The organism is Microbulbifer agarilyticus, from assembly GCF_020171345.1.
Taxonomy (GTDB): Bacteria; Pseudomonadota; Gammaproteobacteria; order Pseudomonadales; family Cellvibrionaceae; genus Microbulbifer; species Microbulbifer agarilyticus_D.
The window spans coordinates 57,672-115,342 of sequence record NZ_JAIUZM010000002.1 but is presented as its reverse complement, the minus strand read 5'-3'; the positions used below and the strand labels follow the sequence as shown (position 1 = coordinate 115,342).

At 53.0% G+C, this 57,671-nt stretch carries 46 protein-coding genes (2 of these 46 cut by a window edge); 13 read left to right on the top strand and 33 right to left on the bottom strand.

Annotated elements, in window-relative coordinates; translation table 11 throughout:
* The 12 genes from cofH to LCM31_RS07655 all read right to left on the bottom strand — a co-directional run.
* Positions 1-2,417 carry the 5' portion of a 5-amino-6-(D-ribitylamino)uracil--L-tyrosine 4-hydroxyphenyl transferase CofH gene (gene cofH / locus LCM31_RS07710; RefSeq protein WP_224868887.1) on the bottom strand. It extends 58 nt beyond the left edge of the window, so 2,417 of the gene's 2,475 nt are visible here — the first part of the coding sequence; its start codon is at positions 2,415-2,417; its stop codon lies off the left edge, out of view.
* An 11-nt stretch (positions 2,418-2,428) separates the two neighbouring features.
* Positions 2,429-3,190: a 2-phospho-L-lactate guanylyltransferase gene (cofC, locus tag LCM31_RS07705; RefSeq protein ID WP_224868885.1), complete on the bottom strand. Its 762-nt coding sequence runs from the start codon at positions 3,188-3,190 to the stop codon at positions 2,429-2,431.
* 10 nt (positions 3,191-3,200) lie between these two features.
* The gene (gene cofD, locus LCM31_RS07700) at positions 3,201-4,181 is read right to left on the bottom strand and encodes a 2-phospho-L-lactate transferase (protein WP_224868883.1); all 981 of its coding nucleotides are present in this window, start codon (positions 4,179-4,181) and stop codon (positions 3,201-3,203) included.
* 17 nt (positions 4,182-4,198) lie between these two features.
* Complete coding sequence (gene cofE, locus LCM31_RS07695) at positions 4,199-4,966, bottom strand: coenzyme F420-0:L-glutamate ligase (RefSeq protein ID WP_224868881.1); 768 nt, start codon at positions 4,964-4,966, stop codon at positions 4,199-4,201.
* A gap of 22 nt (positions 4,967-4,988) precedes the next feature.
* A complete protein-coding gene (npdG, locus tag LCM31_RS07690; protein ID WP_077404792.1) occupies positions 4,989-5,666 on the bottom strand; it encodes an NADPH-dependent F420 reductase in 678 nt (225 codons plus the stop codon).
* Positions 5,667-5,893: 227 nt separating this feature from the next.
* Entirely contained in the window at positions 5,894-8,401 is a 2,508-nt protein-coding gene (locus LCM31_RS07685) for a c-type cytochrome (protein ID WP_224868879.1), read from the bottom strand.
* 145 nt (positions 8,402-8,546) lie between these two features.
* Positions 8,547-10,793, bottom strand: a complete 2,247-nt coding sequence (locus LCM31_RS07680; protein ID WP_224868877.1) for a TonB-dependent receptor — start codon at positions 10,791-10,793, stop codon at positions 8,547-8,549.
* Positions 10,794-11,280: 487 nt separating this feature from the next.
* Positions 11,281-13,473, bottom strand: coding sequence for a TonB-dependent receptor (locus LCM31_RS07675; protein WP_224868875.1), 2,193 nt, complete (start codon positions 13,471-13,473; stop codon positions 11,281-11,283).
* A gap of 818 nt (positions 13,474-14,291) precedes the next feature.
* Positions 14,292-14,711, bottom strand: coding sequence for a GFA family protein (locus LCM31_RS07670; RefSeq protein WP_224868873.1), 420 nt, complete (start codon positions 14,709-14,711; stop codon positions 14,292-14,294).
* A gap of 99 nt (positions 14,712-14,810) precedes the next feature.
* On the bottom strand, positions 14,811-16,253 hold the full coding sequence (locus LCM31_RS07665; protein WP_224868871.1) for a carotenoid oxygenase family protein: 1,443 nt from the start codon (positions 16,251-16,253) through the stop codon (positions 14,811-14,813).
* A gap of 88 nt (positions 16,254-16,341) precedes the next feature.
* The gene (locus tag LCM31_RS07660; RefSeq protein WP_224868868.1) at positions 16,342-16,860 is read right to left on the bottom strand and encodes a nuclear transport factor 2 family protein; all 519 of its coding nucleotides are present in this window, start codon (positions 16,858-16,860) and stop codon (positions 16,342-16,344) included.
* 35 nt (positions 16,861-16,895) lie between these two features.
* Entirely contained in the window at positions 16,896-17,888 is a 993-nt protein-coding gene (locus LCM31_RS07655) for an SDR family oxidoreductase (RefSeq protein WP_224868865.1), read from the bottom strand.
* 380 nt (positions 17,889-18,268) lie between these two features.
* On the opposite strand from LCM31_RS07655, the gene LCM31_RS07650 reads away from it, so the two are divergent.
* Positions 18,269-18,796, top strand: coding sequence for a pyridoxamine 5'-phosphate oxidase family protein (locus tag LCM31_RS07650; RefSeq protein WP_224868863.1), 528 nt, complete (start codon positions 18,269-18,271; stop codon positions 18,794-18,796).
* Positions 18,797-19,060: 264 nt separating this feature from the next.
* The gene (locus LCM31_RS07645) at positions 19,061-20,317 is read left to right on the top strand and encodes a cytochrome P450 (protein ID WP_224868861.1); all 1,257 of its coding nucleotides are present in this window, start codon (positions 19,061-19,063) and stop codon (positions 20,315-20,317) included.
* Between the two features lie 127 nt (positions 20,318-20,444).
* On the opposite strand, the gene LCM31_RS07640 is transcribed toward LCM31_RS07645, so the two are convergent.
* From LCM31_RS07640 to LCM31_RS07585, 12 genes are all read right to left on the bottom strand, one after another.
* Positions 20,445-20,960, bottom strand: a complete 516-nt coding sequence (locus LCM31_RS07640; protein WP_224868859.1) for a pyridoxamine 5'-phosphate oxidase family protein — start codon at positions 20,958-20,960, stop codon at positions 20,445-20,447.
* Between the two features lie 76 nt (positions 20,961-21,036).
* Entirely contained in the window at positions 21,037-21,792 is a 756-nt protein-coding gene (locus LCM31_RS07635) for an SDR family NAD(P)-dependent oxidoreductase (protein WP_224868857.1), read from the bottom strand.
* A gap of 27 nt (positions 21,793-21,819) precedes the next feature.
* Entirely contained in the window at positions 21,820-23,442 is a 1,623-nt protein-coding gene (locus tag LCM31_RS07630) for an AMP-binding protein (protein WP_224868855.1), read from the bottom strand.
* A 51-nt stretch (positions 23,443-23,493) separates the two neighbouring features.
* Positions 23,494-24,270 carry an SDR family NAD(P)-dependent oxidoreductase gene (locus LCM31_RS07625; protein ID WP_224868852.1) on the bottom strand — a complete coding sequence of 259 codons (777 nt, stop codon included), beginning with the start codon at positions 24,268-24,270 and terminating at the stop codon, positions 23,494-23,496.
* A 28-nt stretch (positions 24,271-24,298) separates the two neighbouring features.
* Positions 24,299-25,684, bottom strand: coding sequence for an aromatic ring-hydroxylating oxygenase subunit alpha (locus LCM31_RS07620; RefSeq protein WP_224868850.1), 1,386 nt, complete (start codon positions 25,682-25,684; stop codon positions 24,299-24,301).
* 24 nt (positions 25,685-25,708) lie between these two features.
* Positions 25,709-26,851 (bottom strand): thiolase family protein, encoded by a 1,143-nt coding sequence (locus LCM31_RS07615; RefSeq protein ID WP_224868848.1) that lies wholly within the window; start codon positions 26,849-26,851, stop codon positions 25,709-25,711.
* A 106-nt stretch (positions 26,852-26,957) separates the two neighbouring features.
* Positions 26,958-27,383, bottom strand: a complete 426-nt coding sequence (locus LCM31_RS07610; protein WP_224868846.1) for a Zn-ribbon domain-containing OB-fold protein — start codon at positions 27,381-27,383, stop codon at positions 26,958-26,960.
* A gap of 10 nt (positions 27,384-27,393) precedes the next feature.
* Positions 27,394-28,812 (bottom strand): dihydrolipoyl dehydrogenase, encoded by a 1,419-nt coding sequence (gene lpdA, locus LCM31_RS07605; RefSeq protein ID WP_224868844.1) that lies wholly within the window; start codon positions 28,810-28,812, stop codon positions 27,394-27,396.
* Between the two features lie 10 nt (positions 28,813-28,822).
* Positions 28,823-30,286 carry a dihydrolipoamide acetyltransferase family protein gene (locus tag LCM31_RS07600; protein ID WP_224868842.1) on the bottom strand — a complete coding sequence of 488 codons (1,464 nt, stop codon included), beginning with the start codon at positions 30,284-30,286 and terminating at the stop codon, positions 28,823-28,825.
* Positions 30,283-31,296, bottom strand: a complete 1,014-nt coding sequence (locus LCM31_RS07595) for an alpha-ketoacid dehydrogenase subunit beta (RefSeq protein WP_224868839.1) — start codon at positions 31,294-31,296, stop codon at positions 30,283-30,285. The genes LCM31_RS07600 and LCM31_RS07595 overlap by 4 nt, the downstream gene beginning before the upstream one ends.
* A 59-nt stretch (positions 31,297-31,355) precedes the next feature.
* Complete coding sequence (locus LCM31_RS07590) at positions 31,356-32,372, bottom strand: thiamine pyrophosphate-dependent dehydrogenase E1 component subunit alpha (protein WP_224868837.1); 1,017 nt, start codon at positions 32,370-32,372, stop codon at positions 31,356-31,358.
* 63 nt (positions 32,373-32,435) lie between these two features.
* Positions 32,436-33,842 (bottom strand): carotenoid oxygenase family protein, encoded by a 1,407-nt coding sequence (locus LCM31_RS07585; RefSeq protein ID WP_224868835.1) that lies wholly within the window; start codon positions 33,840-33,842, stop codon positions 32,436-32,438.
* 185 nt (positions 33,843-34,027) lie between these two features.
* On the opposite strand from LCM31_RS07585, the gene LCM31_RS07580 reads away from it, so the two are divergent.
* Positions 34,028-34,540 carry a nuclear transport factor 2 family protein gene (locus tag LCM31_RS07580; protein WP_224868833.1) on the top strand — a complete coding sequence of 171 codons (513 nt, stop codon included), beginning with the start codon at positions 34,028-34,030 and terminating at the stop codon, positions 34,538-34,540.
* A 77-nt stretch (positions 34,541-34,617) separates the two neighbouring features.
* On the opposite strand, the gene LCM31_RS07575 is transcribed toward LCM31_RS07580, so the two are convergent.
* Positions 34,618-35,670 (bottom strand): NADP-dependent oxidoreductase, encoded by a 1,053-nt coding sequence (locus LCM31_RS07575; RefSeq protein ID WP_224868831.1) that lies wholly within the window; start codon positions 35,668-35,670, stop codon positions 34,618-34,620.
* A 235-nt stretch (positions 35,671-35,905) separates the two neighbouring features.
* On the opposite strand from LCM31_RS07575, the gene LCM31_RS07570 reads away from it, so the two are divergent.
* From LCM31_RS07570 to LCM31_RS07555, 4 genes are all read left to right on the top strand, one after another.
* Complete coding sequence (locus LCM31_RS07570) at positions 35,906-36,250, top strand: putative quinol monooxygenase (protein WP_224868829.1); 345 nt, start codon at positions 35,906-35,908, stop codon at positions 36,248-36,250.
* A gap of 56 nt (positions 36,251-36,306) precedes the next feature.
* Positions 36,307-38,493, top strand: coding sequence for a molybdopterin-containing oxidoreductase family protein (locus LCM31_RS07565; protein WP_224868827.1), 2,187 nt, complete (start codon positions 36,307-36,309; stop codon positions 38,491-38,493).
* 133 nt (positions 38,494-38,626) lie between these two features.
* Positions 38,627-40,090 (top strand): NAD-dependent succinate-semialdehyde dehydrogenase, encoded by a 1,464-nt coding sequence (locus tag LCM31_RS07560; protein WP_224868825.1) that lies wholly within the window; start codon positions 38,627-38,629, stop codon positions 40,088-40,090.
* Between the two features lie 197 nt (positions 40,091-40,287).
* A complete protein-coding gene (locus LCM31_RS07555; protein WP_224868823.1) occupies positions 40,288-40,974 on the top strand; it encodes a TetR/AcrR family transcriptional regulator in 687 nt (228 codons plus the stop codon).
* A gap of 76 nt (positions 40,975-41,050) precedes the next feature.
* On the opposite strand, the gene LCM31_RS07550 is transcribed toward LCM31_RS07555, so the two are convergent.
* Positions 41,051-42,166: an acyl-CoA dehydrogenase family protein gene (locus tag LCM31_RS07550; RefSeq protein WP_224868821.1), complete on the bottom strand. Its 1,116-nt coding sequence runs from the start codon at positions 42,164-42,166 to the stop codon at positions 41,051-41,053.
* Between the two features lie 301 nt (positions 42,167-42,467).
* Here LCM31_RS07550 and LCM31_RS07545 point away from each other — a divergent pair, with 301 nt between their 5' ends.
* The 6 genes from LCM31_RS07545 (at position 42,468) to LCM31_RS07520 (ending at position 49,663) form a co-directional block, all read left to right on the top strand.
* Positions 42,468-43,919, top strand: coding sequence for a coniferyl aldehyde dehydrogenase (locus LCM31_RS07545; RefSeq protein ID WP_224868819.1), 1,452 nt, complete (start codon positions 42,468-42,470; stop codon positions 43,917-43,919).
* 20 nt (positions 43,920-43,939) lie between these two features.
* Positions 43,940-45,556 carry an FAD-dependent oxidoreductase gene (locus LCM31_RS07540; protein ID WP_224868817.1) on the top strand — a complete coding sequence of 539 codons (1,617 nt, stop codon included), beginning with the start codon at positions 43,940-43,942 and terminating at the stop codon, positions 45,554-45,556.
* A 67-nt stretch (positions 45,557-45,623) separates the two neighbouring features.
* Positions 45,624-46,382: a histidine phosphatase family protein gene (locus tag LCM31_RS07535; protein WP_224868815.1), complete on the top strand. Its 759-nt coding sequence runs from the start codon at positions 45,624-45,626 to the stop codon at positions 46,380-46,382.
* 36 nt (positions 46,383-46,418) lie between these two features.
* Positions 46,419-47,669 (top strand): acyl-CoA dehydrogenase family protein, encoded by a 1,251-nt coding sequence (locus LCM31_RS07530; protein WP_224868814.1) that lies wholly within the window; start codon positions 46,419-46,421, stop codon positions 47,667-47,669.
* The gene (locus tag LCM31_RS07525) at positions 47,666-48,685 is read left to right on the top strand and encodes a phosphotransferase (RefSeq protein WP_224868813.1); all 1,020 of its coding nucleotides are present in this window, start codon (positions 47,666-47,668) and stop codon (positions 48,683-48,685) included. Before LCM31_RS07530 ends, LCM31_RS07525 begins: the two co-directional genes overlap by 4 nt.
* 36 nt (positions 48,686-48,721) lie before the next feature.
* On the top strand, positions 48,722-49,663 hold the full coding sequence (locus tag LCM31_RS07520; protein WP_224868812.1) for an alpha/beta hydrolase: 942 nt from the start codon (positions 48,722-48,724) through the stop codon (positions 49,661-49,663).
* Between the two features lie 18 nt (positions 49,664-49,681).
* Here the strand turns inward: LCM31_RS07520 and LCM31_RS07515 are convergent, their stop codons facing one another.
* The 7 genes from LCM31_RS07515 to LCM31_RS07485 all read right to left on the bottom strand — a co-directional run.
* Complete coding sequence (locus tag LCM31_RS07515) at positions 49,682-50,662, bottom strand: NAD(P)H-dependent flavin oxidoreductase (protein ID WP_224868811.1); 981 nt, start codon at positions 50,660-50,662, stop codon at positions 49,682-49,684.
* 95 nt (positions 50,663-50,757) lie between these two features.
* The gene (locus LCM31_RS07510; protein WP_224869832.1) at positions 50,758-51,561 is read right to left on the bottom strand and encodes an SDR family NAD(P)-dependent oxidoreductase; all 804 of its coding nucleotides are present in this window, start codon (positions 51,559-51,561) and stop codon (positions 50,758-50,760) included.
* Between the two features lie 49 nt (positions 51,562-51,610).
* Entirely contained in the window at positions 51,611-52,402 is a 792-nt protein-coding gene (locus LCM31_RS07505; RefSeq protein WP_224868810.1) for an enoyl-CoA hydratase/isomerase family protein, read from the bottom strand.
* A 48-nt stretch (positions 52,403-52,450) separates the two neighbouring features.
* A complete protein-coding gene (locus tag LCM31_RS07500; protein WP_224868809.1) occupies positions 52,451-53,590 on the bottom strand; it encodes a CaiB/BaiF CoA transferase family protein in 1,140 nt (379 codons plus the stop codon).
* 100 nt (positions 53,591-53,690) lie between these two features.
* Complete coding sequence (locus tag LCM31_RS07495) at positions 53,691-54,473, bottom strand: SDR family NAD(P)-dependent oxidoreductase (RefSeq protein WP_224868808.1); 783 nt, start codon at positions 54,471-54,473, stop codon at positions 53,691-53,693.
* Positions 54,474-54,534: 61 nt separating this feature from the next.
* Positions 54,535-55,713 (bottom strand): acyl-CoA dehydrogenase family protein, encoded by a 1,179-nt coding sequence (locus tag LCM31_RS07490; protein ID WP_224868806.1) that lies wholly within the window; start codon positions 55,711-55,713, stop codon positions 54,535-54,537.
* A 47-nt stretch (positions 55,714-55,760) separates the two neighbouring features.
* Positions 55,761-57,671: the 3' portion of a 3-hydroxyacyl-CoA dehydrogenase NAD-binding domain-containing protein gene (locus tag LCM31_RS07485; RefSeq protein WP_224868804.1), read on the bottom strand. It continues 261 nt past the right edge of the window; 1,911 of the gene's 2,172 nt are visible here — the last part of the coding sequence; the start codon falls outside the window, past its right edge; it ends in the stop codon at positions 55,761-55,763.

The following is a 57,671-nucleotide window of genomic DNA, read 5'->3' as shown; positions in this document are numbered from 1 at the left end:
TTCGGGCCACAACCCCGTTTTCTGGTGCTTGCTGGAGTATTTACAACTTCCCGGAGAGGCGCCGCAACAAACGAAGAACGCACCCTCTCTGTGGGCACCTCACCGTATGTGGTGGTACGCTGCTCCGGTGCTCGTCCCATTCGTTGAATCAGCGCTTCCATACAGATGGGCGTCTTTTCTTGTCCGTGCGCCGCGCCGGCAGAGCGGGTAATGGTTTCGTTCATCAGGGTGCCCCCTAAATCATTGGCACCACTATTGAGGCAAGCAGCGATCCCCGCCTCGCCCATTTTTACCCAAGAAGTCTGAATATTATCGATGGAACTGTGCAAGGCCAGTCGGGCAACCGCATGCATCAGTAGTGTTTCCCTGAACGTCGGCCCCATCCTTGCCTTGCCTTTCAGGTAAATCGGTGATTCCTGAGCCACAAACGGCAGCGGGACGAACTCCGTAAAACCGCCGGTACGCGACTGAACATCGCGCACGCGCAACAGGTGGCGAGCCCAATGGATCGGACGGTCAACATGACCAAACATAATCGTGGCGGTGGTCCTGAGCCCCACTTCGTGGGCTGTTTCAATCACTTCAAGCCACTCGCTGGTGTTCAATTTGTCCGCACAAATCACTTTGCGTACTTCGTCATCCAATACTTCCGCAGCGGTGCCAGGCAGACTACTGAGACCCGCCTCCTTGAGCGCCTGTAAAAACTGCCGAACTGGCATGTTGATTGTTTTTGCACCTTGCCAAACTTCCAATGGCGAAAATGCATGCACATGCATGTGCGGCGTCACGGACTTAATCGCCTTCAAAATAGCCAGATAGGTTTCACCGGTATATTCCGGGTGAATACCACCTTGCATGCACACCTCGGTCGCGCCGCGCTCCCACGCCTCCAGAGACCGTCGCTGAATTTCCTCCAGGGAAAGGTCGTAGGGAAGCCCACGTAAATTCTCGCTCAGCTTTCCTTTGGAAAAGGCACAAAACTGACACTTGAAATAGCAGATATTCGTGTAATTGATATTCCGGTTCACCACATAACGAACCGTATGGCCATTCACCGCCTGCCGCAGGCGATCGGCTGCGCCGCAAACAAAAGGAACCTCAGGTCCCCGGGCCATGAACAATCGCTCCACCTCCCGTTCCGAAAGCCGCTGACCCTGAGAAGCCTTGGCCACGATCGACTTCAGCACTTCGCTCACACACCGATCGCTCCCCGCCTCACTCGGTACCGCCACTTCCGTCACGGGTGCCGCGCTACTCTGCCCAGAAACCCAGTCATCGGTGCGCGGATACCCGTCGCTATCCAGCATTTTCAAAATGGGCTGTTGTAATGCGGTAGCCAACCATTCATTCCCGGCAAGTGCATACTCCGGGTATATGGTAAGGCGCTGTTGGAGATACTTACCGGAGAGTGCCGATTCCCGCGCAAGTTTCTCCACATGCGGCCAGGGCGCCTCTGGGTTGACAAAATCCGGGGTAACCGGAGAAACACCACCCCAGTCGTTGATCCCCGCATCGATCAGCCTGGGCAGTACACCGGGGCTCAAATTGGGTGGTGCCTGTATACTCATCTCTGCGCCAAAAATAATTCTGGCTACAGCAATCGTCCACACTAAATCTTCAAGATCGGGCTCTGGCGACTCGGCCATTTTGGTGCCCGGCTTGGCACGGAAATTCTGAATGATGACTTCCTGAATGTGACCATAGCGCGCGTGGAGGGCGCGTATCGCCAGCAGTGACTCGATCCGCTCCAGGCGAGTCTCACCAATCCCAATCAGGATACCAGTGGTAAACGGCACCTTGGCTTCACCCGCCAACCGCAGTGTTTCCAGACGACGCTCAGGTTGTTTATCCGGAGAGCCGTAATGCGGCATGCCCCTTTCACACAAACGCGAGGATACCGACTCCAACATAATGCCCATCGAAGCGGAGACCGGGCGCAGCATCTCAATTTCGGTCCGATTCATACAGCCCGCATTAATATGCGGCAACACACCGGTATGTTCGATAACCTGCCCCGCCACATATGCAACGTATTCCAACGTGGACCCAAATCCCATTTCCTGCAGAGCCCGCTGTGCAACGCTATAGCGGTCCTCCGGGCGCTCACCAAGGGTAAACAGGGCCTCCCGACACCCCATTTCCTCGGCATCGCGCACTGAGGCTAATACTTCCTCCACCGACATAAATGGGTGATCGATTTTGTTTGGGGTCTGAGCAAACGTACAGTAATGACAAACGTCACGGCACAACTGTGTCAAAGGAATAAACACTTTGCGTGAGTAGGTCACCAGATTGCGAAACTGGCTATCACGGAGCTTCGCCGCTGCCGCCATAAGCGCTACGGTATCGTTATTGTCGGCAAGAGCGAGCGCCTGCTTGTCAGAGGGTAAAGCCGTCCCCGGATTGAAATTCGTCATTGATACTCCTGTTATCCGCTCACCCTGTAATACTGCTCATCCAAATTCGCCGCAATCTCTGCTCCGCTGCCTCGTAGCCGCGCAGCAATCCCGGCACTGCATAAATAATGAAAGGAGTGCGCCGCCCGCTCTGGGCCCGCAATGCGCAATAGTGCGTGCAAATCTTCCGAAGTATCGATATCAGAGGAGGCACCCGGCAGGGAAATTGCTTTCAACTGCAGACCTGCGTGAAAAGCCGATCTGGTATGGGCAGAAAAGCTATTACTGCCATAGAAAAACGTCATGTCGGCATTTGTCGGACAGATCAGACAGTTAGTTCCGAGGGCAAGCTTGTCGGGCGCAATCGTAACGGACCGAGGTTGTTTCAATTCGGGTGAATTCTCCACAGAGAACTTGTTTTGCTGCCTGTGCAGGTCCAGTAATTGACTCAATTCCGGATGAGTTATCAGGGGTAGGTCACCATGCAACACCAGCACCTCTTCGATACCACGCAGCGCCAAGGCTTGAACACCGGCATGCACTGCGCCATTGAGACCTTTCGCTGCCAGGGTAGATTCATCCAAAAAGTCAGCACCGAACCGATTGGCCAAGTCCCGCGCCGCAAAGTCCTGACCGACCACTAGCACCCCATCAATTTCCTCATGCGACTGCAAAACAGCCAATACATCGCAAACCATGGCCCTAAAAAGGCCACGGCGCTCGTCCGGAGCAAGTATCCTAGCCAGCCTTTGCTTGGCCGCATTAAATTTCTTCAGGGGTAACAGAGCCCACATAGCCGCCCCCCTAAACCACGAGATCCGGTTGCGCCAGACGCACGGCATATCGAGCAACCTGCTCCGCCAGATCGATCCGATCTTGCAGGCTCTGCATCACTGTTGGCGTCACCAGTGTATTAATACCCATCGCCTCTATCCCTTGTGCCTCGCTCGCGTCACACGCATCAATTACAAAGCCGTCGAGGATATCCCGGTAATATTCCGCCACGGCCGTGGCATTCGTTGGCATGGAGAGTTCCTGCATCATTTTTGCCGTGGGCCCTTTGACCGCCTTGCCCCCGACAATGGGGGAAACAGCGATAACCGGCGCGTGACAATTAGAAAGCGCGTCTCGAACGCCGTCCAAAGCCAGCATGGGTTCCACACTGACGAAAGGGTTAGATGGACAAATGACAACGCCGGCGAGGGAATCGTCGCGCAACAGCGAGAGAAATTCCGGATGCGCAGCAGCCGACTCCACCCCGGAAAAACGAAAACTGCTGACTTTTGGCTCACAGCGCTCCCTAACAAAGTACTGCTGAAAACCCATTTCACCCTTTTCGGTCTGCACTATCGTCCGGACGGGGTCATTGGACATCGGCAAAACCTTGACCGCTACTCCGAGCTTTCGGCACAAGTACGCCGTCACCTCTGCCAGATTTTTTCCAGAAGCGCGTAACTGCGTACGGATAAGATGTGTCGCCAAGTCCCGATCACCCAACTGAAACCAGGTGTCGCCACCAAGCTGCTCCAGAGCAGCAAGATTCGTCCAGGATTCCCCGGAAAGCCCCCAGCCTCTTTCTTGATCATTCATTCCAGCCAGGGTGTACATCACCGTATCCAGGTCAGGGGAAATACTGAGTCCCAGATGTTCAAAATCATCCGCTGTATTGGTGACCACCGTCAATTGGCGAGGCGGTAAGCAATGGCGAAGCCCAAGTGCCAACTTCGCGCCGCCAACCCCGCCCGAAAGCGCGAGAATTTTCTTACCCTTAGGAAGCAACTGCATATACTCCTGAATATCGACTAACGAAATAAATCCTGGCTGCGCTCTCGGATCAAGCTACCGGAACCAATGTCAGCCCGAGGCAAGTTTGCCCCACGAATCAAAACCGCAGGCACCGCTTCCGCGGCCTGTCCCATCAAAAACGAGGCTGCTGCAGCCAACTCATCGGCCACTGCTACAGTCGTAGTCTCCAGCGCGCGGCCGAACAGATCCGCTTCACCGACAAGATCCACAAGCGGCTGAAGACCCGCTGTGCCAAGCGCAAACCCCACGGTGCCATTACGCCAGGCCCTGCCCGCGCTATCATTCATAATCACCGCAATATCTACCCCGGTAGCGTTGCCGAGTTCACGCCGCAACACGGCTACACTGCGATCAGGATCTTCGGGGAGCAACAAAACGCGCTGATTCGAGAAGTCGGATTCAATATTGGATTGATCAATGCCCGCATTGGCATGCACGTAGCCCAAACGATGCTCTACGATAATGGCACCAGGACGGTGTCTAACCACTTCAACGGACTCATCCAGAATAAGTTGAACCAGACGCGGGTCCTTGTCAGTCTTGTCAGCCAATCCATAAGCTTCGGGACTAACTTCCACTTGATTCAGATAGGCGTAACGGTTCTCAGCCTTCGAAAAAATTTTCTGGGCCAGCACCAGAACATCCCCATCCACAAGGGCAATATCTGCACGGTGGAGGGATTGCAGGATATAGGCTGCCAAGTCATCGCCAGGTTCCACGAGAGGAAAATCCGGTAAGGCAATCAATTCCATACGCTGCGCCATTGCGGTGACTCCTATCTTGTAACTAGGCTTCAACACCCGTAACTCGTACACCAGCATGTGACTTGTACTGTTTATTGATAAAAATCAAAACAGACGTCATTGCTTCAACCGCGGCGGCATTATTAATTGGCCCGGCATGGAGCCCACGCATTCCTACCGCATTTGCCAACTCAATGACCTTTGCGCGCGCTTCTTTGCTATTGCCACAAACGAGCGCATCGCAATCAAGGTCGTCGCCTTCCTGCAAATGAATCGCTGGCACGTTCTGAAAGGCAGATACAACGTGAACTTCGTCACCAAGGAGGGTCTGAGCGATCTGGCCGGCAGAGCCTTGCTCAGGGAGTTGCACACGCGCAACCTTCGGGGGAACCAGTGGCACCGTAACATCAACGAGGATTTTTCCCTGTAGCGAATGCTTCAGAGGCTCTAGTGTACTGGAATGATGGCTAAACGGGACGGTAAGCACGACTACCTCACCCTTTGAGGCAGCTTCGGAATTGTCCATGGCTTCGACAGATGGGCTACTCACACCCCGCTGCTGCAAGATGTCCCGCAGGTCATCAACCGCGGTAGCAGCCTTCTCGGCAGTACGAGAACCGATAATGACTTTGTAACCGGCTTGTAGCCAGCGACGCGCCAACCCGGTTCCCAGTGCTCCAGTCCCACCAATAATGGCTATTACAGGTTTTTGCTCACTCATCGTCATTCCTATTAACTCTGCATTCGCAGCGTCTTTCGAATTGACCTCCAGAGCTTACAACGATTACCACACGCTCATTTCGAAACGCTGTGACTGCGCAACAACCTAGAAAGTAATATTTATTTCCTTCAAAGGTATCAGATTAAATTAAAACAATCACTCAAAAAATCAGGGGGCATTAAGCCCCCCAAAAGCTACTTCTCAGGTCAAAGTATCATGCTCGAATACTACTCTGCGGTATTGATGTTATACACCCGGGTATAGTGCTCACCATTCCCATTAATACTGGCCGCGAAGTAGTTATTAAACATGGCATGCAAGGTCGTTTCAGTGACATTAATGAACTGCGTCCACTTGGATCCATCGCTAACATTGGTCATCTTCAGGCGCATATTGTGCATAGGGAATGTTGTCCCACGCACACCGGCATTTAGCCACTTAGGATCTTCAAAGGTCCAGGCACTGTCGTTTACCATACTAAGCACACCGCCGGTACAACCCGGTGCGTTGTAGGCGACGGTCTTATTGACCCGAACCCCATCTCGGATGGCAACCAGTTCCCGAGTATTTTCCACCGTACATTCATCATTCAACCAAAGGCCATTGAGTCCTGCATAGTCGGTGCGCTCACGGATAAACAACCCTCTTGGTTCTGGATCACCCTCCTCCGCATTGGCCAGCTGATCACCCTCAATCGCAATGACATCTTCGGCAATAGTTCCGTCAGGCTTGGTGTAGGTTACGTTATGGGACAGATAACCGCGTGAGTTGACGAATGAACTACCGACAGCCATTTCCCAGGAGAGACCATGACCTGGGTTCTTCACCCGATCCGTATCAAACACCTGACAGTTTGCATCGCTGTAGTACTTAACCAGCAAATCCATGCGCTTGCCCTTGGTAAACGTCAAATTCACAATCTGGGATTTTCCGTTATTCAGCGTGTTACAAGCACCGTCCCACTGGCCGTTATACCTATTACCCACATTGCGACTGGTCGCGAATGTTTCGATAAAGGCCTTCAGATCAGACTTATCTGTTGGGGCAAAGTAGCAGCCAAATTCGTGCCCTTGGTTAGAAAATTGAGTATCAGGCTGGGTAGCGTCACTAACACGGCCATCGACACAGGTGAACAGCTCATCCAGCCCGCGAACAGAACCATTGTGAAGTAATCGCTCATTGTCCCACATTGATATAAATCGGGGCGCTTTAACCTGCCGAGTATAAATACCTGTTTCGCCAGCGGGGAAACGATCGCGTATCGGATCGATGTTGGTTTCCCAACCTCCGATCCCCCCAAACAACGTATCATCCCAAAATAGGTCCATGATATTGGCATGACCGTCTTCAACATCTATCTCAGCATGGTCATAAGGGCGACTAGTTTCCCCTCCCGGTCCATTATGACAGCTGGCACAATGGTGATCGAAAATGGCCTCCCCCCTCTTAGCAGCCGCCAAGTCGAACGTCCGGTCTAAAGGAAGGCTAGGCTCATCGAATGATTCGATATATCGCACAATAGGCATATAACGATATTCATTAACCCAATAATTATACTCCGCACGAGATCCAGGATTTTCGATGTCACTTGGAGTGAGCGTAATGAATGAGCGCACAAAATTAATTAAGTCAAATGAACCACCATGCCAGCCAAGACCTGCCTGATAATTAAATCCATGTTGCTTCTGAACATTCACGTCCGAAACGACATTAGGTAAATTCAGGATTCGTGTAATGGTGAATTGGCCATCATCTTGCATTGGCGGAACAAGGAAATCCATTACGCCAGACCAGGTAGCCCAGCCCTGCCGCTGCTGATCAAGAGTGGAGGCGATGGATGCACGATCCTCATCCGTCGATCCGGCATTCATCTCGGCATCCAGCGCAAACCACTCGTCCACAGCGCCCGGTGTTGCTCGTGCAGCAGCGACAGGCTCGGACAACTCCTGCTGAACCTCAGGAATAACATAAGCGTTAAGAAGGGCTTGCCCCACCTCATCTGTCGCCCCAACCAAATTCGGCGCCTGGAAAAGGAATGTGTACGGGAGTTGACCCTGGGCTGCAATCATTTTCGCATAGTCGTAGCGTGTGTTTCCGATACCAACAGCAAAATTACCATCGTCCATTTTGCTAAAATGGCAAGCTGCGCAGGTAAAAGCATAGACAGGCACAGAACTACCGAAGTCACCTGAGCTAGAGGCAATACCCACTGGCATCTGCTTACTACCTATTTCAGGATTGTATGGAGAGGGTGGAATGGCTGCCACCGGATTTGGATCTTCATACATACCGTAATTTTCGAAACCCGGACCAAAGTAGTCTTCGAAGTTACGCAGCATGAAATGCATCATCGATTTTGGTGGTCCTGTGGTATCAAAGGTCTCGTAAAAGTACTGATACTTACCACACTTGAGCAACGTCTCTTCATCATAGACATTGACGAAATTATCTACGATGTACTGCTCATGCTCGGACAGCACAGCCATGCTGACTTCGACATCACTCAGCTGGCTCAAAATCGCATCATTATCTATAAGGTACTGATCAAGATCAGATTGGTACTGATCACATGCGGCTTTCGTCGCGTCGTACTCAATGACGGTTGCCAGGTCCGGGCCGACGTCATTGGTGAATCCATTGTAAGACTGGTAGCCAGGTAAAGGCTGCGCCTGGCTCCCTGTGGCAATTGATAGTGACACTATCGCCACTAAGAGTAGTGTATTTCTAATTATCATTCTCTCATCCTTTATTGTGTTGTGTTTTTAACCTGAATCTAACTGCATCTACTGCCCTTACTGCTTTACTACCTGCTACTATCGAGGCCACTCCCGCGAACGCGGGAGCACTACAAAAGCCCCCGCCAAAGCGGGAGCGTATTACTTAGAAATTTGCGGTAAATGCGACACCATAGTGCCGTGGAGGAGTGTACTGACCAAAGTTCGACACCGGCGGAATCAGGATGACCCGCGCATAACGCTCATCGGTGAGATTACGTCCATAGACGCTGACCTGATACTTGTCATCAAAATCGAGACTGAGGCTCAGATTGTGGAACGCGGTAATATTCACCTGTCCGAGAGGATCATTACCAAAGATGGTTTGGTACTCATCGCGCCAGCGATAATTGTAGTTTGCACTAAATGCACCGAAGCTCAAATCGCGGACATAATCGGCACCTATACCCAGTGTTTTTTCCGGAGCATTGCGGATGACGAGACCAGAATTATCGGTAGCAATCCCATCACCACTGATATCCGCAAAGAATTCGTTGTACTCGGTATCCAGCAAGCCCAGGTTCATAAACAGGTTGAGGTTGGCGGTTACCGCAGCCGTCAACTCAACCTCCAGTCCCTGAATATCAACATCCGAAGCATTTCGCACCACAGTGCTGACGGACCCGGTTGAGTCAGGAACAATCACATCTTCCTGCTTGTCGGTGTAGTCACTAACAAATGCGGTCGTATTCAGGCGTACGCGATTATTCAGCAACTCGCTTTTTATACCGACCTCCAGAGTGTCGACATATTCTGGGTCATAGGACTGCATTCCGTAGACATCTTGGGTTCGCGCAAAGAAACCACCGCTCTTAAAGCCTTTTGCATAGGATCCAAACAACATAACATCCGGATTGAGTGCATATTGAAGGGCAATGCGTGGAGAGAATTCATTCCAGTCGTCTTTCAGGGCGGTAATCGGGCCGGCTGGGACGACTACCATATCGGCGGGTACGTAAGTCAGCTCACCGCTACTACCGCGGAATGTCTTCTCTTCCTGGGTATATCGCCCACCGAGGTTTAACATCAACGCGTCTGTCAGCTGCCAGTCGACACTGGCAAATAATGAATAAGCGGTATTGTCACCTTCGCCGGTCAGGTCCTGCGAGATATCACCCGGATTGTCACCCACACCGAAGAAGTACCACATATCGTAGCTCTCCTGTGTCTGCCAGTAATCGGACTCCCAATAATACATACCGGCCGTCAGGTTCATACTATCGTTAAGATCACCATTTATTCGGAGCTCCTGGCTCGTTTGCGAATAGCGATGGGCGGCCTCAACATGTAGGAACGGGTTGCGATTCGCATCATATTCCACGCGAAAATCTTCTTCGCGGTCCACGTGCCCGGTGATAGCAGTCATCTGCCAATCGCCAACCATCCAGTTCATCGTCAGGTTCGCGTAGTCGTTTGTAACGGTAGAAGTATTGGGCGCATTTACCGAACTTTTCCCCTCACCACTTTCATCGTCAAACTCCATACAGCCGGAGCCGAATGGCACATCGGCAACGGGAATGCCAGGAACAGCGCCCCCCAACGTCGACCAGCAGGCAATACTGTCGGTGGTGCGACTGAAGTTAGACCAGGCACCCACTTCGGAATCATCTTCAATGCGCTCGAGCGTCAACGCCACATCGAATGTCTCAGTGACATCGTATGCAAGAGTTGCCCCAAGCTGCTGATAGTCGACGTCACCCAAGTCTTCATTGATGATATTGTTTTCCACATAACCATCGTGTTCGGTTTTGTGTGAGTAGAGTTTGACACCGCCACTCTCACCGACAGGCGCATTTACTACGGCACTGATCTCCCGCTTGTCCCAGTCACCGGCGCCCACTTTCACGCGCGCTCCCCATTCTTTGGTGGGAGCGGTACGGATCACATTTACGGCACCGGCAATCGTGTTCTTGCCAAACAGGGTTCCCTGTGGCCCCCGTAAGACTTCAACGCGCTCGATGTCGAAGTTGTGCAATAGTTGTCCGGCGGCAACACCGAGGTAAACACCATCGAGAATCACACCGGCCGGTGGATCCAGACTCTTGTCGGTTTCCTGAAAACTAATACCCCGAATGGAAATGGACGCGCCATTGTTCCCCGGAATCTGGTCAATCGATACGTTGGGAACGTAGTCCTGTACATCCTGAAGACTCTGGACTGCCGCATTGTCCAGTTGCGCGGCGATCGCTGTCACCGAAACAGGTACATCCTGCATGGATTCTTCACGTTTACGCGCGGTTACCGTCACCTCTTCAAGCACAACCCTTTCTTCCTGCGCGTATACCGGCAGCGAAATGGTAGCAACCGCAGCAATTGATCCCACCGCGGCCATTGCGGCTGTAATTTTATTCATTTTTATCATGCTTCCCTCCGTCAAACTGTTGTGAATTCTGCGCATTCAACGAACCCACACCTGCCAAGGGAGCGTTAAATTGCGGGGCGTAGGACCTATTCCAGACAAACCGAAATTCGTGACTGAAAGTAAAACAACACCAGACAGCACACCCAAAAACAATCAGGATGTACTGTTTACTATATCGCTAGATGAATTCCAGTTGCAACAGCGATTGACCGCATTTTTCACGAGAAATATTGAAGGAAACCCAATATACGGGTGTGATCAATCACAGCCAGTTGGAAAGAAAGTAGAGGGCGATGCTGCCGATTTAGCGATCGTCAAGCAGCAACAAAGCGTGCAGGTGATACTAAACGCAACACCAAAAAAATCCCCACCAAGAAATTTCAGTGGAACACGAAAAAATGTGGCGTCGGAAAATAAGATTGGACGGGTGAAAGACTCCAAAATCCCATGGAGCCTTTCACCACTAGTGAATCACGCCTTAGAAGTCAGCAGTAAACTGCACTCCGTAAGTACGCGGTGCATTGTACATACCCATTTGTGAAAGCGTGCCGATCTTGACCAAACGCGCGTAACGCTCATCGGTCAGGTTACGGCCATAGAGGCTGATTTTGTAGGACTCATCAATCGTGAGGTTGGTGCTCAGACTGTGTAATCCCATGGAATTTACATGACCACGAGGATCATTGAAGAACTCAGTTTCGTACTCGTCTGACCAGCGGTAGCTGTAATTCACCGAGAGCTCACCCAAGGGGGTATTGCGGAAGTAATCAAACCCGGCACCGAACGTCTTGTCTGGCGTGTTGCGCAACTTCAGATAGCTGTTGTCGGTCTTGATTTCACCCTCGCCTGGAAACAGCTCACCATCGACGTCGGCAAAGAACTTTTCATACTCCGCGTCGAGCAAACCGGCCATCATGTAAATGCTCAGGTCGGTAGTAATCGCAGCCTGCAGCTCTAGCTCCAAACCAGAAATCTCAACCTCACCCGCATTGCGCACAATTGTGTTGACCTGGTCGCCTGCCGGAACAAGAATTTCTTCCTGTTTGTCGGAGTAGTCAGTCATAAATGCGGTCGCATTGAGGCGAACCCGGTTATCCAGCCATTCGCTCTTAAGACCCGCCTCGAATGTATCGACGTACTCAGGATCAAACGACGAAATCGCATCGACGTTTTGTGTCCGGGCAAAGAATCCCCCACTCTTGAATCCCTTTGCATAGGAAGTAAACGCCATCACATCGTTCGAGATGTTGTACTGCAGAGCGATGCGAGGAGAAAACTCTTGCCAGTCATCCTTCAGATTACGAACCGGGCCTTGTGGCGGAACAAAATCCTGACCAAATGTCAGCGAATCCCAGCCGCCCGGGCCACCCTTGAAAGTTTTTTCTTCCCAGGTGTAGCGACCACCCAGGTTCAGCGAAAGGTCGTCAGTCAGCGCCCAATCCATGCTGGCAAACAGCGCGGTGGTCTCACTCGTGACAAAGCTTTCCAGATAGGCACTGACATCCCCAAGCGGGAGAGGAAGCGGAATTTCGCCACCCATTCCATCGGGAATGGCGAAGCCCGGACCGAAGCCAAAGTAGTACCACATGTCGAAACTGTCTTGGTACTGGTATGCATCGGACTCGAAATAGTAGACACCGGCGGTAAGATTTACATTTTCGTTGAGCTGGCCGTTGATACGCACTTCCTGGCTAAGTTGCGAATAATCATGATCGCCGGTCACCGTCAGAAGCTGCACCGGACTCGAGTCCCACTCATAATCGTACTCTTCCTGACGATCCTGATAGCCGGTAACCGAGGTCAACTGCCAATCACCCAGCCCCCAGTTCATAGTCAATGTCAGGAAATCGTCCTCGATGGTGCCGGTATTCGGGCCATTCGTTGACACATGGTCCTCGTCGCTACCGGCATCAGCACTCATACAACCGGAAGCAAACGCAGGATTGGTTGGGTCCGCAGGCAAACTGAACACGCCGGGTATTTCGAGTCCGCCGACACTGGCCAAACAGGTGAGGCTATCATCAGCATTGAAGTTGGCGAAGGCGCCCCGCTCTGAATCATCGTCAATCCGATCAAAGGTGAACAAAACATCGAAGTTATCGCTCACATCAAAAGCGACAGCAGCGCCCAGCTTGAGCGAGTCCAGGCCGCCAGTATCTTTACCAGTGGTCGTATTTTTCCAGTAGCCATCACTTTGCTTTTTGTTGACGGAGAGCTTTAAGCCACCCGAGTCAGTGAGGGGCGTATTGACGATTGCCTTGGTTTCCAGTAAGCCGAAATCGCCAACACCTACCTGCAGCTTCGCCCCATATTCTTTGGTCGGCTTTGAACGAATCACATTCACCGCACCGCCGGTCGTGTTCTTGCCAAACAGGGTTCCCTGAGGACCGCGCAGAACTTCCACCCGCTCCAGATCGAAGCTGTCCATCAGCTGGCCTGCGGTGGTACCCATGAACACGCCATCCACAATCACACCGACAGGGGCTTCCATGCTTTTATCGGGATCCTGATGACTAATACCGCGGATGGAAATCGCAGCGCCATTGGCACTTGCGGGACCAAAGTCGAAATTGACATTTGGAGCGTAATTATTGATATCTTGCAGGCTCTTTACCGCGGCATTTTCCAGCTGGGTAGAAATACCGGTAACCGATACAGCGATATCCTGCATTGACTCCTCTCGCTTACGAGCAGTCACAGTGACTTCTTCGAGTGCCACTCTCTCTTCTTGGGCATATCCCGTGAGTGGCAGAGCCGTGAGTGTGGACACTGAGCCAGCCAAAGCCATCCCAGCGGTAATCTTGTTTAGTTTCCTTGTTGTGCGCATCGATCTCTCCCATCGCCTTTAGTGGTTACCCACCGGGTTGCCGCCTTCCCTGCGAGAAAGCCAGCCCCTTGACCCCGGTAGCACTTGTACAACTCGATATTGGTCGGTGGTTTAATTTTTATGCAGCACAACCAATACCAGCCCTACCACAAAACAATCAGGACGTACTGTTTATGCTATACAGCGAATTAGGGCCATGGCAAGCGGCTTTTTACTTTAATTTCATAAAAAGCGGCGAGTCGAAGCCGGAGAAGAACACCACTTCACTCTTGAAAGTGCAATCAAAGTATTACTAATGACTGCGCCATCCTTTTGATTTTTATCAAGAATTTGTCGAGGGTCACGCATAAATGTGTGACGGAACAGAGGGGGTACTATTTGTTGAAAATTAGGCTGAATTCTCGCACCAAAACGAGAGATTAATTCTGTATATGGAGGAAAAGGAAGAATATTACTGCCACCATGAAGGGCGGGCGCTAGAAAGTGCAATCTTACATCATTAGAACAGGCCTGTTCACCTGCACAATTCGACTCATGGGAAGGGCCCGTCACCCAAAAGCTTAGGGCATGAAGCCTAGGGGCCTTCAAATACTCAAAAGCCCATACTCCGCAACGGTCATCTTGAAACTGATTTCGAGATCAGGCCTGCTTTATTCTAAGCATCACTGCAGGTCTGGGTTTTTCTCGAATGCAGGCAACTCATTATCCACTGGAGACCAGTGCGCAGCCGAAGAACTCCAACAGCTGGAGCCCACCTGTACCCAACTGCTATCGTCAAGGGAGCCCGCTTTGATGAACTTCACGGTATCCAGCTCTTCAACATTGCTTAGAACCTGAGATCCACAGGTAGCGCAAAAGCCCCTTGACACATGGGAGCCATCAGTACCCTCAGTGGTATAACTCTTCAATTTACCATGCGTAACCAAAGCTTCGGAGGGCACGAGAACGATGGTCGCCTTGCCACTACCACTGACTCTTTGACAATCTTTGCAATGGCAGTGCAACGCCGTCAACACATATTCCCGCGGAAACTCATAGCGAACCTCGCCACAAAGGCATCCGCCTTTAGCAATACCAGTCATAACAAACTACTCCCTTATTTTTGCGACTCTTGGTGAAGTCAACCTCAGGCTCCATCGACCTAAAATCAAGAGCTCCACTCAGAAGAAGCCTCATCATTGCTATCCAGTTAAGGTCAGGCCGTTCATCCAATTTGCATGGAATCCATTCGGGACTCTGGAGGGGATATATACCTTTGCGATGGGCCCACTTTCTACATTGCCGGCACTCAGAATGGAAAGGTAGCGCCCCTCATCGGGATGATTAACATACGTCATTAGATAACCATCTTCTTCTCTCTCACTGTCGGGATTAGGGATGTGCACGGGCTCCCCCGCGTTTGCCCCCGCACCATAGTCCCAGAGTGTCGAATTCCCGGTTTCCATATCGTAGGCAATTGTTGCGTTATACCCATGATTTGGGCTCTCACCCCAATCCTGAGTAGCCGCAGCAGCAAAGCCGTATCGATAGGCTTGCCCACAACGACGATCATCAGCGCGCGAGAACTCACAATAGGTGGTCCCGACTTTCTCATTCGCCACTGCACCACTCTTCAGGTCCAGGGTCAATCTGTGCATATTCCGCATTTGCGATTCGACCCCCGTCCCCAACTCATTGGATACGGGCATGCTCTGCATCCACACGTAGTCAATGTAGAGCTTTTGCCCACTCTGGAAACCATTACAGAAATGCCAGCTGAAGAAGGTTGGCGCCTCGAACCACTGTGGCTCTCCGCCATCTCGGTGTACTACAAATATCCGCGTCGGTCGGTCACCTTCCCAGACGAACGGGTTTTTGCCTTTCATCGCCGCTTCGATATCCGGAAACGCTGGAGCAAAGAAGCCGACGATGTAGTCGCCACAAATCTGCATATCGTGGACCATTGCGCGGCGGTGCATACCGTGTATCGGAATGGAACGTTTGTGGGCGCCGGACTTGTCGAATATTTGGACCGTAAAATACGGTGGCGTGAAGGTCTGTGTATTTGAGATGAGCTCGCCGGTTCTACCGCAAATTTTTGGGTGTGCCGTCAGTCCCTCACCCGACGATAACAAACCGTCATAGCTGTATTCATCTGCCGCAGACAAATCGGGGCTCATGATATGAGGAAACCCCGCCTCAAAGAGTGCGAACAGCTTGCCACCATGAAGGAGGACATTGGTATTTGCAGGATTTTTCATGGGGCTGGGTGAGCCACCAGCAGCAATGGTCTCTTCATCCACGGGAAAGGGCTTGCCGTGACTCCCCCAACATGCTCGCTTCAGCTGCTCTTCGACTTTAAACCACTGGGTTCTCACCCAGCGATTGCGATAATGTACACGACCGTCCTTGAAATAGACCGCATGGATCATGCCGTCACCATCCACTGGATACACATAATGGTCCGGTTGCCAGGCAACATTGGGACCGTTTCGCATGAAGGCGCCGGTAATATTCTGCGGAAGTTTTCCCTCCACTCGCAGCCCGCCTTCCCCCTCATCAAACGTCGACTCTTCCAAAACTGGGGCATAATTACCCTGTAGATAGGGAAAACGTGAAAGATCCATCTCGGGTCGTGTAGCCATCGCCAAACTCCTAAATTATCCTTATTTGCTCAGGTCGCCTTACCACGAGTAGCGCCAACGCTCCGCGTACAGTTTACCTATAGGTTAACTATGGGGCCGCAAATGCCTCTGTGGTGGATACGCGCTCCATCGCACGCGCAAACAAATCCAAATTACCCTTTGATCCAAATACCTCAAGACGGGATTTCAAGATTTTCCACTCATCACCAACTCGCTGATAGGAATTGGTGTACTCACCGATCACGGTAATAACATCTTCGGGTCCTGCCACCGGCATCGAAGCATCCGGAAAAATCATATGATCCGCGACCATATAGGCTTTACAGCTTGGTAATTCGCCCGACACGTCGACCCGAAAATTGGTAATCACATGGTGCGTTAGATCAAACCCACCGATGTTATGCCGCAACCGACTAACCCACTCATCCGCGTTCTTGGGCTTATCTGGCGAAACCGTTGGATCAACGGCGGGACCATAATCAAGATACAGTTCATCGGCAAAGCAGCGTCGTACTTTTTCCCAGTTTTTTCGATCAAGCCCTTCGGCATACGCGTAGTAACTGGCACGAAACGAAGACTCTAACTGGAGAAAATCAGTTTCATTCATTGGCTAATTCCTGAGAAGCTACCGCTGTGACCTAGTTAGATTTTGGGAACCATACCCTCGGTGATGGTCACCGTGTTATCGATCACCATTTCTGCACCATTGACAGATACAGACTCATCAGAGGAAAGAAAAAGCACCATATTGGCTACATCCACCGGATCGCCAACCCAGCTTTTTTTCATCTGCGCAGCAGTTACTGGATCGTGCTCCAGAACGATGTTGTACATCGTATCGAGCATAGGTGTGGACATATTGCCCGGATGAATGGAGTTACAGCGAACACCGTAACCGGCCTGAGCGCTTAAACAGGCAACTGATTTAGTCATTCCGCGAATCGCACTCTTGGATGTGGCATAGGCAAAAATTGCCGGCCCGCCCTGAATGCTCGCGGTTGAACACATATTGATAATAGATCCGCGACCCTGCGCTTTCATCACACGAAGGGCGTGCTTACAGCCAAAAAAGGTACCATCGGTACCCACCGCGTTGACCTTGCGCCATAACGCTTCGCTTGTCTGCTCAATCGTGGCCAACTCGGCAACACCGGCGCAATTGAGAAGAATATCCAACGATCCGTAGTCCGAAACTACGTCATCGACCAGTTTCTCCCAAGCGGATTCACTGGTCACGTCTAGCTTTACAAACGCTGCACCATCGATGTTTGCGGCTTCAATCTCTCCGCGTGCAACGTCAATATCGGCCATAATCACCGAAGCGCCCTCTTGCGCCAGCCGCTTCGCCGATGCGAGCCCCAAGCCAGAGGCAGCACCTGTAATAATCGCTACTTTATTATCTACGCGTCCCATGATGTAACCGAGCCTCGTATTATTTTGAATTATTAAGACTTCCTGAAACTTTGTACCATATATATAACTTTTGCGCATCGGATCGCGACAAGGCGTTGCACAACCATGACATTCGTCAAGATCGGCAATCCATAATTTCGCGCTAGTTGATTTTCGCGCCAAACGCATATCGACTGCACGTGCTTTCACTAACAGCAACTGATAGTTAACGATCAGGCACATCGGCCAATGTTGTCTATCCTTCGCTGGCTCCTTACAAGCTGATTTATAAGCACTTTTACTGACAGAGTTACAGCCATCAGGACCAACAAACACCGGTTATCGATACCCAGGCGGCGCTTGCATTCGAATAGTTAGATCTGTACCTTATCAGATAAACAGTCAGATTGTACTGTTTTTTAACATGATTGAAATGGAAAGGAAAATCTCGCTGTAAAGAACGGAGCGCCTTAGCTGTGACAGTGGCAATAGTCGTATATGTCACGAATTACAGGCTGCACTGAAAATACGACGATTCCATTGAGCCACCGGGTATGTGCGGACAGCCGAGTATTTCAGCCAGGTAACAACACATTGGTCAACAAAGCAGGAGAGACAACCCCATGAGTGATAGCCATGTGAAAAACTATGATGACGTGACTATGTACGGGCTAACCAACGATAGAGAAGAGGCGCTCCTACGAAAACAAAACGAGTTAACGTTTATCTGGACCAACAAGGCCGGGCACGGCATGGGCGTCACCATGAGTTATATCTGGCGCAATGGTCGTATCTGGTGTACTGCCACCGCACAACGGGCTCGCATGAAAGCTCTGGCAAGAGATAATCGCTGCAGTGTAGTCATTTCCAGTGCCGGTACAGACATCGATGTCAGCCAGTCCATTACCTTTAAGGGGCATGCAGTACTGCACACCGATCAAGAGACTAAAGACTGGTTCTATCCCGACTTTGCCCGGCATACCAATAATCCCGCCCCTACGCCGGATTTGTTTGTGCAATTCCTCGACACACCGGAGCGCATCGTTATTGAAGTCGTCCCGGAAAAAACCATCTCATTTGACGGCGGATCCATGCGGGACAAAACCTCAGATGCGATTAATAGCCAAGCAACATTACAACCAGAGCAATAGTTTCGCCCCATAGATACCGGTATCGCCATCGTAATATACGGGCGGTGCCTGCGCCTGGTACTTCAGAGGGTGCTCACCACGGGCATCCTCTTTTTACTTACCTGCACTACTCTCACCGATTGATCCAGATCAAGAAACAAACCAAAACAAACCGTACTGCTTGTTTTTATTTTAAATCCCCTGCTACTATCATCGGGCAACGTAGCAATCCGAATTGCATTTTCTATACCGCATCATACTTGGACAATAACGAGGAAAGAGCATATGACTGAGGCAATCCTAGAAGATCCGCAATCTTTGGCTGAGATGCCATTGTTTGACTCCGAAACACTCAAGTGTCCATATCACTTTGACAAAACCTTGCGTGAGAAGGCACCGGTCTATCAGGACCCGTCCTCCGGTATCTATATCGTCTCGACGTACGAACTTGTACGCGAAGCGCACAAAAAGCCCGATATATTTACCAACGATTTTGCCCTCGCACAGGGTGCCGATGCCGCGCTAGATGACGATATTGCGGCGGCGATGGCAAATACCTACGACCTTGGCAAGGGGACACTGCTTACGGTTGACGACCCAAAGCATAAGCTCTATCGCGATGAGCTCAGGGACTTCTTCCTGGCCAAGAATTTGGCCAAATACCGCCCCTGGATTAGTGACTTTACCGATCAATTGATCAGTACTCTCCCCAAGGGAGAGGGGTTTAATTTTATCGAGAAATTTACCCGCCCCCTTCCACTTTCCGTCATCATGCATGTACTAGGCATGCCCCTGGAGATGCGAGACCTAGCGTTCAAATGGACGGTCGACAACGTTACTGTTTTCTCGCAGCTGGGTGACAAAGAAACGCTGCTAGCTGCCCACGCCGGAGTCAAAGACGAATACGATTGGTTCGTTGAAGCGCTGAATGAGCGCCGAGAGAAGCCACAGGACGACCTGTTAACACTCATAGCACATGCCACCTATGAGGGGCGCCCGCTGACGATTGAGGAGCAGCTCTCCCATTGCACTCAGTTCCTGGTTGCGGGCAATGAAACCACCACGGCTACCTTGGCGGAAGGCATGCGCCAGCTCTGTATGCATCCTGAACAGCAAAAAATGGTGCGCGATGACCCGTCGCTTATCCCGACACTGGTGGAAGAATCCTTGCGTATCGCGTCACCAACCTCCAACATGTGGCGTGTCTGTAAAGCGGATTACACCCTTGGCGATGTCACGATTCCAGCTGGCAGCATGGTACTGCTTAAGTACTTCTCGTCGAATCACGATGAAAAGATGTTTGAGAATCCGCAAAAATTCGATTTAACCAGAAAGAACGTCAACCGTCACGTGGCGTTTGGATTCGGTTCCCATGTCTGCATCGGGCAACACCTATCCAAACTGGAAATGATCGTCGCCTGGGAGAAGCTCATCGAAAATAGCAGTAACTTTAGACTCGCTTGCCCTGCTGACAAGCTGGAATATATGCCTCACCTTCTTCTGCGCGGGCTGGAGGAAATTCCCGTGATCATCGAACCTTAATATCGCTAAAAGGTAGATAGGCGCAACGCGCCTTGACCTTGGGAATAAAAAAACAGGCGCTAAACGCGCCTGTTTTTTTACCTCCCTAAAGTACGCCTACCGAACCTGAAAACTCCTGTTATGAGAATCAGGCCGACGTTCCCGGGATGGTCCCCTCGTGAGAGGACTTCGCAATACTATCGCCGTCAAACTTGATGGTTTTTTCTGGAACCAACTCAATAATGACTCGTAGGGGTGTATCCAGGTGCGCGATCGCCGCCTCTTCTGTCGGCGCAGGATAGGGCGAGATGATCTTGGCCATTGCGGGATAGAACCAGTCCTTAGTTGCCTGGTCATCATGGATCTTGACCCGTCCTTTATAGGTAACAGTCTTGCCCGGCCCCATGTCAGTGCCCATGCTGGAAATAACCACCGATGCACGCGGGTCCCTGCGCAGTGCCTTGACCCGTGGTCGCTGGCTAGTTGCCGTGACCCAGATGGAACCATTCTTGGCAATGTAATTCATGATTACACCAAGACCGTGCCCTTCCTTATTAGTCCAGATGAAGTTGCACTCAATCTGCTTTTTCAGCAGTTCGTTCTCTCGCTCCTCTGACAAACCATATATCGTTACGTCTTCATAACCCTGCATATCCTTAGACATGACGAACCTCCGTTTTAGATTATTGGAGTTGTTTACAACCGTGGCCTCAATGGGCCTCTCTTGAGGCGGCCGGCGATTATAGGCGGGGCAAATGGCCCATTTGCTGACCACCCGAAAGGTCCAACAACTGCCCATTTACAAAACCGGAACGCGTTTCATCTGCAAGATATAACGCTGCCTCGGCGATATCATCGACGGTACCCATACGACCGGCTGGCGTATCAGCCACAAAGGCATCAATCAATGGTCCTACACCAAAGAAGGGCGCTGTCATGTCTGTTTCAATCAAACCGGCCGCGATAGAATTAAAGCGAACTTTCTTCGCAGCATATTCCACTGCCGCAACTTTGATCGCATAGTCGATACCGGACCTTGCCCCTGCATACACAGCCATTTCCGGACCAGGAATCCTCGCAGTGAGTGAGGAAATCGTCACCACCGAACCACCATGTGCCATCGACTTGGCAGCCCACTTGAAAAACAGCAATGCGCCGACAAAACTAATTTCCAAGGTTGGCCGAATCTGATCGGCAGTGAGATCATCGATCAGCCCAGCGGCGTGAATGCCCGCAGAATTTATCGCAATGTCGACGTTTCCGTATTCCTTCAATGCACTGTCAAACAGGCTCTGGATTTGATCTTCATCAGTGATATCGCAAGCCACTGCCAGACCACCGATCTCTTTCGCAAGCGCCTCCAGTGGTTCCTTGCGTCTGGCTGCAACAACAACGTTCGCGCCCTCAGCTGCGAGACGACGTGCAATCGCTGAGCCAAAATTCTGCGCACCTGAAGCGCCAATTACCACAGCCGTTTTATTGGTCAAGGTTCCCATTACTGTCTTCCTTTTCAAAATAATCTTTCAGCCAAGAAAAAGATCGGAAATTTCCTTACGCAAGATATCTTTCTTGACTTTTCCACTGGCCGTTCTCGGCAAGTCTTCAACAAACTCTACATGTTCGGGAATTTTCTGTTTTGCCAAAGCGGCTTTGTCAGCAAATTCAGCGATTTTAGGTAGGTCAAGCTTATGGTCATCCGAGACCGGAATCACAAAGGCGCAGACGCCTTCGCCCAGACGGTAGTGTGGCATCGCTACAACGGCAGCCTCTTTAATTTGAGGGTGATCGTGCAATACGTCCTCGATTTCCTTCGCACTCAGATTCTCACCACCGCGAATTATGATGTCCTTCTTACGGTCGGTAATCAGGATGGCATTGTCCGCTGTGCGCATGCCGATATCGCCAGTGTAAAAATAACCTTCGTCATCATGGGCTTCACGGTTTTGTTGCGGGTCGGCATAGCCAAGCATCATGCCAGCACCACGGGCAGTAATCTCACCGTCAACGCCAACCGGAACCTCATTACCCTTATCATCGACAATCTTTACGTCATACCCATAAATCATACCGTCGGTTTCCGCCGCGAGGTTCTGCTCACCGTCCCGAACAAAGCCCTGGGTAATGACCGGTGTTTCGGTACTGCCATACACGCGAAACGCACGGCAATGATCCAATTCTTCGTAGCAGCGGTGGATGATCTGTGGCGGCACGGCGGCGCCGCCACAGGCGAATAGGCGCATAGTGGGCAATCCCGTTTTATGGCGTTTTGCTGCCGCCAAGAGTTCCACCAGGAACGGCGTCGCACCCACACTGGCTGAGGCGCCAACCCGCTGGATGTACTCGACCGCTGCATCAGCATCCCAACGGGCCATCAATGCCGACTTCACTGGAGAAATAAATGGCAACACCATGCCAGATCCATAACCGGTAATGTGTGTGACGGGTGAAGGCATCAGCATGATATCGCCTTCTCTGAGGTCCCAGCAGTCGACGGAATTCTGAATAATGCGCGCAAGTGTATTGTGGCTGTGCAGTACCGCTTTTGGTGTGCCGGTGGTTCCCGATGTATAAAGGATCGTTTTAATCGAATTCGGGTCTACATCCGGCAAGCTATTGATATCTGCGGGTAAATTATCCAACAGGTCTTCAAACCGCAGCGTACCTTCATGACTTCCCTCCGCACGTGCCGTAACCACATACTTGAGATCAGGAAGCTCTGATCGCAGGGCAGCAATCATCGAGGGAAACTCTAGGCTACGAATCTTCTCTGGAATAAAAATGAGCTTGGTCCCGGCGTCTTTGAGGATAAAGCGCAGCTCACGATCCCGATATATGGGAATCACAGGATTTACGATCAGCCCCATTGCAGACGCAGCGATATCGAGCACGACCGACTCGCGCCAGTTTGGCAACTGAAAGCTAATCACATCGCCCTGCACCAGGCCGAGCTTCCTCAGGCCGGTAATCAGACGTCTGGCTTGTAATGCGACGGAACCATAGGTTATCGGCGCTTCGTCTTCCAAATAGATCGCCACATCGTCAGGGTTAGAGGCAGCCTTCTCCCAGGCTCCATCAGAAATGGTGGTATTTGCCCAGTACTTTCCGTCGCGCTGAATACGCGCTTCTGTCAGGGGATTAATCATCATTATGGTCCCTCGCTGAAATAGTCAGTCCAGATTTAACTACGACGCTCTTGCCTATAGCTCCGATAGCAAATGGCCACCATCCACGGTGATGGATGAGCCTGTCATGAGAGAGCCGGCATCCGATGCCAGCAGCAGCAACGGCCCGTTGAGTTCACCAAGCTCTCCGGTACGACGCATCGGAATACGGTTAACCAGCGCCTGTCCGTCTTCCGTCTTCAACCATTCACTGATCAACGGTGTGCTGAAGTAACCAGGGCAGATGGCATTCACTCGGATATTGTGTTCTGCAAGCTCCAGCGCAGCCGCCTTGGTGAACTGCACCACTGCGGCCTTCGCGGAGGCGTAACTGCTGAGCATTTTTTGCAGGCGATTGGCCGTGATTGAGGCGATATTCACGATACTGCCACCCAAGCCAGCGGCGGTCAGTCGACTTGCCGCTTCCCTGGTGACATAAGCAACACCATTGAGATTGGTGTTCACTACGTCATTCCAATCACTGTCAGAAACTTCAAGGAGCAACCGAGCAATCGAAATACCCGCGTTGTTGACGACCACCGTAACCTTGCCAAACCGTTCCTCAATCTGGTCGAAAGCAGCGCTTATACTTGCTGAATCTGTGACATCCATGGTGACCGCCATAGCCTCACCACCTCGGTCAGCAATTGCATCACGTGCAGATTCCAGTAAATCTGTGCGACGCGCCGCAAGAACGACTTTCGCACCCGCGTCCGCCAACACTTGTGCAAAGTGCAGACCAAAGCCACTCGACGCGCCGGTAACCAAGGCAACCTTTCCGGTGAGCGAAAAAGGTTCTAATAGTTTGTTCATAGGCCTTTCCCAATATATACCTGCACGGCTATTTTTCATTCAGGTACTTGTCGAGTGTCTGATGGAAATGTCGAATCCGCACTTCCTGGTAATTACCCAGAGTTACAGCACCCTTTTTGGAGGCTTTCAGCCCTTTCTGTACCTGCGGGAGGTTGGCGCCATCCTGATTAAACACATTGGCAAAACCCGCCCCCATCACCTCGGCCGCTTCACTGAAGGGCTGGTCAATGCCAAGACGGAATGTCGGTGCATCCGGCGGTGATTCTGTTCCTTGCGGGAAGCGGGTCAACAGGAAAATTTCCATGATGCAGCTATCAACATCGTCGCCATTCGGGCGGTGACGATAAGTAATGACGGTGCCATTGCCAGCCCATGGCGCAAAGTTCGGGAATAGCAGGTACAACGTGGAGTCCATTAGCTCCGACATGGTGGTACGACCGGCAAAGTCTTCCCCTGCCTGCTCATTCGCAACCGGGAGGTTGAGGGCCGCGTACATCTCGCGAGCGGTTTGCCCAGGCGCGAGCTGCGGGCGATCGGGCACCCCGATCAGCTCCATCATCGCATCCAACGACTGCTGTTCAGTGAATTGATCCGCGTGACTGGGGTTGACGACACCATAGGCACTGATGGTCCGGCTGACGTGATCTCCCCAGATGTCATATTGGGAATTATCAATACCCTGGAAAGGCATGAGCTGTGGGTGCGTTGCAATTGCGTGATAAGACTCAATGAAGGCTTCGAGCGCGACTTTCCAATTACAGGCAATCACCTTCTCGATATGCAGTGAGACAAAACGCTGTTCGTGCTTCCACTGGTCCATGTGATTAGGAAGTACTTCCATATACTCTCTGAGGGATGGCGCATCTTCATCCATATTGATGAATACCCACCCGCCCCAGGTATCCACTTTCACCTCATGGAGTTTACTGTTCTCCTTGGTAACATGGGGGAAGTCCCACTGGCAGGGCGCCCCGAGGAATTCACCATCGAGATCCCACGACCAGCCGTGATACGGGCAGCGAAGATTGTCACTATTGCCGGCGCCGCGCTTCAGGACCCGACCACGGTGCAGGCAGGAGTTATGAAAGGCTTTCAGCTCGCCAGACTCCGTACGCGTCAGCAATATTGAATCATTGACGATATCGTAGACGAAATAATCTCCGGGCTTGCGCAACCGGTTTTCGCGACATGCAATCTGCCAGGTCTTACGCCAGACTTTTTCCACTTCCAGGTCAAAAAAAGCCTTGGACGTGTAGCGCTCGACAGAGAGATCTTCTGATCCGAGATAGGTTTCAGTACTTTCCAGCAACGCGTCCGGCACATCCACCGTTTCCCGCTTCAGCAAGTCCTGAAAGGACTCGGACGGACTGCGGGCAATAATATCTTCTGGGCTCAGTTCCGCTTGTTCTGACATGGCTATGCCTCTTCTTGTTGTTACCTAGCGTTGCAAAATCGTTACTGCGCTAATACCCGGTGCCCCATATACATGGGTGTAGCCGACCTTGGGGGCACTGGGAACCTGACGCTCACCTGCCTCTCCACGCAACTGTACGCAGGTCTCGTACACTTGGCGCAGGCCAGTTGCGCCAATCGGCTCGCCATTGGCGAGGCAGCCACCATCGGTATTGATCGGGAGCTTCCCATCAATGCCCGTTTCCCCAGCTTGAATCAGCGCTTCTTGCTCCCCATGTTCACAGAAGCCGTTCTCTGCCATATGCATCACTTCCGCTCCGGATTCGGTGTCCTGCAACTGCAGTACATCGATATCTTGCGGGCCCAGACCCGCTGCCTCGAAAGCGGCTTTTGAAGCATCAACCGTGGGACCATCCACTTGCTGCAGCGCTTGTGAAGGTGCAAATACTTCGAAGGAACCGTAGCGTCGCGAGCGAACTGCTGCCGACTTCAGGTAAATCGGTTTATCGGTGTAACGACGTGCAATATCCGCCCGGCAGAGAATCAAGGCCACACCACCTTCTCCAGGCGCACAGAACATGAACTTGGTCAGTGGGTGACTGATCATTGGGGATTGGCTGATAACCTCCAGTGGAATCTCTTCGCGACGCCAGGCATTGGGGTTTTTTGCACCATTCGAAAATGCTTTCTGTGCGACCTTGGCCAGCGTATTGTTGCTGATCCCATAGGTATCCATATAACGCTGGATTTTCATTGCAAAAAACTGAGTCGTCATCATCAGACCCACTTCGCCATACCACTCGTCGATTCCCATCTGCTTGGGATCCGCATTGAAGGCACCGCGATCATGCTTATCGAAGCCAGTCACCATACCAATGTCATACTCTCCGGATTTGATCGCGTTGAACGCGGAAATCAATGCACTGCCACCAGTCGCACAGCCATTGGCCACATTGATAAAGGGTAAGCCGGTCAAGCCAAGTTCATTGACCATCGCATCCGCGCTACCTGCGCTGGCGCTACCGCCAAAACCAAACTGCATGTCTTTCCATTCGACACCAGCATCTTTTAGTGCCAAGCGCGCGGCATAAGCGCCCTGCTGTAACCCGCTCAGGCCGGGTGTACGACCAAACGGGTGTATCCCGATTCCAACGATTGCAACGTCCATTAATTCCCCCTATCTCAGGCATCCCCGGCGAGCGGTGGCATATTCACCACAGTACCGGAATACGTTTTCCCGGCTTGCGACACGGTGATCACAGCCTGGACTTTGGTCATTCGGCAGCCTTAAACGCAAAACTCATCACCGGGTTTCCCGCATCATCATGGCGAAAGGTTTCCACCACGAGTTCCATTTCCATCCCAATCTTGAGTTTCGCCGGATCGTTTTCGAGAAGCCGACTCTCCACACAAACTGCGCCGGGCAATTCCACGTAACCAACACCAAACGGTGTAAACGTTTCCGGCGTTTCATCGGAGTGGTAGGGCTTCTTCGGCATAAACCCCTGAATGGTCCACGTCCAGAGTTTTCCGCGGCGTGGTAGCTCCTCGGTCACCACGTCCTCACTGCCACAGGCGGGGCAACTGGGTTTTCGCGGAAACTCTGCTATATTGCAGGATCGACAGCGGCTGCCGAGTAGCGCCGGAGTTTCCGAAGGCCAAGTGAATAGCCCTTCGGCAATTGGAATTTGCTTGTACATTACCGCCTCCCTAGTGATGAATCGCGCGGTCATACGCATCGAGGACCGATTCATGCATTGCTTCTGACATCGTCGGATGCGCGAACACCGTTTCCATCAGTTCTTCTTCCGTTGTTTCCATTTTCCGAGCAATGACATAACCCTGGATCAACTCCGTCACATCGGCGCCGATCATATGTGCTCCGAGCAATTCTCCCGTTTCGGCATCGAACACAGTCTTAACAAAACCTTCCATGTCACCCATGGCCTGAGCCTTACCGAGATTGCTGAGATCAAATTTGCCGACGCGCACGGACACACCCTGAGCTTTCGCCTGAGACTCTGTCAGACCCACACTGGCAACTTGGGGGGCGCTGTAAATACAGGAAGGTACGGTAAGTGGGTCAAGTGGCTCCAGATCATCAGCGCCGGCGATTCGCTCCACACAAGTGACCGCCTCATGACTCGCCTTATGCGCCAACAGCGGCGGCGCAGTCATGTCGCCGATGGCATAAATACCCTCGACAGTGGTTTGCGACCATTCATTGACCACCACCTGGCCCTTTTCCATCGCGATGCCTTGCGCCTCCAGTCCAAGGTGTTCGGTATTGGCGACGACACCTACCGCCATAATCACCCGGTCAAAGACAGCTTCCTGTGGGTTACCTGCTGCATCTTGCCACCGCGCATAGGCACGCCCACCTTTCACATCAATACTCCGAACGCTCGATCCGAGAGAAAACTGTACACCGCGCTTCTTGAACGAACGCATTGCCAGCCGCGAGATGTCTTCATCTTCCTGAGGCAGGATGCGATCGGCCATTTCGATCACCGTGACTTCACTACCAAATGTGGAATAGAAGCTGGCGAACTCAATGCCGATGGCGCCGGCACCGATGATCAATAATGACTCTGGGACCGCTTTCGGAGTCATCGCTTCCCGAGCGGTCCAGATTACCTCGCCATCCGCCTCCACTCCTGGAATCATTCTGGGGCGGGCACCAGTTGCAAGGAGAATGTGTGGCGCAGTGATCGAAGCAATCACGGCGCCATTGGAGCTGATACTGACTGCGTTACGATCGATCAGACTGGCAAATCCCTCGAAGACACAGATATCGTTCTTCTCCATCAGGTAGCGAATACCGCGACTGAGACGACCGGCGGTGCTGCGGCTTCTCTGGACAATTTTCTCGATATCAAAGCCAGGTTCGCTTACCGTCAATCCGTAGTCATCTGCATTTTTCATCTGCTGATAAACTTCGGCACTTTTCAACAGGCTCTTGGTCGGAATGCATCCCCAGTTCAAACAGGTACCTCCGAGGTGCTGACTTTCTACGAGTGCTACCCGCATGCCCAATTGCGCTGCACGAATGGCTGCGACGTATCCACCCGGTCCGGCACCCACCACGACCAGGTCGAATGATTGCTTATCAATTTTTCTCTCTGCCACATTGATATCCTTACACCAGCATGGAAGCCGGGTTTTCTAAAAACCCTTTAACCGACTGAAGGAATCTGGCGCCCACTGCGCCGTCGATTACGCGATGGTCACAAGAGAGAGAGACTGTCATCATCGTGGCCGAGACAATCTTTCCGTCGCGCGCAACGGCTTTCTCTTTACCTGCGCCTACCGCAAGGATTGCCGCCTGAGGTGCGTTGATGATTGCATCGAAGTGATCGACACCGAACATCCCCAAGTTGGACACACTGAATGTACCCCCTTGCAACTCATCGATGGCCAGCGCTCCAGCATGCGCGCGGTGTGCCAGGTCCCGCGATTCTTCGGAAATCTGTAGCAGGCTCTTGGAGCAGGCATTGCGAATCACAGGTGTTACCAGACCGCCATCGAGCGCGACCGCGACCGAGATATCAGCACGCTCAAAAGCACGGACTGTGTCGCCGGCATACTGGACATTGACTTCCGGCACCCGCTTAAGCGCACTGGCGCAGGCTTTGATTACAAAGTCATTCACTGAAATTTTATGGCCGAGCTCGCCATTCATGTACTTTCGCTGAGCCAGCAAGCTGTCAATATCAATCTCCACATTCACACGGTAGTGGGGAATGGTCTGCTTCGCCTCACTCAGGCGCGCCGCGATTGTCTGACGCATCCTGCTGAATTTCTGCACGCTGAAGTCAGATGCTCCGCTTAGCAAACGTGCAGCATTTTCTACATCATCCTTGGTAACGCGATTCCTGCGTCCGGTCGGTACGATGTCATTCAGATTGAGGGCCAGCTTCTTGGCGAGCCTGCGAGCCACTGGTGTCGCCGCAATGCGGGAGTCATCCAGAGACGAGCTCGCCACCTGGGAAGACGCTACCGTTCTCCTGACCGGTGCAGCAATACTTATCCCCGCGGCTTTCTCCACGTCCCACTTGGAAACACGACCGTTTCTTCCGGTGGGCGATACATTGTGCAGGTTGATGTTATGTGTTTTGGCAATTCGCCGAGCCACAGAGGAAGCCTTCACATTCGTGTCATCAGGCCCATCAGACAGTGCCGCCTCATTTTTTTCACCTGCAGGTGACACTGTGGTTGTAGTAGGAGCCAACCTCTCGTTAGCAGCAGGCTGTGGAACTTGCTGCTTACTATCGTCGCCAGAAACCAACGAGGGAACCAGGGCCGCAGCATCCGGTTCAAAGTTCGCGACAAAGGCATCGATTTCCGCATCAGTAACCTCTCCCTGTGCAACCACGCCGAGTAGCATCGCCACACGATGAATTTCACCGGGTTGAGCAACGATACGAACCAGTGTGCCGTTACAGGTGCTTTCTGCAGTATTGATGATTTTTGACGTTTCAATATCGACCACTTCATCGCCGACAGAAACCTCATCCCCCTCACCAACACGCCACTCCGTAATCTCGCCCTCTTCCATTGACATGCCCCACTTGGGGACTGTCAGCGCCTTTAAGTTACTCATGAGGCATACTCCAGTACTTGTCGGACAGCCGCTTCAATATCGGCCTCTTGCGGTATCCAGGCATCCTCGAGATTGGGCGCAAACGGTACCGGGGAATGTGCTGCAGTAACTTTCTTAATCGGCGCTCGCAAGCTGCCAAACGCTTTTTCGGCAACGATACTGGAGATATCGGACGCAATCCCGCAGCGTGGCGTCATCTCATCCACCACGACCAATCGGCCGGTCATTTCAACACTCTCGAGAATCGCTTCCTCATCGAGCGGTGATGTGGTGCGTGGGTCGATCACATCACAGGTGATACCTTCCGCCTCGAGCCGGTCTGCCACGGCAAGGACTTTGTGCATCGGGTTGGAGATCGCCACGATGGTGAGATCCTTACCTTCGCGGTAATACTTGGCCTCACCGAAGGGCACCGTATACATCTCGTCAGGGACCTCGCAGCTGGTGTCGTAAAGAATTTTGTCCTCTACAAAAATCACGCAGTCATCATCCTGAATCGCCTGCAGCATCAGGCCTTTCGCATCGTAAGCATTGGTGGGGCACACCACCTTCAACCCGGGCACCATGGTGACCATCTGGGTGAGGTTTTGGGAATGCTGTGCGCCGGCTCGCCATCCCGCTCCGGTGGTACAGCGAATAACCATCGGACATTTGGCCTTGCCACCAAACATGTAATGAAACTTGGCCGCCTGATTGTAGATTTGATCAAAGCAAACGCCGAAGAAGTCCATAAACATCAATTCGGCAACCGGGCGCAGGCCGGTCTGTGCGGCCCCTGCCGCAGCACCGATGATGGCGGACTCGGTAATCGGGGTGTCGATCACTCGCGAATCGCCGTAGGTCGGCAGCAACCCCTTGGTCACTCCCATCACACCGCCGTAGGCGTCCCTTGAACCATCGCACCCTGCGCCACCTGACACTTCCTCACCCAGTACAATTACGCTGGAATCTTCGGCCATGGCCTGATGCAATGCTTCGTTGATTGCTTCTCTGTATGTTTTGACGGGCATCCTGATAACTCCAAATTTATTCTTGTGAACGGGCTTTTATCAAAGCGCCTTTGGGTTCATTAATACGCTGAGCTGTAGACGTTGGTGAGCAATTCCTCGTCACCCGGCGCTGGAGCCGCGAGGGCTGCCTCAGTTACTTCATTGATGTAGCTGGCAATTTCCTCGTCAATCGCATCAAGTTCTTTTGCACTTGCCAGTTTATTTTTGATCGCAGCCTTGCGGGCAATCACAAGACAATCCTCGTCTTTCATCAGGCGCTCAATCTCTCCGTCACCACGATAGGCCTGGGGATCTCCCTCGAAGTGCCCTTTGAACCGCGGCACATTGGCTTCGATGGTGACAGGGCCCTTGCCCTGTCGGCAGTGTTCCACCACCTGTTTGCAGACCTCGTATACGGCAAACAAGTCGGTTCCATCTACTTTATAGGCGGGCATACCGAAACCCTGTGCGCGACTGGCGATATCTTTTGAGCCGACCGCGTAACTTGCATGGGTACCTTCGCCATAGCCGTTATTTTCAAACAGGAAAATGGCCGGCAATTTCAATACGACGGCGAGATTCATGGCTTCAAATGTGGTTCCCTGGTTTGACGAACCATCTCCACCAAATGCAACACCAACCCGGTCGGTACCCAGCGTCTTGGCGGACAGCGCCGCACCCACGATAATGGGAGGACCGCCGCCAACAATCGCGTTTGCGCCGAGCATCCCCTTGTCAAAATCGGCAATGTGCATAGAGCCACCCTTGCCATCGCACAGGCCACCCTGCTTGGCCATGATCTCTTTCATCATGCCACCAACATCGCCACCTTTGGCGATGCAATGACCATGACCACGGTGGGTGCTGATTACGTAGTCATCATCCTCGAGCAAGAGACAAAGACCTGCAGCAACCGCCTCCTGGCCAGAATAGAGATGAAGAAAGCCCGGGATATTGCCTTTCATAAATTGTTCGCTGATTTTGGCTTCAAAATCACGAATCGTTCGCATCGTTCGGTAGGCTTTCAGGAACTGCTGCTTGCTCATGCCGGCCGTGGATGCCTTGGGTTTGGTTATTTCTTGTGTATCTAGGGACATGTTCTGCCTCGATGTATTGTTATCGGTAACAACCGTTCAGTATTCGGATCGTCACTTCTAGCGTTACAGGGTCAATCCCTGCATCCAGTTAGCATGAAAGCCATTGGGAACTCGACTAGGTATGTGGATTTTTGCTACCGGACCGGAGGTAAAGTCTCCAGCCGGCAGAATAGAGAGGAACTGCCCCTCTCCGGGGTTGTAGACAAAACACATCAGCCACCCATCTTTTTCGTTTTCAGATTCGGGGTTGGCGACATACACCGGCTCTCCCGCGTTCGCCTCGGAGCCGTATTCATGTAGGACCGTCTCACCGGTGTTGAAGTCGTAACGCCCGGTACAGTTGTAGCCGTGCGCATCTCCCCAGCTACGATTGCTTGATGCGGCGAAGCCATAGCGGTATGACTTACCCATACGGCGCTCATCTACCCGTGAGAACTCACAGAAGACGTCAGAGAATTCTTCGTTCGTGACGGTTCTGGTTTTTGTATCGAGTTCCATGCGATACATCCGGCGCGCCTGCTTCTCCACACCGGTACCCTGCTCCTGGGTAAAGGGCATGGAGTTGATCCACACATAGTCGATGATGATCTTTCCACCCTTCTCGAATCCGTTGCAAAAGTGCCAGCTAAAGAACGCATCTGTCTCATAGGTGACAATGTCTTCAGAGCCGCTTCGTGGAATCACAAAGATCTTGGTGCCCTTCTCGGGCTCCCATGAGAAGGGATTCTCACCTCGCATCGCCCGATTCACGTCGTGAAACGCTGGCGCATAGAAAATGACCACATAATTTTCAGTAATTTGCAGATCATGAATGATGCCCTTGCGCGCGAACGGCACTTCAATGGTCTTCTTATGCCGGGCGTTTTTATCAAATATCTGGACCCAGTAATTCGCACTGTCCCAACGCTGGGTACAGCTAATCAGGTCGCCCGTCGTCGGGCAGATTTTTGGGTGTGCAGTGAGCGCGTCACCAGGCTTGAGGGCACCGTCATAGTCGTACAGCCCAACGGTGGAAAGATCATTATTCAGGAGGTGAGGAAAGCCTCCCTCCCACATCGCAAGAAGCTTGCCACCGTGATACAACACATTCGTGTTAGCGGTATTGCGCACCGGATTAGGCTCGCCACCCGCCTCGATCACATCCTTCGGCACCTCAAGCAGCTTTCCAACACTCCCGTAGATGGTGCGATTGAATTGCCGCTCGGTTTTCAGGTGACTGGTTTCGACCCAGCGATTTTTATAAGTCGCCTTGCCGTCCCGCAGGTAAATCGCGTGGATCATGCCATCGCCATCTAACGGGTATACATAGTGGTTGGGCTGAAAAGCGGTATTGGGGCCGTCCCTCATAAAAGCCCCTAAAAGATTCTTGGGAATCTGCCCCTCGACTTTGAGTTCATCAGGCCCGAAATCGCTTTCTTCAATCACCGGCGCGTAATTGCCCTGCAAGTAGGGAGAGATGCTTAAATCCATGAGATCGCCCTCGTAACCTGATCTGAGTTTGTGAGGCCGCCGCGGATACATCAGTGTGAGGCCTGCGGTTTCAATAGATACTATCAGCCCTCAAAAAAATAAAACAGTCCCGCCTGTTTATTTTTTTTGACACGCCAGATAAAGTCGATTGAAAGTACGCTGAGACGCTCAACGGGTAGATAAAAATGCAGAAAACACTAGATAGTCACGACGATTTGGCGGATGAAATCACATTGCGCAATCTAATGGCGCAGTACTGCGACGCAGTAATTCGCCACGATTCTGGCCGCTGGATTGATTGTTGGAGTGAGGATGCTCACTGGAACCTCTTGGGTAATACCGTATCCGGTAAAGAGGCCATTCTGACGCTCTTCCAGCAAATGATGACAGGGTTTGAATTTGCCCTGATGATCCCCGGCACCTGCCAGTTCAAAGTAGCCGGCGATCGCGCTACCGGTTACTGGTACCTGCAAGAACACACTAAAGATACTGATGGAAATGCCAATTCGCTGTTTAGCCGTTATGAGGATTGCTATATCAAGCAGGACGGGAATTGGAAATATCAGCGGCGAAACTATCAGATCCTATACACTGGTGAACCGCTATTTACCGCAGCATTTCCATCTTCAAATGGCGCCAATCCGCGGCCAAACACCGCCGAAAATGCTGACACCTCGAACACGACCGTCGACCCCTGAGACAAAATGGCCAGAACCGAGTTCTGGCCAAATATCGCCGCCCCAGAGAGCAAAGCCTTGCTGCGTGGGCAGCCGCCCTATACGGACTCCTCAGGAATCCGCGTGATCAATTTTCCCTGGTTCGAACCATCGAATAATTTTAGAAAGGTTGGCAGAATATTGTCGAGATCATCAACGATCTCTTCCCGATACTGAAGCTTTCCAGCCATCAGCCACCCTGCAAGCTGCTCAACACCCTCAGTAAAACGGTCAACATAATCGAGCACCACAAAACCCTGTACCGTCAAACTCTTGGCGACCATCTGCCACAAATTTCGAGGACCCGGTGCATCGGCTTCGTTATACGTGGAAATCCATCCACACACAGCAATACGGGCGTGCTTGTTCATGCACATTAATGCCGCATCCAGAATGTCACCGCCGACGTTGTCAAAATAGATGTCCACGCCTTGTGGGCAGGCGCCCTTGATCGCCGCCTCGAGATCACCACAGGTCTTGTAGTTAATCGCATCGTCAAAACCGAGCTCCTCGGTAATCCACGCACATTTATCATCTGAACCAGCAATACCAACCACACGACAGCCTTTTAGCTTGGCAATCTGGCCCACAGTGGAGCCCACCGCCCCCGCGGCGGCACTCACCAATACTGTTTCCCCGGCTTGCGGCTTACCTACGTCAAGCAATCCAAAGTAGGCGGTCAAACCCGTTGGCCCAAGAATTCCTAGAAAGCTACTCAAGGGAATTCCAGCGGCCTCATCCAATCGAGTCATCGCTGCTGCCTGTGCCGTCGTATAGCGCTCCCATGCACCTACCGCCAAGACCACATCGCCTTCCGACAACTGGTCGCTATTGGACTTCACTACCCGACCGATCACCGAGCTACGAATTGGCTCGCCAATCCCAATCGGTTCAATGTAATTACTGACATCACTCATCCACCCCCTGATTGCCGGGTCGAGCGAGATGTACATATTGCGGATAACCACTTCCCCTTGTTCCGGCTCACGCAGCGGAACATCGCGGAACGGAACCTCTTCCGGGGTGGGCGCTGCGTCCGGACGGGACGCGAGATAGAACTGTCGATTGATCATGTCTTGCATAAAAGAAATGGCCTTTCTGGATGCGCCCACAAACACTCCCCAGTCTTCGCAGGTCTCCGCGCGTTATCGTTAGTTGGGGCACCCCCCTCCTAACGCTCAGCAATAACTCGAACGGGCTGAACATGCCCGCAGCTCATGGCAATATAAACCCAGACAAAAAAACAGTCAAACCTGATTGTTTGGGTTTGGTAAGTTTGATACGTTTACCGATAGCCAACGGATGACAGTCAAACACCCCGGACAAAGGCTGTAGAAGGAAAACAATATGACGGTACTGATTAATGGATACGTCGACATCAAGGCCGAGGATCGTGCCAATGCCTTGTCAGCGGCCGTGTCACTGATCGAAGAAACACGTTTGCAAAAAGGCTGCCAGCATTATGTGTGGTCGGCAGACCCGACATCAGAGACCCGCGTCTACGTATACGAAAAGTGGGACTCCACCGAAGACTTAGTTGCGCACCTTGCTGGACCATATTACGCACAGATGCTCGGCCTACTGGGCAGTTTCGAGATACTCAACACCGCAGTATCCAAGTACAAGATTGCCATCGAAGAGCCCGTTTATGACTCAGAGGGCAACCCGCGCGGCGACTTCTTTACGGTTTAATCACCAGCTCCAGACTCACGCTTAATCACTAATAATATAATTCAGGGTTGAACATCATGGCTGAAACGCAAGGCGACAAGAAGATCAAAACCTACTGCCGATTCTGTCACGCGACCTGCCCTATGGAAGTCACGGTGCGTGACAATAAGGTCATTTCGCTGCGACCCGATATCGAGAATAAACTCTTTGGTGGCTACACCTGCCTAAAAGGCCGGCAAATGCCTGAGCAGCTGTATTTGCCTGAACGAATCCTCTGCTCGCTCAAAAGAAACCCCGACGGTACCCGCAGCGAGATAACTACCGATCAGGCACTCGACGAAATCGCCGAGAAACTCAAGGCCATCCGCGACGAATATGGCCCGCGCAGCATTGCCAGCTATAACGGTACCGTATCCTTTCAAAATTCCGCGACGCACCCGGTGGCCAAGGCCTGGCATGTCGCACTGGATTCCCCTTCTTACTACACCAGCATCACCATCGACCAACCGGCAAAAGTAGGCATTGGCCAGGCGCGCATGGGTTTCTGGGCCGGTGGCAACCATACCTGGCGGGATTCCAACGTCGCGCTGATTATCGGCAATAATACGCTGGTCTCGCATTTCTCCATCCCGGGCGGAATTCCCTCGTTCAGCCCCAGCAGTGCACTGCGGGAAGGTAAGAAACGCGGCATGAAAATTATCTGCGTGGACCCTCGACGCACAGAAGTTGCCGCGCGCTCGGATATCCACTTACAGATCAAGCCCGGTCAGGATGCAGTCCTGCTGGCGGGACTGCTGCATATCATTCTGGAAGAAAACCTGCACGATGCAGAATTCTGTAAGGAAAATATTGAAAACCTGGAACCGTTCAAGCAGAGCCTTGCCCGCTTTGCGCCAGACTATGTTGCCGAACGTGCAGGGCTCGACAAAGATGACATTCTTGCCGCTGCTCGCATGTTTGCTGCAGGCCCCAAGGGCTCGGCGACTACCGGTACTGGCCCAGAGATGGGCCCCTACCCGAATCTGGTGCAGCATTTAACGCAAGCACTCAATGCAATCTGCGGGCGCCACTACCGTGCCGGAGAAAAGCTGCCAAACCCAGGTGTACTGTCACCACCGTTTCCTCGCCTGGCACAGGCGGTACCACCACAACCGGAATGGCTGACAGGGATACGCAGCCGTGTATCCGACGATATTGGCGAGGTCACCGTACTGACGGCGAATGGACCGCTTAAAGAGATGCCCACAGCCATCTGCGCAGATGAAATTTTGATGGAGGGCGAAGGGCAAATTAAGGCACTCATCTGTATCGGCGGGAACCCTTTGCTGGCCTGGCCCGGGCAGGAAAAGGCCTACAAAGCACTAAAAAATCTCGACCTACTGATCTGCCTCGATTACAAGCTGTCTGCCACGGCGGAAATGGCGGACTATGTCATCGGCTCGAAGCTCTGCCTGGAGCGCGACGATCTCACCGTACTTACTGATATCTGGTACGAGCAACCCTATAGCCACTACACCAAATCGGTTGTCGAAGCCGAGGGCGATGTCATTGAGGAATGGGAACTATTCTGGGAGCTCGGCAAACGCCTTGGCCTCGATCTCAACATAGGTGAGCAACCACTGGACATGGTCAACAAGCCATCGAAATATGACATTCTGGAAAAAATGACCGCGGGCTCGAGAATACCCTTGAAAGAGATATACCAGCGCGACGGCGGTCATGTATTCGACGCCCCTGATGTCATTGTTCAACCTGCAGACCCAGCGACCAAAGGCTTGCTGGATCTGTTCCCCGCAGGACTGGACGAAGAACTGGAAGGCGCAGCTACCGATGCAGATCGCAGTGTTACGGAGGCACAGCAACATCCCTACCTGCTGGTCAGCCGGCGCATGAAAAACACCTTCAACTCCACGGGTCCAGAGTTGAGTTTCCTTGCATCAAAGGGGACAACAAACCCGGCCTTTATGAATCCCGATGACCTGGCAGCAATGAATATCGAGGATGGCGAAATTATTTTTATTCGCTCCGTACGCGGTGAAATACCGGGCGTAGTACAAAGCAGCCCGGACATTCGCAGGGGAGTAATTTCTATGGCCCACTGCTGGGGGGGCGCTCCAGACGGTGCCGGCGATGACAAGGTGCGGGAAATTGGCGCCAATACCAACCGACTCATCCACAACCTGGACAACCCGGCGAAATATTCCGGAATGGCACAGCAAAGCGCCATTGCGGTATCTATCCGCAAGGTGAGCGAGCCGGTCTGATTTTCATACGACCAATGAGCACGGTAACGATGCCCACCGAAAATACGATGTGTGGGCATCTTATGCCATAAATGCGGCCGATTATTTCACTGATACAGAACCTACGACACTTGCCGACACTGCGAGGAATACCATGTTAGCTCTTTCCAATCCATCGCTGCTTCGCTCCCAGCTCTATATCAATGGTGCATGGGTGCACGCCGACAACGAAACAACGTTTTCGGTGTATAACCCGGCAACGCGAGAAAAAATTATCGACCTACCCAACGCCGGTGCGGCAGAGACCCATCGCGCTATCCTGGCAGCAGACGAGGCACTCAAAGTCTGGAAGCAGGTCGTCGCCAAGGAACGATCCGCGGTGTTGAAACGCTGGTTTCAGCTCATCATGGAAAATCAGGAAGACCTGGCCAAACTGATGACCGCAGAGCAAGGCAAGCCACTGGCCGAGTCCCGTGCGGAAGTTGCCTATGGCGCATCGTTTGTCGAATGGTTTGCGGAAGAAGGCCGCCGGGTCTATGGCGATACCATAGCGGCAAATAACCCCAATCAACGTATTGTGACTCTGAAACAACCTGTGGGCGTGGTTGCAGCAATCACGCCCTGGAACTTCCCAATCGCCATGATCACCCGCAAGGTAGCACCGGCACTCGCTGTGGGCTGTACGATCGTATTGAAACCCGCAACCGAAACGCCCCTGTGTGCGCTGGCACTGGCAAAACTGGGCGAAGAAGCGGGTATCCCTGCGGGTGCCTTTAGCGTGGTAGCCGGTAACAAGGCACGGGATATCGGCGGTGCAATGACCAGTAGCCCAACCGTGCGTAAGCTCACCTTTACTGGCTCGACCGAAATTGGCAAGACACTGATGGAACAGTGTGCCGGTACCATCAAGAAAACCTCGATGGAACTCGGCGGCAATGCACCATTTATTGTCTTCGACGATGCCGATCTGGATGCCGCCGTGCAGGGGCTAATGGCGTCCAAGTTCCGCAATGCCGGGCAGACCTGCGTGTGCGCAAACCGGATTCTGGTTCAGGAATCGGTGTACGATGCCTTTGTCGATAAATTTGTCACTGCGGTCAGCGCGTTGAAGGTCGGCGACGGAAGTACCGAAGGCGTCACCATTGGCCCGCTGATTAACGATGCCGCCTATACCAAAGTCAGTGCCATTGTTCGACAGGCGACCGACAATGGCGCGCAGGCGTTAATTGGCGGCAGCGACGAGAAGCTGAGTGAAAACTTCTTCCCGCCCACGGTACTAGCGAACGTCGATCGTTCCATGGACATCTATAACGAAGAGATTTTCGGCCCGGTCGCTCCGGTATTCAAATTCAAGACGGAAGAAGAAGCAATCCGTATCGGTAACGATACACCTTTCGGATTGTCGGCCTATTTCTATGCCCGGGATATAGGCCGTATCTGGCGTGTCTCCGAAGGCCTCGACTACGGTATTGTTGGCGTCAATGAGGGCATCATCTCCACCGAAGTTGCCCCATTCGGGGGCGTGAAGGAGTCCGGTATCGGCCGCGAAGGGTCAAAATATGGCATCGATGACTATCTCGAAATTAAATACCTGTGTATGGGCGGAGTGAACCAATAAGTATCGGATGCGCCAGCCAAGTCCGCCCCGCTGCACGGCCAACGGGGTAGACCCGCGGATTGCCGCTCGCCCTTGCGACGCGCAAGCACAAGGGCTTGGCCTTTCATTTGCATCACATTTCTTTATAATTGCGCGATACTGACCAACTAAAACAGTACCAACTGTTTTTATAAACAGCAGCAGGAAACAAAATCACGATGAGTGAAGTAAAGGCACGTAAATCCGAGGGCGAAGTCAGCTGGCAGTCCAAGAAGAGTGCCATGACCCGTGACCGTATTCTGGAAGCTGCCATTGATTGCTTTATCAATTTGGGATACGCCAACGTCACCACCGCCAAAGTTGCCGATGCGGCGGGGGTTTCCCGTGGCGCCATGCTACATCACTTCCCATCCAAGACAGAGCTGATTCAAGCAGCGGTAGAATATCTCCACAGCAAGCTGCTCGATGATTACACCCAACGTGTAGCAAGGATTCCCAAGAAGCTGAAAGGCAAGGAGCGCAGACGTGCGGGCCTGGACGCATACTGGGAACACCTGACCGGCGACTTGTTTGTTGTTTACCATGAACTATGCGTGGCCGGACGCACTGACGAAGAATTGAATTCCATACTGGAGCGTGCAACCGCCCGCTTCGAGGAACACGTGCACGAGTCCAATCACGAATTATTTGAAGAGTGGAACGAGCGTGGTGATCTGTACTTCCTCGCCATGGACCTGACCAAATTCATGATGGAAGGTATGGCGGTAGGCCAGTGGGGCAAGAACAAGAACAAACGCATCAATCGCCTGCTCGATTATCTGGGAGACCGCCTGGAAGAGATTTTTTCCGATGACGGCCCTACGGCAATTTCCCAGCACTCTTCAAAAATGAAAGCGAAAAACTAAAAAAAGCCACCTACGGGTGGCTTTTTTGTGTCCCACATTGACGCCTAATTCTTTAAATCAAGCACAACAAACAGACTCACGCAGAAAGTGCACAATACTTTTCCAAGTGATACTGCTCATCACCATACAGCATTGCCAGTAATAGCAGCCGCTTGAAGTGGTGGCCAACATTGAGTTCGTCGGTCATCCCGATACCACCATGCAACTGTATCGCCTCCTGTGAGATGGAGCGTCCGGCCTCGGCGATCTTAACCTTGAGCGCCGCACAGGCTTTCCCCGCTTGATCGCTGCCCTCATCCACCAGAATCGCCGCATGCAGTAGCAGGGAGCGTGTTTCTTCCATCTTCAGGAACATGTCTGCCATGCGGTGCTGCAGTGCCTGAAACTTGCCGATCGGCTGACCAAACTGTTCGCGCGTCTTAGTGTATTCGACCGTTGCATCCAGCAATACCTGCATGGAGCCCAGGGCTTCCCCGCCCATCGCAACGATGGTCTTTTGCAGTACCGTATCGATATATGCCTCGCCCAGCCCCTGCTTGCCCAGGAGCTGCTCTGTGCCTAACTCGACACGCGTAAAATGCACATGCGCACCGCGACTGCCGTCTACCGCAGAAAAGGATTCCCTAGTCACCCCTTCCTGATGGGCATCGACGATAAACAGGCTAACCCCATCCGTCGTTGCCGCCGTCACGATGAAGTAGTCCGCACAATGGCCATTCAGTACTGCGAGCTTGCTGCCGCTCAGCATGTAACCGCCCTTCACTACAGAGGCGCGCGTCGAGATACGGTGCATCTCGTAACCACCGGTTTCTTCTGCGAATGCGAAGGCCCACTGTGACTGGCCCGCAATAATATCCCCGGCGTATCGATCCTGCTGTGCGCTGCTGCCGGCAACTTGCAGGAAGCCCCCACACGTCACTGCAGTGGTAAGAAAGGGCTCCCTTAGTAGACCTTTACCCATCTCCTCTGACATCACCATCAGATCAACCGCACCACCTCCAAAGCCTCCCAGGGCCTCACTGAAGGGCATGGCCAGCCAGCCCAAATCGGCGAACTGCTGCCAGTATTGTGGGTCGAACCCCTGCGCGGATTTGCTAACCTGCCGATGGCGTTCTACACCGCCATTTTCACGTACGAATTTTTCGACACTATCGCGCAACATCGTTTGCTCTTCAGACAGAGAAAAGTCCATATTGCATCCACTCCAACGAATGTCTGTTCACTTATACCAGCGTGCGTATTGCCCAACTTCAAAAAAACTCAATATTTCAATGGGTTACGCCACCACTCCAGTCACCGCCGCGTGTGCGACACACGGCTCAGTACCGCCTTCGATGATCGTAGCAAACCACCAGCCCCAAAACAATCCGTACATCCTGTTTTATTTGAGTGTATATTGCCTTAGACTCGGTCATAGACGAAGAGCTTCAACGTTATTAGGCTGAACTCGGGTGAACACAGCGGTGCGATCCGCACGAGTAAAGGACACAATAATGAATGCAATCATCCCACAAGACACTCAGGCGGTATTAGAACTGACTACACGCCTGAAGACACAACGAGCAGCTTTCTTAGCAGAGGGGCATGTCTCCGCAGAAGTTCGTATCGACCGAATCAACAGGGCCATCGCCCAATTGCAGAAATACCAAGTCCAAATTGCGGAAGCCCTGAATAGTGACTTCGGCCATCGTTCAACACAACACAGCAAACTTATGGACGTGGCGGCGGGTGTCGGCCCACTGGTCCACGCGCGGAAACATGTGAAAAAGTGGATGCGTGCGGAAAAGCGCAGCACCCTCTTCCCGCTGAATTTATTTGGTGCACGCTCCCGCGTTGAATACCAACCACTGGGTGTCGTTGGCATTATCAGCCCGTGGAATTTTCCAGTGAATCTCACCTTCGCACCACTGGCCCAAGTGCTTGCCGCGGGAAATCGCGCAATGATCAAACCCTCGGAGTTCACTCCGGCAACCTCCGAGCTGATAAAGCGAATGGTGGAAGAAGTGTTTGACCCAAGCGAAATTTCCGTCATCACTGGTGGCCCGGAGATCGGCCAGGCGTTTAGCAGTCTCGCATTTGATCATCTGATTTTTACCGGTGCCACGTCAATTGCCAAACACGTCATGACCGCCGCCGCACAGAACCTGGTGCGGGTAACGCTGGAGTTGGGTGGCAAATCGCCAGTTATTGTGAGCGAGGGAGCAGATCCAAAACTGGTTTGTGATCGGGTGATGTGGGGAAAGACCACAAACGCCGGACAAATATGCCTGGCACCAGACTATTGCTTTGTTCCAGAAAGGGCGCTCAATCAATATATCGAAGGCTTTAAAGCCTCGACGGCTAAAATGTTCCCCTCTCTTCTCAACAACAACGACTATACATCGGTAATTAACCAGCGCCACTTCGACCGCCTGACAAAGTATCTGGCCGATGCCAAAGCGAAAGGGGCTACGATCATTGAACTCAATCCGGCCAACGAAACATTCGAGGGCCAGCCTCACCACAAAATTCCACCCATGCTATTGCTCGACTGTACCGATGACATGCTGGTAATGCAGGAAGAAATTTTTGGTCCATTGATGCCGATTAAGACCTACCGGGACATCGACGAAGTAATTGGTTTTGTAAACAGTAAGCCCCGTCCGCTGGGTCTGTACTACTTTGGTGACGATAAACAGGAAGAGCGCGCGTTGCTGGACCGTACAACGTCTGGAGGTGTGACGATCAACGACGTCATTATGCATGTTTCACAGGAAGATCTGCCCTTTGGCGGCGTTGGGCCCAGCGGTATGGGCGCGTACCACGGTTTCGACGGGTTCAAGACCTTTAGCCATGCCAAATCGATTTTCAGCCAGTCTAAAATGGACATTAACGGCATGACGGGGATGAACCCGCCGTTTAATGAAAAGACCGATAAAACCATCCAGCAAATGCTCAAAGGCTAAAGGCTAAAGGCAGCAAAGCAATGACAGACTACAAAACCTGGGAATGCCTGGTATGCGGTTGGGTGTACGATGAGGCAAAGGGCTGGCCTGAAGATGGCATCGCACCGGGCACCCGCTGGGAGGATGTTCCCGGCGACTGGCTGTGTCCAGACTGCGGCGTGGGCAAAGCGGATTTTGAGATGGTCGAAACAGGAGTCACCACAAGCGAATCGCAAACACCCCCACTTCAAGCAGAACCTGCGGCACAGGAAGAACCCTACAAGCTGTGGGAATGTCTCGTGTGTGGCTGGTTTTATGATGAAGCCAAGGGGTGGCCAGAAGATGGCATTGCGCCCGGCACCCGCTGGGAAGATGTCGCAGAAGATTGGCTCTGCCCTGAATGTGGGGTCGGCAAGCAGGACTTCGAGATGCAGGTCGTAGGTACATCCACAACTTCTCCTGCAAATGACGAATCACCCGTTGCCGCCGATAGCGCCGCAGGCGCTGCTCCCATTGTCATTATTGGCTCCGGACTTGCCGGCTACACCCTGGTAAAAGAACTGCGCAAGCTCGATCAACAGACTCCCGTGGTGATGCTGACCGCAGACGATGGAAGGTTTTACTCGAAGCCCCTGCTCTCCACCGGCTTCCACAAACAAAAGACGGCCGATGATCTGGCTACCGCAACAGCAGTAGAGATGGCGAACGAGTATCACATTGAAGTCAGAACAATGTCCGCCGTAACTGCGATTGATACAGCCGAGCAATGTGTAGAACTCGACAGCCAGAAACTCGCCTATAGCAAACTCGTGCTCGCGAGCGGCGCGGCCTGTATCGATGCACCACTATCGGGCAACGGCCTGGAGCATGTGTATTCGGTCAATGACCTGATGGACTATGCGCGTTTCCACACAGCCATGCAGGGCGTGCAGAAAGTACTGATCATCGGGGCGGGACTTATTGGCAGTGAATATGCCAATGATCTGGTGCAGTCTGGTTATACAGTCGACGTCGTCGACCCGATGCCAAACGTACTATCGAGCCTGCTTCCGGTGACGGCCGCCAATTCAGTGCAGGCCGCTCTGGAAGAAGCCGGGGTAACCTTCCACTTCAAAACCGTCGTCAACACCGTAAAGCGGAGTAAGGGCCCCCATGCGGTGGTCGCACAGCTCGACAATGGCGATGTTATCCAGGCGGATATCGTTCTTTCCGCAATCGGCGTACGTCCCCGCACAGGCCTGGCAGCGGCGGCTGGCTTGCAGACTAATCGTGGCATCCTGGTGGATCGTAACCTGAAGACCAGTGCAGACAACGTCTACGCACTGGGCGACTGCGCGGAGGTCGATGGCCATGTCCTTTTCTATGTAGCACCGCTGATGGCCTCAGCGCGCGCACTAGCCAGAACACTCACCGGTGAGACCACCGCGGTCAAATACGGGACCTTGCCGATTACGGTCAAAACTACACTCTATCCGGTAGTAACCAATCCACCGCCCCGTGATTGCGAGGGTGAATGGACCATTGAGCAAACCACCGTCCATGGCGTAAGGGCGGTGTTCCGGGATACTAACGGAAAAGTTGGCGGATTTGCCCTAACAGGTCAATGCGTTACCGAGCGCGAGGCGCTGGTGCAGGAAACCCCACCGGTAATGGCATAAACCAAATCGCTCAACCGGCACCATATCCACGCGCCAGGGCAGACATTCATTGGGAAAATAGCGGTTCATGGCAGAAATTATCCTGATTCGACATGGCCAGGCTTCTTTTGGGGCTGACAATTATGATCGTTTAAGTGCTCTCGGGCGGCAGCAGTCAATCCTGCTCGGACAACACTTGAAGGACTACGGCCAAAGATTCGATCGCCTCATCTGCGGCACGATGGTGAGGCATGCAGAGACCGCCGACGGTATTCTGCAGGGGCTTGGGCAACCCGTGCCTATAGAGTCCACAGCATTACTCAATGAATACCGTTTTCAAAGCCTGTTGAGTCAGCTAAAGGCACAGTACCCCACACGTTGGGTTGATACCGGGGACGCGCGTCGAGATTACTACCAAAACATTAAGCTTGCCCTGACTTACTGGATGCAGGGCGCAATTCAAACGGATGGAAAAGACAGCTGGCGATCATTCCGTCAGCGCGTCAGGGAGGGTTTTAGTTTTGCCAGTGGCCCAGGTGCCCGGCGAACACTACTGGTTTCCTCCGGAGGCCCAATTGCGGTGATACTCGCCAGTGTATTGGGACTGGATGACAAGCGTCTTCGGAACCTGACCCTACAAGTCAAAAACACAAGCGCGAGCAGACTGCTTTATTCCCGCAGCAATTCAGCGTCTGCGGCCAGTGCGCCTTCTTTACCTGGCACATCAACTAGCACATCACCTCGCATATTACCTGCAGTATCACCCGATAGATTTACCCTCGATGGTTTCAATGACGTGGGCCACCTGCTCAGCGTCGAACAACCACACAATGTCACCTTTGCCTGATAAGAAAAATCGTGGCTATGCTCGACGGAGACTGGAATGCACAATTTTAGTGAAAAATCTTTACGCCTTCAGGCCGAACTCAGCGCCTTCATGGATGAATACATTTATCCCAATGAGAAAGCCTATGCCGAGCAACTCCATCAGGCGGAAAATCGTTTTGCGCCTCTGCCCCTTATGGATAGCCTAAAAGACAAAGCGAAATCCGCAGGTCTGTGGAATCTTTTTGTACCGGAGAACCACAACCGGTATTGCAACCACGGTGGACTCAATAACTACGATTATGCACCGCTGGCGGAAATGATGGGCCGTGTTACCTGGTCGCCGGAGGTATTTAATTGCAATGCGCCAGACACCGGGAATATGGAAGTATTGATGAACTACGCCTCCCCGGAGCAGCAATCCCAATGGCTCACGCCGCTCCTCAACGGTGATATTCGCTCGTCTTACGCCATGACGGAGCCCCAGGTAGCCTCCAGTGATGCAACAAATATTGAGTTGCGCATTGAAAAACAAGGCGACAACTGGGTACTGAATGGTCGCAAGTGGTTTATTACCGGCGCCATGTATGAACGCACCAAGCTATTCATCGTCATGGGGAAATCCGACCCGGAAAATCCCAACCGGCACAAACAGCAAACCCAGGTTCTGGTACCCAAGGACACGCCCGGAATCCAGCTTATTCGACCACTGACAACACTCGGATATGATGACGCGCCCATTGGTCACGCTGAGATTATCTTCGATAACGTACGTGTGCCCCTGAACAATGTATTGCTGGGTGAAGGCCGCGGCTTTGAAATTGCTCAGGGGCGGCTGGGACCAGGCCGTATGCACCACTGCATGCGTTTGATCGGTGCTGCGCAGCGGTCCCTGGAACTCGCCTGCCAACGCGCCGCTTCTCGTACAACGTTCGGGCGCCCATTGAGCAAACACCAATCTGTCCGCGAAGACATCTCCAAAAGCTTTTCCGAAATCGAAATGGCCCGTCTACTGGTATTGAAAACCAGCCACAAAATGGACCAGCAAGGTGTTCCGGCCAGTGTCGACATGATTGCGGCCACAAAGACCACGGTGCCGCTCCTGGTACAAACTATTATCGATCGTTGCATGCAAATCCACGGTGCCGGTGGCCTGACGGAAGATTACTTTATGGCGGAAGCGTTCAACTACGCGCGCTGGTGTCGTCAGGCCGATGGACCCGATCAGGTTCACCAGATGGCGCTGGGTAAAAAAATTATCGACCGCTTTTCTGATCTGGAAGCTACGCAACGGGAGCGAGCGTCATGAACACGGCGGCACTGGAGCTCAAGACAGACCGTTTGACAGACTACCTGGAGCAACATGTCCCCGGTTTTCACGGGCCTCTGACCGCTACCAAGTTTGCCGGTGGCCAGTCCAACCCCACCTTTTTAATTCAGGCCAAGAGCGGGAAGTACGTATTGCGTCGCAAGCCCCCGGGCACGCTGTTGAAGTCCGCTCACGCTGTCGACCGGGAATACCGTGTTATGTCCGCTCTGGCCGACACCTGGGTGCCGGTCGCGCGGGTCTACCACTTGTGCGAAGACGAGCGCGTGATTGGTAGCATGTTTTATCTGATGGAATATGTCGACGGCCGTGTGATGTGGAACCCAGGCCTACCGGAACTTGCGCCAAGCCAGCGTGCAGCCATTTACGCGGAAATGAACCGGGTACTTGCGGCCCTGCACTCGGTGAATATCGACCGGGTCGGTCTCGCAGACTACGGAAAACCTGGTAATTACTTCGAGCGGCAAATAGGGCGCTGGACCAAGCAATATCGGGCAAGCGAAACCGAAACCATTCCGGCGATGGAAACATTGATACAGTGGCTACCCGCCAACATGCCCGAGGATGACGGACAGGTTGCATTGGTCCACGGTGACTTCCGCCTCGACAACATGCTGTTCCACCCAACCGAACCCCGTGTTCTGGCGCTGGTCGATTGGGAGCTTTCTACATTGGGGCACCCGTTCGCCGATCTGGCCTACCAGTGCATGCAGCTGCGTATGGACAGCCAGGGAGTCATGCCCGGGCTCGGTGGTTTAGACCGGGCAGACTTGGGGATTCCCTCAGAAGCCGCCTATGTCCGCGAGTATTGTGCAAACCGCGGTATTCACAGTATCCCCAACTGGAATTTTTATCTGGCGTTCAGCTTTTTCCGGTTCGCGGCAATATTACAGGGCGTCAAGCGTCGCGCTATCGATGGCAACGCCTCCAGCGAACGTGCCGTGCAGCTGGGGGCGCTGGTGAAGCCCCTGGCGGATATGGCAATCGAACTGCTCTAGCCCTCACCCCCACAAACCAGGTGGAACATGCCAAACATGACGGAGTTGAAAGTACATCCCGAGTTAGCACAAACGGTCCGCTTTATTCCCACGCTGCCATTCCACCGAACGTGGTTTGTCAAAGTGGTCCAGTCGCTGCAACGTATCTGGCCGTCGGCCAAGGGGGCAGAGGGCATCACCATTGACACCTGTGCGTTGTCCAACGCGAGTATCCGGGTTTATCAACCCACAGGTGTACATTGCGGTGCGGCGCTGCTGTGGATGCATGGTGGTGGGCTGGTGTCCGGTCGCGCAGCGCAAGACGATACGTTGTGCTCGGCCTATGCAAGAGAACTGGGGCTCATCGTCGTCTCGGTGGACTATCGGCTTGCGCCAGCGCAGCCATTTCCCGCAGCGCTAAATGACTGCCACGAAGCCTGGCAATGGCTGGTTGCCTCCGCCGATCGCTTCGGTATCGATCCTGCGCGCATTGCGCTATCCGGGCAAAGCGCCGGCGGAGGACTGGCGGCCAGTCTGGCCCAGAGATTAACCGATGAAGGCGATGGCACCCCGGCCTGCGTCGCGCTATTTTGCCCGATGCTCGACGACCGCACTTCCACTAACATGGCGCTTGACCCGCTGAATCACAAAATTTGGAACAATCGCAGCAATCGCGCCTGCTGGTCTGCATACCTACAGCAATCCCCGGGGGGGGCGCAGGTAGCACCTTATGCAGTGCCCGCAAGACGAGAAGACTTGTCAGGCTTGCCCAAAACGTGGATCGGCATTGGCGACATCGACTTGTTTTATCAGGAGTGTTTGGCCTACGCGCAAAGGCTCTGTCAATTTGATGTGGAGTGCTCACTCTATGTCGTATCCGGGGCGCCACACGCATTTGAAACCATCGCGCCTCGTGCCCAGGTAACCCGGAAACTCTTTGCGGCAAACTTTCGTTTTCTACAGCAATCCCTGGGGCTGCCGACCGTAGAGCGGGAGTAAAAAGTGCAGATTGGGGGCTCAGTCTTCGATCAGCGACACCAGCCGCTGACGAATCGTGGTGCGCGCCTCTGACACCATACGCTCAATCAGCACCTGACAGGTGGGAATATCATGGATCAACCCCATCACCATGCCCACGGTCCAGATTCCATCATTAATATCACCGGCCTCAATGCACCGCTCTCGTCCGCGCTCGCCAGAGACCAGTGGACGCAGGTCGGTAAATTCCGTTTCGCCCGGCTTCGCCTCGATACTCAACACTTCTTGCGAGATCGGGTTACTGAAAACCCGACAGGTATTGTTTAACGAACGAAACATCAGCGTCGTCTGGCGCTCATCGGCTTCAACCATCGCCCGCTTCATGTTTTCGTGCACCGGCGCTTCTTGCGTCGCAACAAACCGGCTGCCCATATTCACTCCCTCCGCGCCCAGAGCGAGTGCTGCGGCCATTTGCGTCCCGGTACCAATCCCGCCCGAGGCCACCATCGGTATCGTCAATTTTGCGTAGGCCGCGGGTAAAAGTACGAGATTCGTGACATCATCCTCCCCCGGATGACCGGCGCATTCAAAGCCATCGACACTGACCGCGTCACAACCCACTTTCTCCGCCTTGATGGCATGACGAACGGAAGTGCACTTGTGAATCACCTTGATCCCTGCCGCCTTGAAGGCTGGCATAAATGGCTCTGGACTGCGGCCCGCGGTTTCCACAATCTTGACACCACTGTCGATGATCGCCCGCGCATACTCTGCATAAGGTGGCGGATTGATCGCCGGTAAAATAGTGAGATTGACTCCAAATGGCTTATCCGTCAGCGAGCGGCAGCGCGCGATTTCCTCCCGCAATACCTCCGGGGAAGGCTGCGTCAGAGCTGTTAACATGCCAAGCCCCCCCGCATTGGAAACAGCGGAGGCCAACTCGGCACGCCCTACCCACATCATGCCACCCTGAATAATCGGGTACTGAATGCCAAAGAGCTCGGTAATTCTCGTTTTCATCACTGCGGTTTCCAGTTTGTGGATTCATGCCACCAAATTGGGCTCAGTACTGGTCGAAGGGTAAATACACGCATCGACGGGTTTGGGCCAAGCATTTAAATGGGAGCCAGCAGAGACCCGCCATCCACCGGCAAAGCCACACCACTCACAAAAGAACCCGCATCGCTCACCAGTAACAACAAAGGACCGGCCAGCTCCGGATAATCCCCTAGTCGCTGCGGAACCAGTCGGCTGATATAGGCCTGCCCACGTTCGGTGGCAAACTCATCTTGGTTGATCGCTGAAGCAAAGTAGCCGGGACACAAGGCATTTACGCGCACACCGTAGCGTCCCAGTTCGAGCGCCATGTTTTTGGTAAGTTGGACAATGGCCGCCTTGGAAACGTTGTAATCGGTCTTCATCAAGCCGGTGGCGAGGCTATAGATGGAACCGGTATTGACAATACAGCCCTTTCCCGCGGCCTTCATACGTTTTGCAGCCTGCTGCGCAACCCGCCACGCGCCATTGAGATTCGTATCAAGCAGGCGCTCCCAGTCCTGCTCACCTTGATCCACAAATCGCGCAGGGGGATTGCTGACGCCGGCATTATTCAGAACAATATCGAGATTGATATTGTCCTTATCCAGCTGCTCAAAGGTGGTTGCAACACTCTCAGCACGAGACACGTCCATCGCCACGGCATGGGCGGAACCGCCGAACTCACGAATCCTGGCAACCTGCTGTTCGAGCTTTTCCATGCGCCGAGCAGCGACAATCACCTCTGCACCTGCCTGCGCGAGGACCCAGGCAAAGTAGGCACCGAGGCCGCTGGAGGCCCCCGTCACCAATGCCGTCTTACCCTCCAGCGAATGCAGCGTGGATATATCCAGTACATCAAAATTCAACGCAGTATTCGTCATCACTCAACGTTCCTCTCGGATTCGTATTGTTCGGCTATCACCGAGCGGATTACTTGCCCTGAAACTTTGCGGCTCTCTTTTCGAGGAACGCTTGCGCTCCCTCTTTGAAGTCTTCACTGCGATAGTGAATATTCTGGATTTGCGCCTCGCGCTCCATGGTCTGCGCGAGGGTCGCAGTACTCGCCTCGCGCAATAATTGCTTGCTGTACTGCAGGGTTAGCGGTGCCAGATCTGTCAGCGATCGCGCCCAGCCCAGCGCTTCCTCCTGCAGGTGCTGTGGATCTACGACACAGTTGGCAATCCCGTAATGCACACATTGCTCTGCAGACAGGCGCTGGGATAGCGCGATCATTTCAAAAGCCTTCTTGTTGCCGAGATTTCTGGAGAGGAACCAGTGAGTCCCGCCATCAGGTATCAGGCTGATTGCTCCGAAGGCGGAATACAAAAACGCGTCCTCCGCCATCACCATCAGGTCACAGGCCATCGCAATGGCTGCCCCAATACCCGCGGCTGCGCCATTGATCGCACTCATGTAAGGCTTGGGGGATTCGGTGATTGCCTGAATGATCGGATGGTATTCGGTGCGTAACTGGTGCGTGATAAAGCCATCTCTGCCCGAGTCCGGATACGCCTCAACCAGATCGGCGCCCGCGCAAAATCCTTTCCCTGCGCCGGTGAGTAGCACCACCCTTACATTGCTATCATTATTGGCCTCGCATATAGCCTGATGGAGTTCAGCGCGCATCTTCGCTGTGAGCGCATTGCGCGCCTGAGGACGATTCAGGGTAATAATCGCTACCTGCTCGTCCTTGCAATAACTGACAGTTTCATAATCACCCATAACCACCTACCCCGCTCACTTATTGTTGTTGTGTTGAGTGGCTAATCTTCAGGTACAAATACCTGCAGCCTTCAACGTCGAAATTTCTTCCCGACTGTAGCCGAGTTCTGCCAGAATCGTCTCTGTATCCTCTCCCGGGCCGCGCTGTCCATGCTGAACTTCCGATGGCGTCCTGCTGAAGCGCGGCGCGGGTGCCGGTTGCGGAAAGCCATCGACTTCCACGTAGGCATTCCTCGCCTGGTTATGTGGATGCGCGGGCGCCTCCTCCAGCGTCAGAACCGGCGCAAAACAGGCATCGGTCCCCTCAAGAATTTCACACCACTCTTGCTGGGTCTTACTCCGGAACACCTCGGTAAAAACTGCCGAGGAATCTTTCCAGCTGGCCGGGTCATACTGCGTGTCCGTCCCGTAGACTTCTGGATCCAGTCCCGCGAGGCTTACCAGCTCAGTGTAAAATTGAGGTTCAATCGCGCCGAGGGCAATGAATCGCCCATCACTAGTTTCATAGGTATCGTAAAAAAAGGCACCGCCATCGAGCAGATTGACACCTCGCTCACGAGAGTCCCAGGCACCGGCAGCAGAAAAACTGTGGCACATCCACATAAGGTTAGCCGTGCCATCCACCATCGCTGCATCGACCACCTGGCCCTTACCCGACTGTTTCATTTCAAGCAATGCGCCCAGAACGCCGGCAACCAGAAACATGCTGCCACCACCAAAATCGCCCACAAGGTTTAGCGGAACCACCGGCTTTTCTCCGGGGCGACCAATTGCATGCAGCGCACCGGTCAAGGCAATGTAGTTCAGGTCATGCCCCGCGGTCTGGGACAACGGGCCTGTCTGGCCCCAGCCGGTCATGCGGCCATACACCAACGCGGGATTTTTTTCGGCGCAATCTTGCGGGCCCAGCCCGAGCTTTTCCGCAACCCCGGGGCGGAACCCCTCAAGTAACACATCTGCGCGCTCTACCAGCCGCAACAGCACTTGCCGCCCCTCCTCACTTTTCAGATTGAGGATGATCGATTTCTTGCCGCGTGCGCTCACATCATGGGTGTAAATAGGATCGCGCTGTGGCCCTCGCTCTACCCGTATGACCTCTGCCCCCATATCCGCCAGCAACATGGCTGCCATCGGGCAAGGCCCCATACCAGCCAATTCGATAACGGTATATCCGCTCAATACACCCATAGCCGTACGACCTCGCCGAAGTTACAAATTGGGCGCAACACTGCCCGGTGTGCTGACCGAGCGACATCCGCCCCTATCGAAAGATACAAAACCTGAGAAGTTACTTGGGCTGCATGCGTACCGCCGCATCCATCCGGATGCATTCACCATTGATGTAATCGTTATCCACAATGTGTGCGGAGAGCTTGGCAATTTCGCTGGTCTTCCCGAGACGCTTTGGATAAACCGTAGAGGCCTCCAGCGCTTTGTAATAAGACTCTTCGATGGTCTCAAAAAGTGGAGTGTGGATCAGTCCGGGCACGATGGTGTTCACACGAATACCGTACGGCGCCAATTCCCGGGCCATAGGCAATGTCATCCCGACAATAGCGCCCTTGGTTGCACTGTAAGCAACCTGTCCGATTTGCCCTTCGTAGGCTGCCACAGACGCGGTATTGATAATCACCCCCCGTGCGCCATCCTTGTTGACGGGCGCATTCTCTGCCATTTTTTCGGCAGCGAGGCGGGCTACGTTGAACGTGCCGACCTGATTGACCATCACCACCTTCATATACAGTGCGATCGGATGCGGGCCTTTTTTGCCGAACGTCTTGCAGGCAGGTCCAATGCCTGCGTAATTATTCACAATATGCAATGCACCAAAGCGCTCGACAACGGCATTGATGGCACCCTGTACGGAAGTTTCATCTGTCACGTCCACCTTGAAGAAGGCAACCTTGTCTCCAACCTCTGCACCCAATTGGTCGACCAGTGCGCTAGCCGCCTCTTCGTTGACATCGAAGATCGCTACGTTAGCGCCGTCCGCCGCATAGCGTTCAACTGTCGCGGCACCCAGGCCAGAGGCCCCGCCCGTAACGATCGCGGTTTTTCCCTGAATATCCATCTTCTGCTCCTCTCGTTAAGTGCAGTTCGGTACATCACGCTAAAACAGCCGCAGTACCCAACTACGGCATGTCTCGGTCTATAAACGGTGTCGCCTCACTCCTGTAGAGATCGCGCCCGATAATCAATTTCATTACCTCGGAGGTACCAGCGTAGATTCGGGTCACTCGGGCATCCGTATACAGGCGCGAGATCGGGTACTCATCCATATACCCGGCGCCCCCGTGCAACTGAACCCCCTCATCAACGACCTTGCAAAGCAGCTCCGTCGTTACCAGTTTGGCCTTGGCCGCATCTTCCGCCGTCAACTGGCCCTGACCAAGAGCCTTTACACAGTGATCCACATACACCTGCTGCATATCAAGCTCAGCACGCAGGTCCGCCAGCTTGAATTGGGTGTTCTGAAAGTCACCCAGGGTTCGCTTGAACAACTTGCGGTCGCGGGTAAACGCCAAGGTGACATCAAAGGCCTTCTGGGCCATTGCGAGACTGCCCACCGCAGCAATCAAACGTTCTTCCGCCAGCCCCTCCATCAGATAAACAAATCCATTTGAAGGGTCCCCCAGAACATTTTCCTTGGGGACAATCACGTTCTCAAAAAACAGCTCGGCAGTGTCCTGTGCCTTTTGTCCCATTTTCTTGAGCATGGCACCTCGATGGAATCCTTCCGTCCCCCGCTCGACCAGGAACAAACCGATCTTTCTCGGGTCATTAACAGGGTCCGTTTTCGCCGCAACGATCACCAGGTCGGCGTTGATACCGTTGGAGATATAGGTCTTGTTTCCATTCAGGAGAAAGTAGTCTCCATGATCGATGGCGGTAGCACGCATACCTGCCAAGTCACTGCCTGCATCCGGTTCGGTCATGGCGATTGCGAGAATGATTTCGCCGCTCACACACTTTGGCAAAAATCGGCGTTGCTGCTCTTCGCTACCAAAACGCGTCAGATAAGGGCCGATTAACCGGCTGTGCAGAGTGCTTCCCCAATCTCCCGAGAGCGCATATTGATTTTCCTCGAGAATGATCTGTTCAAAACGGAAGTCATCATCCCCCAGGCCACCGAACGCCTCATCAGGCCAAACCATCAGGAACCCCTGTTCGCCAGCCTTGCGAAATGCCTCACGGTCCACAATGCCCTGTGCCCGCCACTTTTCCATATTCGGAACGATCTCCTGTTGCAGAAACTTGCGATAGGCATCCCGGAACATCATTTGTTCTTGAGTGAAGTCACGTTTCAGCATTTCGGCAAACCCCCTTGGAATCAGATCCTTGAATCAATCAAATCGCGTCACTCAAAGCCAGTGCCAGAGTGCGCTTTTTCCTGCAGAATTTCCGGCGCAGAAAAGCGCTCCCCATACCGCGCAGCCAACTCGTCACAGCGCAACAGTAGTGCCTTGGGACCAACCTCTCCAGCGTATTCATAGGTATTCGCCATCTGCAAAAAGCCGCCGGTCCACGTCGGTGCACCGATCCCCATCAGCGACCCCACATTGCCATCTGCCACAGTGCGAAGCACGCCTTCCTGCAAACACTTGAGGCTCTCGACCACCTGCCTGAGCAGAATACGGTCCTTGATATCATCCCGCGGAAGTTCCACTTCGGGGTTGAAGTAGAGCTCATACAACTGTGGCCAGATTTTCTTACTGCCATCCTCGGCGTACTCATAGTAGCCACCGCCATGATGGCGGCCACCGCGGCCAAATTCACGGATCAACCGCTCGGAAACCGCGGCATTGCAGCTGTTGTCTCCGAGGGAATTCAATACGCCCATTTTCTTGTGGGTTTCGGCAACCTTACGCGTGAGTTCCTGACTCACTTCATCCTGCACGGCCAGCGGCCCCACCGGCATACCCACCTGTTTTGCCAGCGCATCGATCAATACTGGATTAACCCCCTCGACCAACAGGCGTGCGCCTTCATCCATAAAGGTGCCGAACACACGAGAAGTAAAGAATCCAAGCGAGTCATTCACAACAATAGGGGTCTTGCCGATTTGACGGGCAAAATCAAAAGCCCTTGCCAGAGTCCGGTCACTGGTTTTCTCACCGCAGATAATTTCGATCAGTGGCATCTTGTCGACGGGAGAGAAAAAGTGAATACCAATGAATTTCTCCGGGGACGCACTTGCCTCCGATAAAAGCGTAATCGGTAGTGTCGATGTATTCGTTGCAAGCACACCGTCTTTTGACAGAAACTGTTCGATATCTCGGGTGACCTGATTTTTCAGTGCCACATCTTCAAAGACCGCCTCGACAATCAGGTCACACCCCTGAAGTGCTGCATATTCAGCGGTGGCACTGATGCGGTCGAGAATTGTCTGCTTGTCCTGCTCCGAACTGCGGCCACGCTGTATTTGCTTATCCAATACTTTTGCACTGTAGGCCTTGCCTTTTTCCGCCGCTTCCACACTGGTATCCACGAGCACCACCTGTATACCCGCACTGGCGGCGGCATGGGCGATGCCCTGCCCCATCATGCCTGCCCCCAGAATGCCGAGTTTGGTTACATGGGTGCGTTCGATTTCCGCCGGACGGCTTATGCCGCTATTGATGCTGTTGAGCTGGAAGAAACTGGAAGAAATGATGTTCTTCGCTTGCGGTGTGGTAACCAAATAGGCAAGACCACGGGATTCAATACGCAGAGCCGTATCGAAATCCACCGATACGGTATCACCACTCACCGCCAGTATCCGTTCCGGTGCGGGCAGGAGTCCGCGCGTCTTCTGAAAGGTCGTGGCAGGCGCAACCGCCAGTAAATTGATGATCGCCGGACTCCATTTATCCCCACCTGGAATCTTGTGCCCCTTGACGTCCCAGGGCTGCGCCCACGCAGTGGGGTTTTCCTTAATCCATTGCTTGGCGGCAGGGATCAGGTCTTCGCTGGAGTCCACCAGTTGATCGATATAGCCAACCTCCAAAGCCTGTGTCGGCTTGAGACGCTTCCCCTCCATCAAAAACGGCAAGGCCTTTTGCAGCCCGAGCATATGTATGGAGCGCACAATGCCTCCGGCACCGGGAAGTAGCCCCAGGGTCACTTCCGGGAAACCAACCACCACTTTGGGTCCGTTTAAGGCGACTCGCCGGTTACACGCGAGACACACTTCAAATCCCCCGCCCAACGCCGCACCATTGATCGCAGCGACGACCGGAACCTCGAGCTTTTCAAGTCGCCGAAGCGGTGCCTTGATGCTTTCCTCGAT

Bases quoted from the DNA above. Each gene is read 5' to 3' on its own strand.
- cofC (WP_224868885.1), bottom strand. From the start codon at position 3,190: ATGTGGGCTCTGTTACCCCTGAAGAAATTTAATGCGGCCAAGCAAAGG.
- cofD (WP_224868883.1), bottom strand. From the start codon at position 4,181: ATGCAGTTGCTTCCTAAGGGTAAGAAAATTCTCGCGCTTTCGGGCGGG.
- cofE (WP_224868881.1), bottom strand. From the start codon at position 4,966: ATGGCGCAGCGTATGGAATTGATTGCCTTACCGGATTTTCCTCTCGTG.
- npdG (WP_077404792.1), bottom strand. From the start codon at position 5,666: ATGAGTGAGCAAAAACCTGTAATAGCCATTATTGGTGGGACTGGAGCA.
- LCM31_RS07685 (WP_224868879.1), bottom strand. From the start codon at position 8,401: ATGATAATTAGAAATACACTACTCTTAGTGGCGATAGTGTCACTATCA.
- LCM31_RS07680 (WP_224868877.1), bottom strand. From the start codon at position 10,793: ATGAATAAAATTACAGCCGCAATGGCCGCGGTGGGATCAATTGCTGCG.
- LCM31_RS07675 (WP_224868875.1), bottom strand. From the start codon at position 13,473: ATGCAGGATATCGCTGTATCGGTTACCGGTATTTCTACCCAGCTGGAA.
- LCM31_RS07670 (WP_224868873.1), bottom strand. From the start codon at position 14,711: ATGACTGGTATTGCTAAAGGCGGATGCCTTTGTGGCGAGGTTCGCTAT.
- LCM31_RS07665 (WP_224868871.1), bottom strand. From the start codon at position 16,253: ATGGCTACACGACCCGAGATGGATCTTTCACGTTTTCCCTATCTACAG.
- LCM31_RS07660 (WP_224868868.1), bottom strand. From the start codon at position 16,860: ATGAATGAAACTGATTTTCTCCAGTTAGAGTCTTCGTTTCGTGCCAGT.
- LCM31_RS07655 (WP_224868865.1), bottom strand. From the start codon at position 17,888: ATGTGCCTGATCGTTAACTATCAGTTGCTGTTAGTGAAAGCACGTGCA.
- LCM31_RS07650 (WP_224868863.1), top strand. From the start codon at position 18,269: ATGAGTGATAGCCATGTGAAAAACTATGATGACGTGACTATGTACGGG.
- LCM31_RS07645 (WP_224868861.1), top strand. From the start codon at position 19,061: ATGACTGAGGCAATCCTAGAAGATCCGCAATCTTTGGCTGAGATGCCA.
- LCM31_RS07640 (WP_224868859.1), bottom strand. From the start codon at position 20,960: ATGTCTAAGGATATGCAGGGTTATGAAGACGTAACGATATATGGTTTG.
- LCM31_RS07635 (WP_224868857.1), bottom strand. From the start codon at position 21,792: ATGGGAACCTTGACCAATAAAACGGCTGTGGTAATTGGCGCTTCAGGT.
- LCM31_RS07630 (WP_224868855.1), bottom strand. From the start codon at position 23,442: ATGATGATTAATCCCCTGACAGAAGCGCGTATTCAGCGCGACGGAAAG.
- LCM31_RS07625 (WP_224868852.1), bottom strand. From the start codon at position 24,270: ATGAACAAACTATTAGAACCTTTTTCGCTCACCGGAAAGGTTGCCTTG.
- LCM31_RS07620 (WP_224868850.1), bottom strand. From the start codon at position 25,684: ATGTCAGAACAAGCGGAACTGAGCCCAGAAGATATTATTGCCCGCAGT.
- LCM31_RS07615 (WP_224868848.1), bottom strand. From the start codon at position 26,851: ATGGACGTTGCAATCGTTGGAATCGGGATACACCCGTTTGGTCGTACA.
- LCM31_RS07610 (WP_224868846.1), bottom strand. From the start codon at position 27,383: ATGTACAAGCAAATTCCAATTGCCGAAGGGCTATTCACTTGGCCTTCG.
- LCM31_RS07600 (WP_224868842.1), bottom strand. From the start codon at position 30,286: ATGAGTAACTTAAAGGCGCTGACAGTCCCCAAGTGGGGCATGTCAATG.
- LCM31_RS07595 (WP_224868839.1), bottom strand. From the start codon at position 31,296: ATGCCCGTCAAAACATACAGAGAAGCAATCAACGAAGCATTGCATCAG.
- LCM31_RS07590 (WP_224868837.1), bottom strand. From the start codon at position 32,372: ATGTCCCTAGATACACAAGAAATAACCAAACCCAAGGCATCCACGGCC.
- LCM31_RS07585 (WP_224868835.1), bottom strand. From the start codon at position 33,842: ATGGATTTAAGCATCTCTCCCTACTTGCAGGGCAATTACGCGCCGGTG.
- LCM31_RS07580 (WP_224868833.1), top strand. From the start codon at position 34,028: ATGCAGAAAACACTAGATAGTCACGACGATTTGGCGGATGAAATCACA.
- LCM31_RS07570 (WP_224868829.1), top strand. From the start codon at position 35,906: ATGACGGTACTGATTAATGGATACGTCGACATCAAGGCCGAGGATCGT.
- LCM31_RS07565 (WP_224868827.1), top strand. From the start codon at position 36,307: ATGGCTGAAACGCAAGGCGACAAGAAGATCAAAACCTACTGCCGATTC.
- LCM31_RS07560 (WP_224868825.1), top strand. From the start codon at position 38,627: ATGTTAGCTCTTTCCAATCCATCGCTGCTTCGCTCCCAGCTCTATATC.
- LCM31_RS07555 (WP_224868823.1), top strand. From the start codon at position 40,288: ATGAGTGAAGTAAAGGCACGTAAATCCGAGGGCGAAGTCAGCTGGCAG.
- LCM31_RS07550 (WP_224868821.1), bottom strand. From the start codon at position 42,166: ATGGACTTTTCTCTGTCTGAAGAGCAAACGATGTTGCGCGATAGTGTC.
- LCM31_RS07545 (WP_224868819.1), top strand. From the start codon at position 42,468: ATGAATGCAATCATCCCACAAGACACTCAGGCGGTATTAGAACTGACT.
- LCM31_RS07540 (WP_224868817.1), top strand. From the start codon at position 43,940: ATGACAGACTACAAAACCTGGGAATGCCTGGTATGCGGTTGGGTGTAC.
- LCM31_RS07535 (WP_224868815.1), top strand. From the start codon at position 45,624: ATGGCAGAAATTATCCTGATTCGACATGGCCAGGCTTCTTTTGGGGCT.
- LCM31_RS07530 (WP_224868814.1), top strand. From the start codon at position 46,419: ATGCACAATTTTAGTGAAAAATCTTTACGCCTTCAGGCCGAACTCAGC.
- LCM31_RS07525 (WP_224868813.1), top strand. From the start codon at position 47,666: ATGAACACGGCGGCACTGGAGCTCAAGACAGACCGTTTGACAGACTAC.
- LCM31_RS07520 (WP_224868812.1), top strand. From the start codon at position 48,722: ATGACGGAGTTGAAAGTACATCCCGAGTTAGCACAAACGGTCCGCTTT.
- LCM31_RS07515 (WP_224868811.1), bottom strand. From the start codon at position 50,662: ATGAAAACGAGAATTACCGAGCTCTTTGGCATTCAGTACCCGATTATT.
- LCM31_RS07510 (WP_224869832.1), bottom strand. From the start codon at position 51,561: ATGACGAATACTGCGTTGAATTTTGATGTACTGGATATATCCACGCTG.
- LCM31_RS07505 (WP_224868810.1), bottom strand. From the start codon at position 52,402: ATGGGTGATTATGAAACTGTCAGTTATTGCAAGGACGAGCAGGTAGCG.
- LCM31_RS07500 (WP_224868809.1), bottom strand. From the start codon at position 53,590: ATGGGTGTATTGAGCGGATATACCGTTATCGAATTGGCTGGTATGGGG.
- LCM31_RS07495 (WP_224868808.1), bottom strand. From the start codon at position 54,473: ATGGATATTCAGGGAAAAACCGCGATCGTTACGGGCGGGGCCTCTGGC.
- LCM31_RS07490 (WP_224868806.1), bottom strand. From the start codon at position 55,713: ATGCTGAAACGTGACTTCACTCAAGAACAAATGATGTTCCGGGATGCC.